The following is a 57671-nucleotide window of genomic DNA, read 5'->3' on the forward strand; positions in this document are numbered from 1 at the left end:
CCGACGAAGCTGTGCTCGATGGCGGCGCTGGGGTAGAGGATGGCGGTGAAGAGGCCGTCCTGGCTGAGCTTGGCTCCGATCTGCGAGAGGTCGGGGCCGAAGTCGATGTACTGGCCTTTGACGCGGTGGCAGGCGATGCATCCTGCCTGCATGAACATCTGCGGGCCTTTGGCGGCATCGCCTTTGAGCTTCACAAGTTCGGGAAGCTTGGGGAAGTTGTCGAGGCCCTGGGCGGCGGGGAGGGGGAGTTCTTTGGCGGCCTGATCGCGCACGCTGGCATCGGTGCTGCGGCTGAGGGCGAGGGAGGACTGGTCTTTGAATTCGGCGGGGAGTTTGCCTTCGCTCTGCCAGCGAAGGATGTTGCGGCCGCCTTCGCCGCTGAGGGCGAGGGCGTCGATGATGGTGTGGCGGACGTCTGCGTGTTTCTCGGACCAGAAGGCTTGATTGAGCACGGCGACTGAGGCGCGATCGCTCACGCGGCCGAGCGATGCTATGAGGGCTTTGGCGGAGGGGGCGTCGGCGTCTTTGAGGAAACGCAGGGCGCCATCGCGATTGGCGGCGATGAGGCGTGCGGCGTTGACGGACTCAGGTGCGTTGGGATTGGCGACGATGTAGTCGAGGAGTTCTTTTTCGAAGCCGGTGAGGTTGAGGCGTTCGACGAGGGCGATGAATTCCGGTTTGCCGATGACGGGCTTGAGGAGGGAGTCGAGGCGCGTCTTGGCCTCGGGATTGGAGGCAATGGTGTTGCGGTCGAGGAGCGCGGTGGAGGCGAGGGCCATTTCGGGGTCGGCTTTGAGGAAGATGTTCAAAGCGGCGGCGGAGACTTCCTTGGGGTATTTGTAGGAGAGGAGCTGGAGGGCGCGGAGGAGCTTTAGTGACTCTGCCATCGCAATTCCGGTCACGGGAACTTGAGCTTTCACGTCATCTCCAATGGGAGATGTGAAAACCGATTCGAGGAATCTGCGCCAGTCTGGGGGAGGGGCTTTTTGCCAAGGGGCGTTGTCGAGTTTGCTCCTGCTGAGACCGTCTATCCAGCGCTCTTGGATAAACAAATCTTGTCCGATACCGATAGCTTCAACAGCCCATCGGTCATTACGATCGACACCGCCATTTCCATCGACACCAGAATACAGATCCCCCCAACAAAAGCACGCCAAACGCGAATCATCGAATCGAAGAGCAATGGCCGCATCGCGCCGCACAGCGGGCGATTTATCAAAGAGTACCTTTTTGATGACTTCACGTTCCAGTCTTTCCGGCTGCTTCTGCTGCCAGAGCTGACGGGCGGCGCGGATGGCGGTAATGCGGAGGTTGGGATCGGTGTCGGTGAGGGCGGATTGAAGGTAGGCTGGAATGGCGAATTTGAGGTCGCTGGGAGATTCGGCTGCGGCCTCGGTTTCGGAAAACCGAGCTACAGCCCAGAGGGCGCGTGCGCGGTGCTGTGGTTCTGCTTTGGTGTCGGCCAGAAGTTTGTTGAGTGCGGGGATGGCTTTGGTGTCGAATTTTTTGAGTGCCTGCCATGCCAGATACCGTGCTTCTTCATTCGGCGACTTCAACGCAGCCACGGCTCCTTCGACGTTGTCCATTTTGAAACTTGGAGTCTGATACTTCTCCGCCGCCTTTGTTGTCACGCGGAACAAACGGCCGCGGGTGGTGTCGCCCATGCCGTGGCCGCCGACGCCGGGGTCGTACCAGTCGGCGACGATGAGGGAGCCGTCGGGGGCGACGGCGACGTCGCTGGGGCGGAACCATTTGTCTTTGGTGCCTTCGAGGATGTTGGTGATTTCGGCTTTGTAGCCTGCGCCATCGGGCTGGGTGATGTAGGCGCGGACGACGTTAGGGCCGGCATCGCAATGAATGGGCTGGCCGTGGAAGATGCTGGGGAGGAGATCGCCTTCATAGACTTGCATGCCGGTGGGGCTGCCGGCACCGGTTTGCAGGAGGTTGGGGATGACGCCGGGGTCGTTGAGGTGCCAGTGGCGCTGGGGGATTTCGCTCTCCCAGCCGATGCGCGGGGTCTGCCAGCCTGCGCCGGTCATTTCGTCGGAGTAGCCGTAGTTACCGAACTCCATGACGTAGTTGATGCGCACGCCTTTGTTGCCGTCGTCGTCGTTGTCGGACTGCCACAGGGTGCCGAAGCTATCGACGGCGACTTCCCAGTTGTTGCGGAAGTTCCAGGCGAGGACTTCGACGTTGCTGCCGTCGAGTTCGCAGCGGAAGACCATGCCCTGCTGGTAGGGGCGGTTGTTTTGGTTGGTGCATTTGACGCCGTGGATGTCGGTGATGAGATTGCCGTCCTTGTCGCAGAGCTGTTTGCCGGCGTTGCCGAAGTTGAAGTAGAGGCGGCCATCGGGGCCAAAGTGGAAGGCGTGGATGCCGTGGTCATGCTGCGCGCCGCCGATCTTGGTGAACATGAGTTCTTTGCGGTCGGCCTTGTCGTCGCCGTTGTCGTCGATGAGCCAGAAGACGTCGTCGCCGCAGGAGATGAGGGCCTTGTTGCCGAGAACGCAGATGCCGTGCGCGCTGTCCACATCGTGGCCCTGATGGAAGACGGTGGATTTGTCCGCCTTGGCATCGCTGTCGGTGTCTTCGAGAATGAGGATGCGGTCGCCTTCGGCGCGTTCGCCGAGATGCTTGCGGTAGTTCACCACTTCGCAGACCCAGACGCGGCCGCGTGCGTCGATGTCGATGCTGGAGGGACTCTCCATCATGGGCTCGCTGGCGAAAAGCTGCACCTGCAGTTCGGGATGCACGGTGAGGGAAGTGACGGCATCGGCGGGATCGTGAGTGGCGGAGTCGCTGGCGGTGATGGGGCCCGGGTTTTCGGTGTAAACGCGGAACTCGACGCTGGCGTTGAGCTGCCGGGTGCCGCCCTCGTCCAGGGCACCACGGGCTTTGAAGCGCTTGGTGCCTGCGGGGAGGTTGTAGGCGATGATGCTGTTGGCGTGTGTGCCGATGCCGTACTCGATGGCTTTGCCGGCGCTGCGCAGCTCAGTGCCAATGGCGTTGGCGTTCACACTCACATTGCCCCAGCCGCTTTGCGCGGATTTCCATTCGATCTCGGTCAGTTTTTTCTCGCTGCCGTCAGCGAGGATGAGGCGTGGCTCGGCCCAGTCTGCCCAGTCAGCAGTGAAGCCATTGCCGCCGTCGGAGACGACGAGGTAGAGTTCTTTCGCGCCTTCGAGGGACACATCGATGTCCACGCTGTGGTTGGGCGCGGCGTTGGTGATGAGCTTGGAGCTGAAGAGGGGCTTGGGGGCTGCGAGGAGAAGCGTCGGGCAGAGAAGGGCGAGCAGGAAGCGTTTCATGCGGTGGGACGGAGAGTACGCCGGAGGCAGCTGGGAACTTCAAGCATCAAATCGAATGAGCCGGGGCCGGTGGAGAAGACGGCGACTGCATCTGGAAGCCCTTTTGCCTGCGTGAGCGTCGATCGACAGACAGGAGTGTCTGTCGTACTTCCTATTCCACGTCTTCTCCCAAGTGCGCGGCCAGATGCTTTCTCAGCTCGGTGCGGGCGCGGAAGAGGAGGCTTTTTACGGCAGGGAGGGACATCTTCAGGACGGCGCAGATGTCTTCGTATGGCAGGTCCTGGTGGCGGCGCATGACGACGGCGATGCGCTGCTTCTCCGGCAGCGCGGCAATGGCTTTGTCGAGGGCCTGCTCAAGCTCGGTCTGCTGGGTGATGTGGTCGGCGCCGGGGATGCTGTGGTCGGCGAAGTACTTGGGGGGATCGTCTTCGTTTTCCTGCTCAATGCTGACCTCCTTGCGGCGGGAGCGGCGGCGGGTTTCGTTGAAGACCAGATTGCGCGTGATGGTGAAAAGCCAGGTGGTGAACTTGGCGGTGACCTCGTAACGCGGGGCGCTGCGCCAGACCCGGATGAAAACCTGCTGGGCGATGTCGTGGGCATCGTCGATGTTGTTGAGCATGCGGGCGCAGGTGCCGATGACGGCATTTTGATGCAGCTCCACCAGGCGCTCGAAGGCCTGCACATCCCCCTCCTTCACGCGGAGCATCAGGCGCACGCTCTCCTGGTCGGATGACTCCTCCGCACCGTCGGCGGCTGCCTGCGGTGGCGGTAGGGGAGCATTCCGGTCCGGTTCGGGCATGAGGTAGGCTGGCAGTGTGGCTGCCATGCTAGCGAAGGTCATGCGCAATGTAAACCACGGGTGGGGCGGATTGGTTGCGCGAATATTTGACGGTCAAAACAACTTCGTTATGCGTAGGATACAATTATGAACGATCTTACATGGGACACGACTTTCTGTGAACTCTTCGAGCGCTGCGCCAAACTGCACCGTGGAGGCGACACCCGTGCGGTGAACTGGTACACGGAGGCGGACCAGACCTTTCTGGACGGCATCGGCTACACGGCACAGGAGTTTTTTGACTTTGTGGATGATCACTGCCGCTATGGCTCCGAGGGGCCGACGCTGGCGACGAGCCTGCTGGTGGCTGCTGTGAGGAGGGATTTCTTCCGGGTGGTGCAGAACAGTCAGCGTAGTGAAAAGACGGTGCCGCCGGGTGAACTGCCGCCGAAAACGGCCGCGGTGGAGGGCATGCCGTGGCTGCCGCGCCTGATCGTGAAGGCTCGCGCCAAGCTGAAGGGCGAGATGGACCCGGACACGATGTACGGCTGCGGCGGAGACCGTGCGTTCTTTGAGCAGCACAAGCTGCACCCGGCGGATTTTCTGCGTGTGACGTGGGCGGCCGGAGACGATGACCAGAAGATCATCGACTATGTGAAGACAGGGAAGATGTGATGTGAGTCCTGCTCCGCCTGGAGGCCGCGAGATGGAAGAACTGAATCCTTACGCGGCCCCGCAGTCCGAGGCCTATTACGACAACACGAACGCGTCACACGTGCGGCAGGCATTTCTGCGCACCGAGAGTCATCTGAAGGCTTTGGGCCTGCTGGTGATGGTGAGGAGCCTGACCAGTCTCGTGATCAATCTGGTGATGATGAGGATGCTCCTGCAGGAATATGGGATGGTGGTCCTTCCATGGCCGTTCATCGTTCTCGGAAGCCTGCTCTGCGTGGCGGGTGCGGGGCTGTATTTTCTCAGGCGTTGGGCAGGCTTGCTGACGAACGTGCTGGCGTTTCTGGTGATCGTGATCGCCTTCAACCAGCTGCCTGCGGGTTGGATCGCGATCGTCTTTCAGGCCTGTGTGCTGGCATTTCTGCGCAGTGCGCGGGCAAGGGTCGTGCTCTCTCACGAGTATCAGGCGGCGATCCTGCGAACGCCGATGATCAGGAGCAGGCCTGCGGCATGGCTTGTGCCAGCCGTCGTGGTGGTGGTGCTGGTGAACGTGGTGCTTGCGATGCGCTGAGAGACGGGGAGGAATGACGCCACACCTGCACCCCAGAGCGCGCGGCCGGTTCTTCGGAGGCGATGGGGGCTGGTGGAGCGCTGATCGACAGACAGGTGCGTCTGTCGTGCTTTACTTCTTTGCTTCCACACCGCCTTCTTTGGCGACTTCGCCTTTCTTTTCCTGCACGGCGGCGGAGTTCACTTCGAGAAGCTTGGGGGCTTCGCCGCCTTTGGGGACGAATTTCAAGGCGACGCCGTTGATGCAGAAGCGGCGGTCGGTGGGGGTCTTGAAGCCTTCGCCTTCAAAGACGTGGCCGAGGTGGGCATCGCAGCGTTTGCACACGGTTTCCACGCGGTGCATGCCGTGGCTGTTGTCCACTTTTTCGAGCACGCCCTTGGCTTTGGAGCTGTCGTAGAAGGAAGGCCAGCCGCAGCCGGAGTGGAATTTTTCTTTGGAGGTGAAGAGCTCCGCGCCGCAGCAGACGCAGTAGTAGGTGCCCTCTCCCTGAGCTTCGAACTCGTGATAGGCCGCGCCGTTGGCGCGCTCGGTGCCGCGCATGCGGGTCACGGCAAACTGCTCGGGGGTGAGCATTTTCTCCCATTCACTGGTGGTTCTGACAACTTCGGGCTTCATGTTTTTGGAATCGGTTTTGGGTTTGTCCTCAGCCTGCACGATGCAGAGGGCGATGGCGAAGGTGGCAAGAAGGGTGAGGTGGAGTTTCATGGCGTTGATGTGCTGATACGTGGGAGAAGCAGGCAAGATTGCTTATTCCGACAAAAGAAACGGCTTCAGTCCTCGTCCTCGCGCGCCATCTGGCCGATGTTCCAGAGCAGCAGGCGGAAGCCCGCGTCGGGATGGCGATCCGCAGCGGTGGCATGCCTGCGGAAGGAGGCGAGCAGTTCCTGGCGCTCTGCGGTGGTGTAGGCACCGCCGCGCAGCACACCCTGGTCAGGCATGTCGCCCCATGAGTCGGAGACCCATTCCCAGAGGTTTCCGGACAGATCGAACAACCCGCGGCCGTCTGCACGGAAGGAGCCGACGGGGGAGACATCGGCAAAGCCGTCGTCGTATTGCGGGATGGCTTTTTTCCCGGTCTTGTCAGCGGATTTGTCGAGGAAGTTGCCGGATTTGGCCGGAGGCGGCCAGATGAAGCCCCAGGGGTAGATGCCTTCGATGCGCATGCTGCGCTCGGACGGAGTGGCGCCGACTTCGCGGGAAAGATAGGCGGCCATGCTCCATTCGTCGTCGGTGGGCAGGCGGTATTCCTGATCCGGCTCCAGCAACCCCTGGGCGCGCTCGCGGTCTGTCAGCCAGCGGCAGAAAAACTCCGCCTCGGAGCGGTTGACCATACTGACGGGGAGATCGGGGCCGGCTTCAAGTTCGCGGCCTGTTACGGGCGGCTGATTGGTGGCCTTGGCAAACTCGGCGAAATCCTTGCGGCGTGTCTCGATGCTGGCCATCATGGCCTTGCCGAGGGAGACAAACTTTATGCCGAGGCTGTTCTGCCAGGGCTTGCCAAAGACGACGGAGCCGGTGGCCTTGAGACGGAGATTGAAGCTGATGCTCTGCCCTTCCTTGAGCTTGCCGCTGACGACTTCCGGCTTGTAGCCGGGAAGGATGATCTCGTAGTGGAAGGTGTCCGCGCGCACCTTGGACAGTGCGATGGGAGTGCGGCCGACGATGCGTTCGCCTTCGTGGATTTCGGCCCCTGGCGGTGTGCTGGCGATGTTGAGGCTGCCAAACTTCACGCTGACGATTTCACAGCGGATCATGTTGTGACCGGGCTTGGGCTTGGCGGAGCCGGGGGGCTGCGGCACGCTCATGGCGCGCCAGGCGTACTCGTGGGCTGCATCCAGGCGGCCGGTCCTGCGGTCGCTGGCGGTCATCCACGCGCAGTAGGAGTCGGCCTCGTCCTTGGGAATGACCGCCGCCCAGAGGGTGGATTTGTCCGGCTGCGCGAGAGGGGTCACTTCGTACTCGGCGGCGGATGTGGTGTCTTCGAGGAAATTGCGGAAATCCACGATGTTCAGCGGGAGATCGGCGACGTGGCGGTCCTGTTTCCAGGAGAACCATTGCTTGAGGCGGTTCTGCCACTCCTTGTTGGGGGTGGGAGTCTCCGGGCGCGCGGGTGCCACCGGCGGGGGCTTCACGGGCACGGGAATCTCGTAGCTCCATTCGCGCTGGTGTTTGGCCATGACGAGACCGCCTGCCACCACAAAAGAGGCGACCGTGGTGATGACTGCGGCACGGGAGAAGCGGCGGATGAAGCTCTCCCGCTTGATGGAGCCGACGTGCTGCAGGGCCTCGGCAAAGTCTGAAGCATTGGCAAAGCGGCGGTCCAGATCGGCTTCACAGGCGTTGCAGATGACACGATTGAGATCGATCCAGAACGGCCACTCCTCATCCGAGAGGTTGTCAGGCACCTCGGGGAATTCCATGCGGTCTTTGCCGCTGCTCATTTCGTAGAGCACCTTGCCCAGGCTGTAGATGTCCGCCTGCGGAGTGCCCGGGCCTTCAGGTGGCACGAAGCCTTCCGTGCCGACAAAGGTGCGCTCTCCGAATGCGGCGACGAGGCCGATGTCCGCCAGCTTGCACACGCCGCCCACGAAGATGATGTTGGAGGGCTTGATGTCGCGGTGGGTGAGACCGTGATTGTGCATGTAGTGCAGCGCATCGGCCAGGTACACGCCCGCATCCCGGCAGAAGAAGGGGTCCAGCCTGCCGTGGCGCTTCATGTCCGTGGTGAGCGTGCGCGGCACGTAGGTCTTGACGTCTTTGATGTGCGCGCCGTCCTCGGCATCGTCCGCCAGCTCCATCACGCAGTAGTAGAAGCCGCGGTTCTCATTCCAGCCGACATGGAGAATATGCACGAGGCAGGGGTGGCCGCGCGAGATGGGCTCGAACTGCTGGATGCCCTGGAACTCGCGGTGGAAGGTGCGGGTAAGCTCAAAGTCCTCGCGCCAGACGATCTTCACGGCACGGAGCGCACCGGTGACGCTCTGCGCCAGCCAGACTTCACCGTAGGCGCCGGAGCCGATGCGCTTGAGCAGCGTGTAGTCCGGAATGACGATGTCATCGCGATGGGAGGGCGGGCCGTTTTTGTCGCGGGCGCGAACCTTCTCATGGATTGTGGGCGCTGCGATGGGAGGCGCAGGCAGGTCGACTTCAAAAGAGTCGCCATCGAGCAGGGCGGCATCGCGCGCGGCAGCTGCAGCTTCCTCCGCGGACATGCCGCCTGCGTCATCCGCGCTTTCGGGCGAAGGCGGAAGATCGGCGTGCGGGGCTGCTGAATCGCTCATGAAGCTGTCGTGGGAGGAAGGTAGCGGCAGGTGCGGGCGGGATCAAGCCGGCGCAGGCGCGCGGAACTCTCCCACTAAAGCATCGTATTCTCAAGCCCCTGCACTTCTTTCTTCACCAGAGCACCGACGCGGTGCTTGGCCAGATAGACCTGGGCGGCATTGATTCCGAGGGCCTCGGAGGTTTTCTTCACGCCCCAGCCTTTCATGACGTAGCAGTCGAAAATCTGAAACTGGCGGGGGGAAACCTTGGCTTTGACACGCTCCAAGGCGGCGGCGGTGATGTTGTCCCGCCACTCGCGGTCCCAGATGTTTTCCAGCAGGTTGTCCTTGTCCTGGGAGAGGCGGTCAATGACCTGGCCGCTGGTGTCTTCGGTGTCGGCATTGCCCTGGTCTGCCAGGGAAGGCTGGCGCTTGCGGGCGCGGAAGACGTCCAGGATGCGCCAGCGGGTCATCTGGAGGAGCCAGGCCTTGAAGGAGCCTGCGCGGGGATCGTACTGACCTTTCTGGACCTGACGGGCGATGGCGATGATGGTTTCCTGAACCACATCAAAGGCTTCCTCACGGGTGAGACCGGCCTTGGTGCCGACGCTGAAGATGAGACGCCAGTAGGTCTGGTAGAACTCGTTCCAGGTCTTCTGGTCTTCCCAATTGTTCAAACGCTCGATCAGGCTCTTGCGGGTTTTCTCCCACAAGCCTTTGTCTTTTTTTACGTCTTCCGGAATCGGAATGTCTGACTCAGGTGCCGGTTTGCTCATTGGCTGGCGACTGTCAACGGATGAGCCGTGCTGTCAAACCTTTGAAACCCAGCAGATGGAGAGAAAAAAGGCGAAAGAGACGCTTATTGAACGGCGGGGTGGGGCGGAATGAGGCCGCAGGCGGATTCATGACATTCATGAAGTCATTTCATCCATCCGGAGGCGGCGGGGAAGCATCGCAGGTTGCCATCGGTGGGGGGCGGGTTAGTCTGGCAGTCCAGCGCCCAGTTTGTGGCGTAGTCCTTGCTTATAACCATGCCCGAATTGGAAAATCCCTTTCAAGAGACACTGCTCTCCCGCCACCGTGCGGAACCCTGCTCCGTGGTCATTTTTGGTGCCACCGGAGACCTGACGCACCGCAAGCTGATCCCGGCGATTTATAACATCGCCGCCGCGGGAGACCTGCCACCGCAGTTCAAGGTGGTGGGGTTTGCCCGGCGTGAAAAGACGGACGAAGTCTTTCGTGGTGAGCTGGAGGAGGGCAACCGCAAGAACAGCCGCCAGGGGCACAATGACGAACTGTGGAAAAGCTTCTCGCAGTGCATCCACTATCACCGCAGCGAATTTGAAGATCTGGAAGGTTACAAGTCCCTGGCCAGGCTGCTGAACCAGTTTGATGAAGAGCGCGGCATGCCCGCGAACCGGCTCTTTTATCTGGCGTCAGCGCCCGAGGCATTCAAGCCGATCCTGGAGATGCTGAAAAAAGCCGGTCTGAACGAAGGCGTGGGTGGAAAGTGGGCGCGCGTGGTGTGCGAAAAGCCGTTTGGCAAGGATCTGGCCAGTGCGAAGGCTTTGAACCATGTGGTGGCCGAGACCTTTGAGGAAAAGGACACTTACCGCATCGACCACTATCTGGGCAAGGAAACGGCGCAGAACATCATGGTCCTGCGCTTTGCGAACTCGATTTTCGAACCGAACTGGAACAGCCGCTACATCGACCACGTGCAGATCACCTGTGCCGAGAACCTGGGCATGGAAGGCGGGCGTGGCGGATATTATGACACTGCGGGTGCGCTGCGTGACATGGTGCAGAACCATCTGCTGCAGCTGGTGTCCCTGGTGGCCATGGAGCCTCCGACCGACCTTAGTGCGGACAGTGTGCGTGATGAAAAAGTGAAGGTGATCCGCGCGCTGCGCCCGCTGGTGGGAGCCGAGGAGGTGGGCAAGCATGTGGTGCGCGCCCAATACACCGCCGGCAGCGTGGACGGCGTCTCGCGCGTGGGCTACCGGCAGGAGGACCGCGTGAATCCGGAATCCCAGACGGAGCCGTATGTGGCGCTGCGTTTGATGATCGACACCTGGCGCTGGCAGGGAGTGCCCTTCTATATTCGCGTGGGCAAGCAGCTGCCGAAGAAGGCCACGGAGATCAGCGTGCATTTCAAGAAGCCGCCGCAGGTGCCGTTTGCGACCTCCGCCATGCTGAAGCACAGCGAGAACACGCTCGTCATCCGCATTCAGCCGGACGAGGGCATCGCGTTGCGCATCCTGTGCAAGCAGCCCGGGCAGGCGATGAGCATGCAGCAGGTGAAGATGGACTTCCGCTATTCATCGAGCTTTGGGAAAGCCAGCCCTGAGGCCTACGAGCGCCTGCTGCTGGATGCGATGGCCGGAGATGCGACGCTGTTTGCCCGCCGTGACGAGGTGGAAAACGCGTGGAGATTCATCGATGAAATCGAGAACGCCTGGCACAAGTCCGAGGCTCCACCACCCATGCATGAATACCCGGCGGGAAGCTGGGGGCCGAAGGAAGCGGACGATCTGCTGCGCGCGGACGGGCGTGAGTGGCGGCTGCTGTAGGCGCTGGCCTTGGACGTTGGACGGTCGTGGCGTAAGCCCGCCCGTCCATCAGCGCTCCGCAAACACCTTGGCGTGCGAACGTCCCCGCCGTACCGTAGGACGGGTGTGGCGAAAGCCCGCCCGTCTGCGAGCGTGCTGCACACACTCGAGCGTACGAACTTCCTCGAAGTCGGGCGGTTTGGCGTGGCAGCGATGGAGCATGGAATAGGTTCGATGCCCAGGACGCTGGCGCGTGATGCGTCAGCGCGGCCTGTCGCCTGCTAATTCGTCGTCACGGTGAGGCGGACGAATTTGCTGGGGTTGGAGGGGCTCATGGCGGGGGTGACGCGGATGGTGACGTTTTCGGTGACGCCATCGCCCGTGGGGGTGGAGCTCATGACCTGGACGCTGGCTCCGGTGTTGTCCCAGGTGGCGAGGTTGCTGCTGGTTTCCACGGTGTAGGAAAGGCCGGTGCGCTGGATGCGGCGGCGGAACTGCATGGTGAGGTATTTGTCTCCTGTGGTTCCGTCCGTCTGCAGTGTGGCCGCGGGCAGCATGCTGCGTGGGTTGGCGGTGCCGGCCGGAATGCCCAGGGCGTGCTCCATGAGGTTGCTGACGCCGTTGTTGTTGGAGTCCTGAGTCGGGCTGGTGATCTGGTAAACGGTGGTGGTGATGGTGGAGGTGTTGGCCGGGGTGACACTGTCCGTGGCGGTGATGGTCACGGTGTTGGCGCCTTCCTGCAGGCCGGAGAGCGCTGCGGCCCAGGCGGAGTAGGAATTGGAGGTGGTGGCCGGGGTGCCATTCACGGTCACGCTGGAGACGCCGCTTGCGGGATCAAAGGCTGTACCACGCAGAGTGCCCGTGGTGCCGCTGACGGTGGTGACGAGCGCAGTCACATCAGGCGGGCTGGCATCCTGGACAGAACTGACCGTGTTGGACCACACGCTGGGAACCGTCTGGCCGGGAGCGACGGTGTAGTCCACGCTCCAGTCATTGAGCTGAGGAGTGACAGTGCTGTCCGAAGTGGAAAGGCTGGCGCGCAGCCTGATGGCGGAGGCGGCGGCCACGGCGGGCAGGGTGTTGAGATCGGTGCCGGAGGCGACGGAAGAGGCCAGCACGTTGTTGCTGGCGTCGAGCACGCTGACGGAGAGGGAGGCGCCGGAAGGTACGGTGGCACCGTAGTTCAGGCGGCCCCACTGCTGGCGCACGGAGGGCGAGATGGTGCCGGAGGTGATGGTGCTCGTATTGAAGCTGTAAGTGGGCGACTCGCGGGTGATGGTGATGCTGTCAAACAGCGTGGCGCTGCTGCCATTGAAGGTTTTCAGACCGGCTCGGCCGGACGTGTAACGGCTGTCATAAGCCACCAGGCTGGCGGAGCCGCCATTCACGATGGGGGTTTCGATCACATTGCCGCCGCTGACGCTGACCTTCCAGGCATTGAGGATCAGCCGCGGCCCGCTGGCGCTGAGGGTGAGGCGGATGATGTCGGAAGTGGAGACGGTCACGGCGGGGAAAGTGGCGAAAGTGCCGCTGCCGACATAGCCGAGGGAAATGGTGGCGGAGGTGGCTGAAGTATAGCTGACCTGCGCCTGATAACCCACCGGCACTCCATTCACAACACTGCCGCGCAGGATGAGCGCCGAAGACATGAGAGAGGCGGGTGTCTCAGCGCAGAGGTAGGCGTCGATGGAGCCATCGCTGAAGTTGTTGGCAGCGGTGTCCGCAGCCAGGCACCAGGCATAGCTGCCTGTGATGCGGCCTTCCATGTCTCCGCCCTGATTGACCGGCAGCTCCGGCGAAGTATTGGGACCAGCGGAGAGGGGACCGCGGCCAAAGGCGTAGCCGGGGTTTCCGCCCTGGACGGTGAAGAGATTGCTCCAGGACACGCCGCTGGCATTGAAGTCCTCCACCACGATGGTGGGGGAGCTGGCGGTGGCCGCCAAGATCACGCTGCCGGCAGCCTTGTCTGCAGTGACGCCTGAAAGCGCGTCCGATGAAAAATCTCCCCAGCGGGTCTGCGACCAGGTGGAGTCTCCAAAGGCGGGCGCACGCAGGTAGCGCAGGCGGTACCAGTACTGCACATTGTTGCCGAGGGAGGTGGCCGTGGCGCTGAGGCTGGTGGTGGACTGGTTCAGGGCAAAGGTGGTGAACACAGGGTTGTTCGTGCCCTGGATGTCATAACTGACGGCGCCGCTGACAGAGGGCCAGGAGACGGTGTTGGACGTGCCGCCGCTGAAGAAGGGCTCGGAATTGATGGTGGGAGCAGCGGGCGCAAGGGTGAGGGCCTCCACGGTGCCGGTGCGGCCGTAGTTGTCGCTGACGGTGAGAGTCAGATCTTTGGCCGCGCCTGTCAGAGTGACATTGCCACCCCAGATGCCGCCGCCGAAGGCTCCTGTCTGGGCGGGCGTGACCGTGACGCCGCCATTGACCATCAGGCGGAGCTGAGGCTGCAAATAACTGCCGGACACGGTGGGAGTGGAGCCGCCATCCCAGGATACCGGCGTGCCGTTGGTGCTGTTGGCGCCGCCGGAGGTCATCATCACCGCATCGGCGAACGAATGACGCACGCTGGCGCTGGTGACGGTGGCGCTGTTGTCGAAGCTGAAGTCCACCATCAGGTTGTCCGTGCCGTTGTAGTCAAAAGGCGCGCTGAAACTGTAGCTGCTCCAGCCCGCAACGGGTGTGACGGAGCCTTGGAAGACGGTCACCCAGCCGCCGGCGTCCCAGGCGAGGCTGCCGGCGAAGCTGGTCTTGGTGGTGTGCTTGAGCCGGATGGTGAAATTGCTGAAGGTTCCGCCTGCGGTGACGATGTTGAGGCCAAGACCAGACAGGCTCATGGCGCGGCCGCCGAGCTGCGCGGCGGTGTAAATCACCTGGGTGCGTGTGTCATGGTTGCCGCCGTTGAAAGGATAAACAGAGGTGATCGCGCCGTCTCCCACCATCACCTGGCCCATGCCCGGGGCGTTCACACTGATGTCGATCGGGTTGTTGTAGTTGATGTCCGTGGTGCCGGAGGCGTTCACCGCACGCACAGTGATGGCCTGGGCGGCTCCGGAAGTGATCTGGCTGCCGCTGGTCAGGCCGGTGATGATGAACCGTGAGGCGGTGCCAGCGCCGGAGTTATACTGGGGGAAGGCGCCCGAGGTGCCGGTGACGGCGCCACTGGTGGCGGTGACGGTGGCGATGCCTGCGCCGCCGAGGGTGACATTGCCACTCCACTGTCCACCGGAGAATCCGCCGGTGGTGGTTCCCGGGGTGACGGTATTGGCGACGCCGCTGATCGTGCAGGACAGCGTGGCGGAGGTGCCGTCCACCGCAGTGGCAGGGTAGCCATCGATGGTGCGTGCGACGACAGTCAGCGGGAAGGAGGCGCCGGCAACGCCGCTGCCGGAGAGTGTGGTGACGCTGAGGTACTTCACATCATCATCGACCACACTGATCGCGGCGGCGCCGTTGCCAAAACCGCCGGCGGTGGCCGTGAGGGTGGCGGTCTGGATGCCGTCCGTGAGGCTGTCGTTGACGATGTTGAGCGTGAAGGTGGCGGAGATGGATCCCGCCGGGATGGTCACAGTGGCCAGGGCTGGCTGGGCCTCGGTGGTATCATTGGAGGAGAGGCTGACAAGGGTATCGGTGGCCTGTGTGGACGGGAGGGAAACAGTGCCCGTCACGCCGCCTGCGGATTCGGCGGCAGATGCGGGAATGGAGAGGGTGAGGGGCGCAGCGGACAGCGGGTTAAAGATGTTGCTCAAACCCAGCGTGGTACCCGACTGCGCCTTCAGAAGAACGCTCGAGGTGTAGGGAACTGTGAGTGAACCGGTCCACACTCCAGCAACGAAAGCCCCTGTGATAGACGGGCTGGGGGTGAAGCCCGGATCAGAACCCAGAATGAAATCCGGACGGAGGTTGGTGGTGGTGCCTGCCGTGGACCATTGCAGCGGATCGCCGGAAAGCGCATTGGCGTAAATGGAACGCAGGGCGCCCGCATCGGTGGCGCTCGACGAGGCGGTGGCGGGGATGATGCCCGTCGTGAGGGACATGTCCACCAGCACGTTCTGCGCGCCATCGTAGCTGAAAGGAGTGGTGAAGGTGAAGGTGTTCATTCCGGCAAACGCCGCTGTCGATCCCTGGTAGCAGGTGGTCCAGCCGGTGTTCTCAAACAATGCGGACGCCGTGTAATCGGACTTCGAGGTGTGCTTCATCCGAATGGTCAAGACTCCCACGTCTGCGGAAGAACCGAAGGAGACCACGTTGAGAGACAGGGACTGGAAAACTTTGGCCGCTCCGAGCTCAGCGGCGGTGCAGATGGTCTGCGCCCGGTTGGAGAATCCGGTGTGGCTGAGAGGGTAGGACCAGCTGGTAGCTCCGGTGCCGGTCTTGGTGGCCTTCATGGCGGTGAGGCCTGCATTGCCGGTAAAGTTGCCCACGGTGTTGCCATAGGCGTCCAGGGCGGAGACGGTGGTGGAGAAGGGCACTCCCGCCGTGGGCTGGGTGATGGTGCTCCAGCCAAACTGGACGGCGGTGCCATAGGTGACGGCGAAGCTGCTGCTGCTACCTTTTCCTCCGGTGACGGGATCCGTGAGGGTGAGGACGGCGTTGGTGGCAAAGCTGGAGACCGTGACACTCGGGGATCTTGTGCCGCCACTGAAGGAGCTGACCGTCGTCGGCGAGACAGTCAAAGAAGTGGCGCCATCAACCGCGGTGAGGACCGGGGACCCCGAGTAATTGGTGATGACGACATTGTTCACGTCGCGCGCGGTGAAGGTGACACCGAAGGGCGCATTGCGCACCTGGGGGCCCACGGCGGAAACGAGGAAGTTGTCCACGTCATCGTCAGTGACGCTGATGGTGGCGCTGCCGCTGGTGGTGTTGGTGGCGCTGGCGGTGATGGAGGCGCTTTGCGTGCCGTCACGCAGGGTGTCATTGACGATGTTGAGCGTGAATGACGCGGAGGTGGATCCGGCCGGGATCGTGACGGTGGAGGTGGCGGGCTGGGCTTCCGTGGTGTCGTTGGAGGCAAGATTGACCGTGAGCGCCGACGGCAGTGCAAAGGAGAGGGTGACGGTGCCGGAAACGCTGACCCCATTTTCGGAAACGGAAGCGGGCAGAGTCACACCCAGGGCAGGGGTGCTGACCGTGAAGTTGCCCGTGGCGCCCGAGGCAACGCCGCTGCTGGCACGCAACCTGACACTGGAGGCCGTCGTGCCACCAGGAGTGAAGCTTCCACTCCACACGCCGCTGGTAAAACTGCCGGTGACCGTCGGGGTCACAGGAAGGGTGAAGCTGGAGGAGCCGAAGCGTGCATTGGGCACCACGACATTGCTGACGGGGGTTGGGTTGGTCGTGCCGGTCCAGGTCAGCGGGCTGGCGTAGTCCGTGTCGGTTTGAAGCAGCACGGTGCGGGTCGCGGAGGCGGTGGTGTATTGCACGTAGCCCTGGACGGTGCCGGTGGCGGAATTGTAGTAGCTGTAGTCCACCATGAGCGAACTGGTGCCGTTGTAGGCAAAGGGCGTGGTGAAGTCGAACTGCTTCCACCCGGAGGAACTGATGGCCGGATTGCCCTGATAGACGGTCGTCCAGCCGCTGCTGTCCCAGGAGGCCGTGCTGTAGCTGGTCAGCGCGCTGTGCTTCATGCGGATGGTGAAGTTGCTGAGCGTGCTGCCGGGCACGGTGCTGACGTATAGAGCCAGGTTGTTGAGGTTGCGGGCCGAGGGGCCCACCTCGCTGGGCAGGTAGATCACCTGCATGCGCTGCGTGCGGCTTTGCGAGCCGAGGGGGATGGACCAGACCGTGGTGCTTGTGCCGGAGGTGTTGAACGTCGGATCACTGGACAGGGAGAGATTGGCCGTCTGATTGAAGGAGCTGATGGTGTTGTTGGAAGCATCCTGCGCGGTGATGGTGACCGGCTGTGCGAATCCATTGGCAAGGACCGAGGAAACCGCACTGATGCTGAAGTGATCCAAGGGGCCGGAGGACACCGCAAACAGATTGCTGCTGCCTTTGCCTCCGGTGGTCGGGTCCGTGGCGGTGATCACGGCATTGGTGGCGAAGCTGGAGATGATGATGCTCTGAGTCTTCGTGCCACTGGAAAAGCCTGACATCGAGGTGGGCGAAATGGTGAGCGGAGTGACACCATCGAGAGCCGTGAGGGTGGGCGTGCCGGAGTAGGTGGGAATGGTGACGTTGTTCACGTCACGGGCGGTGAAGGTCACCGAGAATGCGGCCGTGCGCACCTGGGAGGAAACGGCGGAGACGAGGAAGTTGTCCACGTCATCGTCAGTGACGCTGATGGTGGCGGTGCCGTTGGTAAAGCCGCTGGCGCTGGCGGTGATGGTGGCGTTCTGGGTGCCGTCTCGAAGGGTGTCGTTGACGATGTTGAGCGTGAAGCCCACGGAGGTCGATCCGGCGGGTATCGTCACGGTGGAGGTGGCTGGCTGGGCTTCGGTGGTGTCATTGGAAGCGAGAGTGACGGTGGTGGCGGAGGCCTGGGGAATATTGAGGGACACCGTGCCGCTCACCGTGCCTGCGGACTCGAGAGCCGAGGCTGGCAGGGTGACGGACAGAATCGGCGGGCTGGTGCTGAAGATGTTGGAAACGGAGGCGATGGACCCGGTGGTGGCCTGCAGCCGCATGCTGGCCACGCTGGTGGGGACGGTCACATTGCCGGTCCAGACGCCTGAAACGAAAGAGCCGGTGGTGCCGGGAGTGACAGCGAGGTTGGCACCGTACTGGAACCGGACGTTGGGCAGTGACGAGGTAACGTTGTTGCCCACATTGGTCCAGTTGTAAGGATCTCCATAGCCCCAGCTGGAGAGAGCGCCGGCGTAGAGGTGCCGCGAAGTCGAAGCGGTGGTGACCTGGCAGGTGCCGGCGGAGGCGTAGGTGGCGTTGTCGAAGACGATGTCCACCAGCAGATTCTGCGTGCCATCATAATTGAACGGCGTGGGGAACGTGAACGTCTTCAGGCCGGTGGAGGTAATGGTTTCGGAGGGGTTCGAATACACGGTGACGAGGCCGGTGTTGTCAAAGCTGACGCTGCCTGAGTAGGAGGCGGTGGAGGTCTGCTTCAGGCGAATGGCGAAGCGGGACATGGGCAGGCCGGGGAGGCTGGTGACATTGAGCGTCATGCCGGTCAGCAGCCGCGCACCGCCGATTTCAGAGGGGAGGAAGATCATCTGCGAACGGCTGTCGTCGTAACTGGTGTCGAACGGTTTGATGAAGGTTGAGGTCCCGGTGCCAATGACGGATTCCCCCCAGGTGATGATGCCCCCAAGACTGGCGGTGCCGGTGAAACTCGGGACGGTGTTTCCCTGAGCATCCTGGGCGGTGAGGGTGGTGCTGAAGGGCACTCCGGGAGCCTGCTGGGCGCCGATGGCGCTCCAGCCAAACTGGCTCATGGTGCCATAGCTGACGGCAAAGGCATTGCTGGAACTGGTGGTGCCCGCGGCAGAATCCGTGGCGGTGATGATGGCATTGGTGGCATAGCTGCCGATGGAAACAGCCTGGGTTTTGATGCCGCTGGAGAAGCCGGTGAGCGTGGCAGGCGTGATGGCCAGGGCAGTCCCCCCATCCGCCGCAGTGAGGGCGGGTGTGCCTGCATAGGTTGTGATGGTCACGTTGTTCACGTCCTGGGCGGTGAAGGTGACATTGAAAGCGCCGTTGCGAACCTGCGGGCTGGGCACCGTGGTCATGGCAAAATGGTGCACGTCATCGTCCAGCACGGTGATGTTATAGCTGGAGGAAGTGAAGCCGGAAGCCGAGGCGGTGACAGTGACCGTCTGCGAGCCGTCCTTGAGGTTGTCATTGACCGGCGTGAGGGTGAAGTAGTTGCTGGAGGAACTGCCGGCGGGAATGGTGATGGTGGCGGGAACGGTGAGTTCGGTGGTGTCGTTGGACGCCAGATTGATGGTCAGCGGGCTGGTGACGCTGCCGGAGAGATAGACATAACCGGCGGAGGCCTGAGGTGCGGCACCTTCGCTCACGCTGCTGTAGAAAAGATAGAGCGTGAGATTGGTGCTCTCATTGTCGATCACCTGCATGGTCGAGGTTCCGGGAGTGGAGCCGGCCAGGGTGGCGGTGATGGAGGCTGTCTGCGTGCCATCGATGATGGAGTTGTCCGGCGCGGTGATGGTGAAGGTGGCGCTGGTCTGACCGGAGGGAATGACCACGGATGCCGGAACGGTGGCACGTGAGATGAGAGAGGAGGCCAGCGTCAGGGTGAGATCGGCCGCGGCGGTGGCGCCAAGCTGCACGGTGCCCTGGGCGGTCAGTCCTTCGGTCACGTTGGAGGGCAGAGTTACGGTGACCGTGGTGCTGTCATTGTCGGTCACGGTGCTGGTGCTGGTGGCGGTGGGGTAGCCCACGGCAAGGGCGCGGCATTGGACGGTTTGCGGCCCATCCAGCACCGCATCATCCACCACAGTCACATCGAAGGTGACGCTGTTCTGCCCGGCAGGGAGGATCACCGAGGCCGGGAGGGTGATCTCCGAGGTGTTCAGGCTTTCAAGCGAGATCGTGAGCGGCGAGCCCGGAGGGGTGGAGATGCTGACCATGCCTGCGCTGGGCAGGGTGCCCTGACCTTCGGTCATACTGGCCGGAAGCGTGAGCGTGAGCGTCGGGCCTGTGGCGGTGGTGGTGACGGAGTTGCTGGTTCCGGAAACGCTGCCTGAGGTGGCGGTGACGGCTATCGTGCCTGCCGCTCCCAGTCGAATGTCCCCGGTCCAAACGCCGTTGACGAAGGCGCCGGTGGCCAATGGAGAGACTGCGGCGGGGGCACCGGATCTGACCAGCCGGATGTTGGGCTGGGAGGTGCTGGTGTACCCATAGGTGCCCGTGCCGTTCCAGGTCAGCGGATCGCCTGAATACGCTCCGTTGTAAATGGTGCGCGAGGTGGCGGACGCGGTGTAGCGGCAGTAGGAAGCGCTGCCGTAGGAGCTGCTGGAGAAGCTGATGTCCACCATCAGATTGCTGGAGCCATCGTAGTCGAAGGGAGTGGTGAAAGTGAAGTAGTTCAGACCTGTCGCCAGGGTCTTGCTGCCGGTGTAAACGACGGTCCAGCCGCTGCCCTCCCAGGAGGTGTCCGTGGTGTAGTTCACACGGCTGGTGTGCTTGAGGCGGACGGTGAAAGTACTGGTGGTGGGGGAGCCGAGGGACGCCACGTCCAAAGCGAGACCTGAGAGCCTGCCCGCGGTGCCTGCCTCCGCCGGCGTGTAGATGGACTGGGTGCGGTGAACCTGGTAGCTGGTGTCCAGAATGTAATAAGTGGTGCCGGTGCCCGTGCCGACGGTGGTCTCGCCGGTGACGGCCGTGTTCAAGGCGGTCAGAGCCGCCGTCCCCACAAAGTCCGTGACGGGATTGTTGGAGGAGTCTTTGGCGCGGATGGTGGCGGTGATCGGTGCATTGACCGGCTGGGATGCAGGGAGGGTGTCCCAGTCAAAGTGGTGCAGGCCCGGTGTGACCGTCATGGTGGCGGAGACGGTCTGCTGCGGCTGCAGGCCGTCGTTGCTGGTGATCTGCAGGCCGCCCTGATAAACACCCGGCGACATGCCTGCGGCATTGAAGGTCACCTGCACCGGTGCGCTGCCACCGGGGGCGATGGTGCCGCTGGCGGGCGTGGCAGAAAGCCAGTTGGCCACCTCGGCGATGTCGAGGAATTTGGTGAAGATGGCCGTGGTCTGCGCATCATTGATGTAGCCGCCGCTCTGCCCGGCGTAGAGCAGGTAATAGACCCGCGTCACTCCAGTGAGACCCGTGACGGTGTGCTGGTCGTCATTGGTGTCCGTGGCATAGGAGTGCGCCACGCTGCCATTGTCCGCGACGATGACGAGATGGTTGACCGAAGGGTCGCCGGCGTTGTACACGCGCTTCACAAAGCCCTTGTAGCTGACTCCGCCGCGCGTCGCCGTCAGCACGGAACCATCCGAAGAGCCACTCCCGTCCGCGCCCAAGTTGCCGGTGATGCCGAAGCTGGAGATACCGGCGACATCTGCCGCGAAGACAAACAGCCCGGGCTGCTTGCGCGTGAAATACCTGCCGCCTGTGCCGAGGCTTGAGGCCGGAGCAGCGACCACGTTGTCGGAGTAGGAGATGTTGGTGCCGAGATTGGTGCTGAGGTAGTTTCCGCCATCGTACATGTCGTTGCCACCATCCGAGATGTAGTTGCCGGTGATGCCTTCGCTGAAATCATAACGGTTTGGGATCAGCGCGGTGATCTCGGCATAGCGTGCGTTGATCTGCGCCAGGCAGTCGTCCAAATTTCTGCCGAAGCCCAGAGACGCAACCGCACCGGCCTCGGCAGCGCGGGGCTGGGACCAGGAGGTGGGAGGGCGCGCATCAGCTTCATCTTTGGAAAGTGGTGTCGCAAGGCCGGTGAATTCAAGTCCTGGAGCCGCGCTTACCACGTAGGTCTGGCTCAGGCTCCACGTCAGCGGAGACACTCCGGTGTTGGACAAAGTGAGCGTGCGTGTCTTGGAGGTATTTTGCGCGGTGCTGAGCGCAAAGCTGGCCGGGCTGGCCAACAGGCGGGGGCCCGCTGCGACATCGAAGGCATTGGACAGCGTTGTGGCTGTGGGCGAGGCCACGGAGAGCTTGACGTTGGTTCCCGGCCCCATCACGCGCACGTTTCCAGTCCACACGCCGTTGTTGAAAGGACTCAGCACGCCGGGCTGGACATTGATGGCTCCGGAATCTCCCGCGGCGGTCAGAAGCACCGGCCCGCCGACATTGCCGATGATGGTCACATCATTGACGTCCTTTGCGGTGGCGGTGAAGGCAAAGGCGATGCCTTCCTTCTGCGGGCTGGCTATGGTGGAGAGTGCGAAGTGGTGCACGTCATCGTCCAGCACGTCGACGTTCACACTACTGCCGGTGAAGGTGGACGCGCTGGCGGTGAGCGTGACGCTCTGCGTGCCATCTAGCAGCGTGTCGTCCACCGGATCCAGATTGAAAGCGGCCGAGGAGGAGCCTGCCGGAATGGTGACCGAGAGGGTTGGCAGGGCAGTGGTGTCGCTGGACGTCAGAGTGACGACGAGGTCCTCCGCTGTCTGACCCGAGAGAGAAATCGTGGGAGTGGTGAGCGTGGCTGCGCCTTCGCTGATGCTCGCGGGCACGCCATTGATGGTGAGAGTGCGCGCCTCATTGTCCGTGATGGTGAGCGACTTGGTGCCACTGCCCCAGCCTGCCACACTGGCGGTGAGCACGGCTGTCTGCGGCCCGTCCAGCACGGTGTCGTCTACCACCGTGAGACTGAAGGGGACGGAGGTGGCGCCAGCAGGAAGAGTGACGCTGGCAGGCACGATGGCCTCGGTGGTGTCGCTGGAGGCAAGCTGCACGATGACGTCGTTCGTGGGTGCAGCACTGGAGGAGATGGTGCCGGAGACGATCCCCGCGTCTTCGGCAAAGGTGTCTGAGGAAAAGTTGATCGTCAGCACGGCGCCCTCGTCATCGGCCACGATCAAGCCGACGCTGGCCGCCAGATAACCCGCGCCCACGGCGCCGATCTGCGTGGTCTGCGGACCATCGAGAACGGCGTCATTGATGATATTGAGCGTGAAGGGAACGCTGGTGCTGCCGGCGGGAATGGTGACGGTGGGGGCGGCCGGCACTGCGGCGCTGGTGACACTGGAACTGAGCGCCACCACCAGATCCGCAGCGGGAGCCGAGGAGATCGTGACCGTGCCGGAGAGCGTGCCGGCATTTTCGCTGACCTGAGATGCGAGAGTGATCCCGAGCGAGCCAAGGGACTGCACATCGAAAACATTGCTGACGCCGGTGTGGTTCGCGCCATCTCTGGCGGTGATGGCCATTCCCACGGCTGGCTGCTGCACGGAAACATTGCCCGACCAGACACCGGAAGTGAAGGAGCCCGTCGTGCCAGGGCTGATGGCAATCGGAGTGCCGACGGAATAACTCAAATCGACGAACCAGCGATAAGTACTGTCGACCACGGTGGGAAAGGCGTCGCCTACGATGTAATATCCCGTTCCAATGGTGCCGTCCTGAAAGGTGGGTGACATGTCCGTGCGGGCATAGTACGGCGCGCCAGCAGTGAAACAGGAGATGCGATAAGTAACGCCAGCCTGAAGAATCAGGGGGCTGCCCAGGGGAGTTTCAGTCCACGTTCCATTGGGCCCGGTCACGGCAGCGCTCACGAGCAGCGCGCCGGCATCCGTCCAGATGGAAACTTTGGAACCCGAGTAGCTGCGGACCGCGTTTACGGTGATGTCCCGCGATGGAGTGAATGCGTAGCCCAGAGTGAAGGCGCCATTGTTGTAGGTGAAGCTGTAGTCGGGGCTGTTGAGCAGCGTGCCTCTGGTGCCCGTGCCGCCAATGCCGCCGGAAAGTGAGACGGTGCCCTCATAGTTTGTCATCGTCGCACCGGAGGCGTCCTTTGCTGAAACCGTCACGGGGAAGGGGGCGTTCACCATCTGCGGTGAGGCAACGGCGTCCCATGAGAAACTGGACACAGCAGGCGTCACATTCAGAGTCACGGGCACCGGCACGGACGGATTTGTGTAGTCGTTGGAGGTGATGTCGAGCTGCGCTGTGGCGGTGCCTTCCGCAAGAGATGCGGCATTGAAAGTGACGGCCACGGTGGCGGACTGCCCTTCCTCCACACTGCCGCTGGCAGGCGTGCACGTCAGCCACGTTTTCGATCCGGCCGCGTTCCATGTCATCGTGCCCAGGCCGTTGTTGGAGAGGGTCAGCGTGCGCGTTTTGGTGGACTGCCGCGGGATGTCCAGCGTGAAGGAGGCGGGAGCCACGGCAATGTGCGGGCCCGGGAGCACATTGAAGGCATTGCTCTGCGCGGTGGCCTGCGGTCCGGTGACGGTGATGGCCACATTCATGGCCGGAACCGTCACGCTCACATTCTGCTGCCAGACTCCGTTCACAAAATTCGCCGCCGGGTAGTTGTAGCTGACGGGGCCTGAGCTGTTCGCCGCTGTCTGCGTCACAGGTCCGGCCACGGCGGGCAGTGTGAGGCCGTTGATGTCCTGCGCGGTGATGGTGAACTGGAAGGGCGCAGCTTCCCGCTGCGGACTGGCGACAGTGCTGAGCGCGAAGCTGGCCGCGTCATTGTCACGCACGGCGATGGCACCTGTCACCGCCGGATTTCCGAGCGCAGAGGCGCTGATGGTCACGTTTTGTGTGCCATCGAGATCCGTGTCGTCCACAATGCCGGCGAGCACGGCGGCGCTGTTTTGCCCGGCAGGAATGGTGATGGAGACAGGCAGGGTGAGTTCGGAGGTGTCGCTGGAGGCCAGCGTGACGGTCACGGCGTTCACGGCGACGCCGCCGAGCGTCACGGTGCCCACCTGGGCGCTGGCGCCTGCGCTCTCATTCGTCTCCGTGTTCAAGGTCAGGGAGATCGCGGGCACTTCGTCATCAAACACCGTCACGCTGGCGCTGCCCGGCGTCCAGTTCTGCACACTGGCGCTGATGATCGCGCTGCGGCTGCCATTGAGCAGGTTGTCGTTTGGCAGGCCGATGGAGAAGAGGGCGCTCGTCTGGCCGGCGGGGATCGTGATGCTTGCGGGAATCTGGACCGAGGCATTGTCTGAGGCGAGAGCCACGGACACATCCGTGGCCACGGGCGTGCTGACGGCGATGGAGCCCTGCAGCGGCGAACTGCCTTCGATGCCGCTGGCCGGGGCGGTCACCGTGAGGGCGGCTGTTTCATTGTCATTCACCAGGATGACCTTGGAAGCCGGGACGAAGGTCAAGGCGGTGGCGGTGATGGTGACCGGCTGCGTGCCATCGAGCAGGGCGTCGTCATTGATGGTGACGGGGAAGGTCACGGAGGTGGCACCTGCGGGCACCAGCACCGAGGCGGGCACGCTGGCATCCGCATCACTTGCACTCAGAGACACGGTGACACTGGCTCCGGGCGCCGGCGTGACGGACAGCGTGGCGGTGACGGGCGCGTCTCCCTCCGTGGCTGCCGCCGGCAGGGACAGCGCCAGGGTGTTGTTCACGGTCTCGGCCACCAGGATGTCGTCGATGGCGATGCCGTCGGTATCGATGCCGAAGTTGTCGTACTGATTGAAGCGGATTTTGAAATTCGCGCCGTAGGTCAGTCCGTGGGCGGCCATGGCGGCATCGAGGTCCACGACGTATTTGGTGTAGGTGTCGGTGAGCGAGCGCAGGCCTTGCACTTCATACCAGTTGCTGCCACCATCGGCGCTGATGGCCACGCCATCGAAATCGTGCCCCGTGCCAGGGAAGGGGGAAGGGGGCGGGCCGTCGCCTTCATCGTTGTAGGATCGGGCCCAGAAGCTCAGCTGCACCTGGTGGCGGCCGGTCATGTCGAGCGTGAGCGTGGCTTCGTTGCGCGAGTAGCTGCCGTCCACGCTGGAGTCCATGGTCAGGTGGTAGGTGCCGGCGTGCGGGAAGTTCGCGTTGGTGACCTGCGTGCGGTAGGAGTTGGTGCCGGTGACGGTCCAGCTGGAGCCAAGCGACGGGGTGGCGAACGGCTCGCTGAAGACGGTGATGGTGAAGGGATCCACCGTCAGGTTCACACTGCGCGTGAGCACGGCCCCGCTGGTGACGTTGGTAAAGCTTGCATTGTCCGTGTAGGAGCCCGGGGACAGGTTGTTGGCGGCGGCATTGAAGGACACCACCACCGTGGTGCTGGCACCGGCTGCCAGAGTGCCGGACGTGGCGGAAAGGGTGAGCCATGGCTGAGTTTTGGCAGCGGTCCAGTTCAGCGGAGCCGCGCCGGTGTTTGAAAGGGTGAAGGTCTGGGAGGCGGGGGTGAAGGGGCCGCCGATCATGCCCGAAGCCGTGACGCCCGCGATGGGCGTCACGCTCAAATCATCCGGAAAGTCGAAGGCCTCCACCAGGCCCGCCGTGGTGCTGCTGGAGGGAGAGGAGGCGCTGGCGCCCATGCCGCGCTTGGCAAAGGCGGACCAGATTTCGCTGCGGTTGGCGCCGGCGTTGCCCACGAGGTCGGCCTGCAGGATGGCATCGCGGGACTGCAGCATGTTCGGGTTCACCGGGCAGAGCTTCATGGCGTCCGTCGTGAGCTGCAGCGCCAGCTGGTTGCCCGTGGCCCAGCCGTATCTGGTGACGAGGTTGGCGCGCATTTCCCACAGCGTGACGCACCACACTTCGCCTTCATTGTGCACTTCATCCGCCGTGCTGCCGATGATGCTGCTGCGGGGAATGCCGGCATGCACGCTGGCCTGGGCGGGATCGATGTCCTTGAAGGTCAGCGGATTTTTTGTGAGGTTCGTCGAGTACGGATAGCGGCGGATGCCATAGTAGTAGTTCTCCGCCAGGCCGCCGAGATTCTTCGTCGCATAGCCGCCGGCGGCGTAGTTGCCATTGGGGTCGTCCGAGGCCTCGCTGAGCAGGCAGAGGGCGTAGAAGTCAGACCAGCCTTCGCCCATGCCCTCGGTCTGGTTTTGGTAGATGCCCACGCCGCCGCCCACGAGGCGGTTGCTGAGGCCGTGGGTGTATTCGTGAATCACCACCTCGTGGTCCAGGTCGCCATCGCGCTGGGGGGTGGGGTCGGAGAAAACATACATCTGCATGCGGCCCGGGGAGCCGTCCGAAGGGGTGGAGAAGTTGGCGTTGTTGGTGCCGCTGCCGTCCTGCGCGTCTGCCTGCACGGCATCATTTCCCAGGCCGCCACGTGCGAAGTTGTTCGTCTGGAAATTGCCCGCGCTTTCGGTGAAACCCAGGGAGTAATACCGGTCGTGGATGTAGTTGCAGAGGTAGAAAAGATTGGTCACCGCCGCGTCCCGGTAGGTGGACGGGGCCTGGGTGAGGTCCATGGTGAAGTCAAAGTTCCGCGTGGCGGAAGTGGGGCGGGGGAGGTCGGCCACGTTGTCGGCATTGGTGTCCGTGTGCGCATCCACGTTGTTGCCCAAGGTCTGCGTGCCGCCGTCATCGATCCAGCCATTCGGAGAGGCGGTGGTGTTCAGGGCATCCAGCGTGACCAGATTGCGGCTGACTTCAGCGGGCTGCGTCGCCGTGGGGACGTTGTACCCCGGGGAAAAAGGAGTCGGGCTGTCATAGGGCTGGAAGCCCGGCTTGGCATAGACGCGGTAGCTCGCGTTGCTGATGTCATTGGTGATGCTCTGGCGCACCAGCACGGTGCCTTTTTCCGCATCCACCAGCACGCGGAACATTTCGTTCTGCTGCAGGCTGAACGTCTCCACCTGCCAGGCCAGGCGCAGCGTGGTTTCATTCATGGGCACCCAGCTCAGGTGCGCCGTGGTGTCTGAATAGCCGGGGGCGGTCAGCTTCTGCGCCTTCTCGGCGCCCTGCGTGGGACTGGCGGTGGCGACGACAGCGGACTTTTGCAGTTCGCCGCCGAGATTGCCGGCCACGGTGGCCAGGGCGTCTCCCGCATCCAGCGGCGGCTTTGCCACCAGGGCTGCCTGATCTCCGGCTGCCTTCACGGGGTCCGTCAGGAAATGACTGCCGAGCGTCACCAGATCGCCATTCTTGGTCAGGTTTGCCTTCAGGATCGTCTGGAAGACCGGCACCCCGGCCACTTCCTGCTGCCACACGACGGTGCGCATGCCATTGTGCGCCGTAACGTCTTCACGCGTGACCCGTGATTTGCCGGGCTCCAGCGCCGCGGTGCCATGACCAAACAGCGCCTCGTGCTTGGAAACAAAGTCCCGCACCGCCGCATAGGGGTCCTGCGGAGTCACTTTCCCATTCGTCAGAAACCGGCCCGTGGCCATGATGCTGCTGGGCGCTCCGGTGATGGCGTCAAAGTCCACCTGCACGCCGGGGATTTCCTGGCGCAGAGCCGTGAGGGCCTGCAGCCGCGTGGGGCGCGGCGCGGCGGCGCTGGCCTCCCGGTGGTCGATCTCTTCCACGCGCTTTTTCGCACGGTCCAGAATGAAGCTGTTTTTCGCGAGGGGCGCAGCGGGCGTTTTTGCTGGCGTATTCTTAGAATTTTGTCGCGGCAAGCCGTCCTTGCGGAGGGGGGCGAGAAAGATTCCTATGGCTGCAAGAGTCAGCAGCAGGCCGAGAACAAGGCCCGATCTTTTAAGAAAAATGAATTTCACAGCGGGATGATTCTCCGAGTCCTCGTGTCATGGCAAGAAGGATTTCGCAAATATTCCGGCCTGCAGCGGGTAGTCTTGCGGCAGAGAAACGACGCTCAAACCTTTCCTTGTGAAGCGGCGCGCCTGCGGCACTTTTTGTCTGCATGCCTGCCGTATCCAGCTTTGACTCCGACCTCGACCGTTTGGGACTCGAAACCCCCATCTCCGGCATCGACCGCGCCCTGAAAAAGCTGTGGGAGAGCGACGAGGCGAAAACCCGCGCCTCGCTGATCAATCTGGCGATCTACACGGAGGACTGCAGCGTGCTGAGCGAAGACAACGAGCTGCTGGACAATGTGGCCGCGCAGAATGCCTGCCGCGCGCTGCTCATCCTGGCACTGCCGGAGTCCCAGCCGCCGCGTGCACGGGCCTGGATCCAGGCGCGCTGCCGTCCCTACCAGGGCAAGCAGGTGGTGTGCAGCGAGCAGATCAGCTTTGTGCTCGAAGGCGGAGACGCCACGCAGGTGCAGAACATCGTGTTTGCCCACCTGGACTCCGACCTGCCGCTGGTGGTGTGGTGGCAGGCGGACCTTTCCAAGAACTTCGAAGAGCGGCTCTACAGCCGCATCGACACCCTGGTGATCGACAGCTCGCGCTGGGAAGATCCCGGCCGGCAGTTTGATGTGCTGCTGGCGGCGATGAAGGCGGGGGAGGAGGAGTTCAACGTGCGCGATCTGGCGTGGACGCGCTCCCATTTCATGCGCACGGCACTGGCCACCTGCTTTCAGGACGCCACGGCCTGCCGGAATTTTTCCAAGCTCACGACGATCCGGATCACCCATCTCAATGGGCAGCGCACCACGGCGCTGCTGCTGGCCGCATGGATCAACCAGCGGCTGAAGGCCAGCCTGGAAGTCGAACTGATCGAAAAGGACAGCGGGCCTGCGCTGCAGGGGCTGGTGCTGGAAGGGGAGGGCATCCGCGGCGAGGTGCACCGGGACTGCGACTCCTGCTTTGTGCGCGTGAACTCCACCTGCGGAGACCACAAGCACGAGGAACTGCTGCCCGCGGATGTGGACAGCGACGCGGAGCTGGTGAGCGAGCTGCTCTCCCGCTTTCATGGCAGCACGCTGTACTCCTCCATGCTGCCCTTTGTGCGCAGCATGCTGAAATAACCGTTCGACATTTGTCCCCGGGGATTTCAAGACTGTGGGCATGCGCCCCTGGCTCGAACTCTCCCGTATTTCCAATCTGCCCACTGTCTGGACCAACGTCGCCGCTGCGTGGCTGCTGGCCGGTGGCGCGGCCGCCGATCCGCGCTTTGCCTGGCTCCTGCTCGCGGGCTCGCTGATGTACACCGGCGGCATGATCTTGAATGACGCGGCGGATGTGAAGTTTGACACCGAGCACCGCAGGGAGCGCCCCATACCCAGCGGGAAGGTCAGCGCACGCGCCGCGTGGATCGTGAGCATCGCGCTGCTGGCAGGCGGAGCCACGCTGGCGGCGTGGCATGGCGCGCACCCGCGCGTGACGGCGCTGCTGGTGGCGGCGATCGTGTTTTACGATCTCTTCCACAAGAAATGGGCGGGCTCCGTGGTCATCATGGGATCGTGCCGGCTGCTTCTGTACCTGATGGCCGCCAGCGCTGTGACACCGGAAGCCTGGCTCCAGCCGGCAGCGCCCGAGACGGCGACCGCTTCTGCGCCTGGCGGAGCGGCGGCAGTCTCCGCAGCGCTGCCAGCCGGGTTCATCGCCACGCTGCCGGCGGCCTTTGCGCTCGGCTGCTATGTGGTGGGCATCACCCTCGCAGCGCGGTCGGAGCACAAAAGGGAAGGCATGGCGCCCGCGGCCTCCATGCTGCTGGCCCTGGCGCTGCTGTACACACCGGCGCTGGTGTTTGTGGCGCGCTTTGCCTCTTCGGGCGGGTATCCCATGCAGATCCTCATTCTGGCGGCCTTTGCCATCCTGATCTCCTACGCCACCCAAAGGCTGCGCAAAGGCGGCGCCGGCACCGGCGAAGCGGTGGGCCTCCTGCTGGCAGGCATCGTGATCGTGGATGCGCTGGCGGTGTCCAGTGCATCGGTCACGGTTGCGCTGGGCTTCGTTGCGCTGGCACCCGTGCTGAGGTTCTGGCAGCGCTGGGTGGCCGCGACGTGAGGAGGGAGTGCTAAGCCCCTCAGTTCTGGCTATCAGCGCGCGGCAGGCACCACGGCACCCGAACGTCCTCAGCGCGGCTTGAGGGGAAAGTACGACAGACACTCCTGTCTGTCGGTCAGCGTGTGGCAAGCACCGATGAGCACACGCCATACCCAAATCATGCGCTTGGCGTTGCGTGAGATCATTCGAAGGCGAATGACCCTGCGTGGGCGTTGATCGACAGACAGGAGTGTCTGTCGTACTGCCGGCAAAGCTCACGCCATTCCCATCCACCCGCTCACTCTCCGAGCTTCTTCCGCACCTTGTCGAGCTGCTGCTTGGTTTCCGCATCATCCGGTGCGATTTTCAGCGCTTCTTCAAACGCGTGTCTGGCCTCCGCATACTTGCCGAGTTCCACATACAGCAGGCCGAGATTGTAGTGGGCATTCAGGCTCTTCGGGTCCAGCTCCAAAGCTTTGAGGTAGGATTTCAGCGCGTCGTCTTTCTTTCCCATCTGGTCCTGCAGATTGCCGAGATTGAGATGGAGCATGGAGCTGGCGGGCTCGAGGAGGAGGGCCTGGCGGAGAGCGGCTTCGGCTTCCTTGAGCTTCTTGGAGCCTGCGAGGTAGGAGGCGTAGCTGTTCAGCGTGAAGGCGCGCTCCTTGTCATTCTCATGGCCTTTCTGCATGTGCAGCAGGAGCTGGAAGTCCACCTCCTCAAGATCATCTGGGGGCGCTGCGCCCCACTCGACGAGCATGCTCATGCGATGCACGCGGGCTTTGAGGCGTTTCATCTCGATCTCAAGGCGCGTCTGCTGGGAGAGCTCGAAGGCTTTCTGGTAGGCGGTCTCGGCCATGTCGTAGCGCTCCTCCTCCATGAATTCATCGCCCAGGGAAACATACTGGCCGATGATCTGGCGCGAGTGGTAGCGGTCCCACTGGTCCTGGATGGAGGGAATGAAAAAGGCCAGCAGCATGACGAGGGCACTGCTGATGGTGGCGAGGTAGGGCCAGATTTTATGGGGGTGTTTGTCCGGGCTTTCAGGCATGGGGGCCTCCTTCAGGCTGCGGCTTCGGTTTCTTCCTCTTCGTCTTCTCCTTCTTCAGACGCGTCTTCAGCATCCTCTTCTTCAATTTCTTCTTCGCCTTCTTCTGATTCTTCCTCGTCGTCCTCCTCCACGGCGTGGGCAAAGGCGGCGAACCATCCTCCGGCGTTGATCAGGGTTTCAGGCGTGCCCTGCTCCAAAATGCCGCCGCCGCCGAGGACGTACACATGGTCCGCCTCCCGCACCATGCTGAAACGATGGGCGATGATGATGATGGTGCAGCTGCCGCGAAGCTGGTGGATGGCATGCCGCACTTCCGCCTCGGTGTTGTAGTCGAGATTGGCCGTGGCTTCATCCAGCACGAGGATCCTGGGCTGGCTCAGCAGCACGCGGGCGATCTGCACGCGCTGGCGCTCTCCCACGCTGAGGCCCATGCCGTTCTGGCCGATCTGCGTCTGCAATCCTTTGGGCAGGCGGTCGAGGAGGTTTTTCAGGCCCGCCTGCTCCACCACCTTCATGACTTCGGCATCCGTGGCGGAGGGCCTCTTGTAGCGCAGGTTGTAGGCGAGCGTGCCGCGAAAAATGGCGCCGTCCGCCGCCACCATGCCGATGGCGCCGCGTACGCTGGAAGGGTCCAGCTTGCCGAGCTCCTGGGCATCGATGAAAATCTCTCCCTGCTGCGGCTCATACAGCTTCATCAGCAGATCCACCGCCGTGGTTTTGCCCGCGCCGCTGCCTCCCACGATGGCGGTGATCTTTCCCGGCTCGAAGGTCATGGAGATGGACTTCAGCACCTGATGGTCCGGCACATACGCAAAGGTGACATCGCGGAACTCCACGCGGCCGCTCTCCAGCTGCAGGGGCTTTCCGGTCTTCTCTCCGGTGTTGTTTTCCAGCAGGCGGAAGGCGCGGGAGATGGAGGCGACGTGCTGCTGCGTGTTCACCCACAGGCTGCACAATTCATCGATGGGGGAGTACAAGCGGTCCAGATAGGCGACGAACATGACCACGTCTCCAGGCGTGAGCTTGTGAATGAGCGCGAGGTAGCCGCCGCAGCCCAGCACCATGGCCGTGGCCAGATGGCTGAGCACGCCCTCCCAGAAGGCGAACTTGTTGGAGAGCTTGCTGCGCTCCACGTAGTTGCTGTACGCGGAGCTGGAGATGCGACGGTACTCCTGCACCTCCCGCCCCTCGGCACCGCTGAGCTTCACGGTCTTGATGCCCTCCAGCGCGGTGGAGATGCGGGCGCTCACGTCCTCCCAGCGCTCGTAGTAGGTGTTGAGCCCGGTCTCCAGCTTCTGCGAGGAGCGCCAGGCGATGAAGAGATACACGGGGATCAATGAGATGGCGATCAACGCCAGTGTCATGTTCTGGTAGAACATGATGGCCATGATGCCCACGAGGCTGATGATCTCCGGCAGGATCTGCTGGGAGAAGGCGCCGACGATGGCGCTGACCTCCTCGCTTTGATCGATCTGCTTGGCGATGGCCGCCGGGGCGCGCTTGCCGAAAAAACCCAGCGGCAGGCGCAGCACATGCGCAAAGGCCCCCTGGATGAACTCCTGCTCGATGTCGCAGTCCAGCTGCGCCTTTTTGTTCTCCGCGTAGAGCCAGAGGATGTAGCTGGCCACATTCACGCCGAGCATGAGCAGCACCGCGTAGAGCAGAGTGTCCACGGCCTCTCCCGGGGTGCGCTCCGCCACATGCGCGGTGGTGTGCGGCTTCTTCTCGTGCGTCTTCAGCGCCGGAGGCTGCGGCGGGGCAGGGGTGGCGGGCGCGGCGGTGCGTGCCGCCTGGATTTTTTCATGCAGGTAGTCCTCCAGCGGGCTGTCCCCCGTCTCGATGGCCTCGCCTGCCTCCACCTTGGCCTTGTCATGCGCGCGTTTGACGAAGAGTCCGGCAATGTCGTTGATGGCCTCGCGATAGATGAGCGGCTCCACCAGGCCCGCGCCGGTGCTCAGCAGGGTGATAAACACCACCAGCAAAAAGCGGCGGCGATGCGGCGCGACCAGCTTCCAAAGGTGGTTCAGGACTTCCTTCTTCATGCGTCCGCTCAATAAAACGGACCGTCCGCTGCGTCTGCAACACCTTTATGTGCGCATTCGCTGGGCATGCTGCCTATCAATACGCCGCCGCGGCGAGGGGAAAGGCCGGCACGTCCCAGCTGCCGGCGGTCTGTGGCAGGGCGAAGATGTGCTCTCCCGCCAGCACCTTCCGCACGGCGCTGAGCTTCGCGGCGGTGCTGCAGCTGGCCGGCACGCAGCCGTGCGCCCCGGAGCGCATGACGTGCCCTGCCTCCAGCTGCTGCTGCGGCCCCGCGACGATGAGCAGCTTTAAGTCAGGATAAAGAACCGTGAGATCTCTGACCAGCTCCAAAACGCGATGCTCCCGCATGCTAAGGCTGAGAACGAGGAGCTCGGGTTTGTACCGGGACACGGCAGTGAACAGGCCCGAAGCGGAGGTCACCGCAGCCGCGAGCACGAGATCTGCCTGGGCTTCCAGTGCCTCACGAAAATCCGCAAGACTGGCAGGCTGATTGTCGGCAATGACGATGTGACGGGGACTGTTCATGGCGAAATGACCGGGGGTTGGGGGTTGCTCTCATTCTCATGATTTCGGCAGGCGCCAGCCATCAAAGAATTGGATCAAAACTTTCGCTTTTGCGGGCTTGTGCGGACTTGCTGTTTTTGGAGAAAAATCGCGAACCTGGGAACATGACGCGGGTGACGTGGTGGTCACGCTTTCATGGCTCCGCAGCATAACGTTGGGTGCATGCGCTACCATTCGTGCAATTGCAGCCGAGGCATCAGCATGTGCGCCGTTTGGTGTTAGGTGCCGGGCCTACCTGCTTTTGATTTCTGCGTGTGGAGTGTTTTGAGCAGAAAGGTCGGCACGACATGGAACGTGAGCGCACGCACCACGCATGCCCGCGGAAAAGTACGACAGACACTCCTGTCTGCCGATCGACGTGTGGCAGACACACGGAGCTCACGCCACATCCTCAGCAGCCTGCTTGGCGAAAGCCCGAGAACATTCGAAAGCCAGCATAGCCTGCGAGAGCGCTGACCGACAGACAAGAGTGTCTGTCGTACTTCATGCAAAGCGCGCGCCGCGCCCTGCCGAGCCACTGCGTCACTTCAGCACGTCCCGCTGGGTCTCCACCCAGCGCACCGCCTGGCGGATCATCTCGGCGCTGGTCACGAAGTCCATCTTCTCCTTGATGTGATCCCGATGCACCGAGACGGTCTTGGGGCTCAGGTTCAGCTGCGCGGCGATCTCCTTGGCGGTCTTGCCACGGCCAAACAGCTCAAAGATTTGAAACTCGCGGTCGCTGAGTTTTTTCAGCGGAGACTCGCTGGACCCGCGCGGCCTCGGCGTGGCGAAGGATGCTGCCAGGTGGGCGGCCAGCCGGGAGCTCACGTACACGCCGCCCTCCAGCACCTTGTGAATGGCGTCCAGCAGCGCATTGCCGGGGCTGTCCTTGCTGACGTAGCCGCTGGCGCCGGCGCGCAGCGCGCGGGAGGCGCAGAGCATTTCATCGTGCATGGAGCTGACGATGATCTTGAGCCCGGGGTGCAGCGCGCAGAGGTCTTTGATCAGCTCCAGGCCGCCGCGCCCCGGCATGTTCAGGTCGGTGATCAGCAGGTCCGGCTTCTCCTGGTTCACCAGCGTGATGGCGTCCGCCTCATTGGTGGCCATGCCGCAGATCTCAAAGCGCGGGTCTGACTGCAGGATGAAGCGGTAGCCGTTGATCACGGCCGGGTGGTCATCCACAAATGCGATGCGGCAGGTCTTGGTGCTTTCAGAGTCGGTTTTCATGGGGAATTGGGGATGTAAACGGCGATGCGCGTGCCACCGGCGGGCGGAGCACCGTGCTCCATCCGGCCACCCATCACTTCAGTGCGGTGCTGCATGATGCGGAAGCCGATGCCGCCGCCGTCCAAAGGCGCCTCCGGCAGCCCGCAGCCATCGTCATCTATCTCGAGCACGAGGAAGTTTTTCCGCCGTTCCAGCCCGATGCGGATCTCTGCGGAGTCCGCGTGCTTCAGGGCATTGTTCACCGCCTCCTGGGCGATGCGGTAGAGATTGCACGCCGTGGCCTCGCTGATCTCATTGACGGGGTCCGGGCACTCAAACACGCAGCGCACGCCGGAGCTGCGCGTGGTGGCGTCTGCCAGCGCCTGCAGCGCATGCTCCAGCCCCTGCTCCCACAGCGGCACGGGGGCCAGCCCGTGGGAAAGCGCGCGCACCTCCGCCAGCGTCTCGCTCAGGCTCTGGCTGGCATGCTGCGCGTGCTCCGCATGGGCCGGCGCATGCGCCTGCAGCTCGGCATGCAGCCCATTCATGGCCATGAGCACGGCGGTGAGCTGCTGGCCGATGCCGTCATGAAGCTCGTGGCCGATGCGGCGGCGCTCGTTCTCCGCGGAGTCGATCACCGCGCGCTCCAGCTCATTGCGCTCGCGCTCACGGTCCGCCAGGCTCTGCGTCATCTTGCGGAAGGCCTGGGAAAGCTCATGCACCTCGTCCCCGCCGTGCACGGGCTCGATGCTGGGGACGCGGCCTTCGCCAAACTCACGCACAGACCTCGCGAGCCGCTCCAGCCGCCTGGCCACGCCGAAATGCAGCGTGGCCCACAGGCACAGGCACATGAGGGCGATCACCGCCGCAGACCACGCGATGCGCTGGCGTGCGTCCTGGTGCGCATGCGCCACCGCATTGGCGCGGTCATACACCAGCAGCAGCTTCTCCCGGCCCTGCGGAGAGACTTCCACGGGAAAGACGGCCAGCACGATCACGTCTCCGCCGTCCAGCGTGGGAGCCTCCATGATCTTGCCGGAGCTCTCCTTGGCCCGCTTCCACGCCGTGGCCGCAGGCGTGTCCTCCGCGGACCTGCCCTCCCACTGGGCGGAGGAGCAGGCCATCACCCGGCCGTTTGCATCCACCACGGCGGCGATGCTCAGCCAAGGCACATGCTGCCAGTCGGAAAGGCTCTCGCTCAGGGCCTTGATCTCCCCCAGCGCCAGGTGCTGCCGCGCCAGCGCCGCGAGCCGCACGCCCGTGGCCTCCGCCTGGATGGACACATCATTGAAATCGCGCTCCAGATCGTTCGCCAGATCCAGTTCATAATCCAGCCACGTCGAAACGATGCCGAGCAGCAGCAGCAGCGCTGGAATGAGGAATCGAAGCGGAGGTGGGAAATTCACTGCGAGGGGTTGGAAGGCAGGGCGCTCGTGGGCACGCTCATGTTGAATCTCGAGGGTGGCCTTCTCAATCACCCCAGCAGGCTATTTCCCTGGGGTGCTGGACAGGAGGGGCATTTAGCGCCCCGCCAACCCAGAAAGGCCGGGCAAAAAGCCGCCGCCGGGGCGAAATGCAGCCTCAAAGGCTAGAACGGGCATTCCGCCGCCGTATGCCCTTTCCCTTTGACCTTGAAGTGGGTCCGAGCGACAGAATCGACCCCCCGTTAATGATCGAGAAAAAAATCAGGCTTGAGCACACCCATCGCATCTTGTTTACGCGAGAAGCCTTTGCGCCCAGAAACAACACCATCCGCGATCTGCTCCGCCTGGAGCAGCCGCACAAGCTGCCACGCGTGCTCGTTTTCGTGGATGAAGCCGTGGCCACCGCCAACCGCGACCTGATCGACGACATCATGGCCTACGGCCAGGCGCATGCGGACACCTTCACCATGGTGGACGATCCCATCGTCATCCCCGCCGGCGAGCCCTGCAAAAACGACTTCCGCCTGGTGGAGTGCTGCTGGGACGCCATCAATGAAGCCGCGCTGGACCGCCACAGCTACGTCTTCGTCATCGGCGGCGGCGCCGCGCTGGATCTCGTCTGCTTTGCCGCCAGCACCGCGCACCGCGGCATCCGCCACGTGCGCTTTCCCACCACCACGCTCAGCCAGGGAGACGGCGGCGTGGGCGTGAAGAACGGCGTGAACTACTTTGGCAAAAAGAACTGGGTGGGCAGTTTCTCCGTGCCCTTTGCCGTGGTGAATGACTTCCTCTTCCTGGAGTCCCTGCCCAAGCGCGAGCGCCGCAACGGCATCATCGAGGCCATCAAAGTCTCCCTCATCCGTGACCGCGCCTTCTTTGAGCAGATCGAAGCCATGGCCGACGACCTCGCCGCGCTCAAACAGGAAGCGCTGGAGCAGGTGGTGCAGCGCAGCGCCGAGCTGCACGTGGAGCACATCGCCACCGGCGGCGATCCCTTTGAGCTCGGCTCCGCACGCCCGCTGGACTTCGGCCACTGGGCCGCGCACAAGCTCGAGCAGATCTCCAAATTCTCCGTCTCCCACGGCGAGGCCGTCGCCATCGGCATGGCCGTGGATCTCGTCTATTCCCGCATGCAGGGCATCCTGGACGCCGACACGTGCGAGCGCGTGCTGAAGCTCATCGAGCGCATCGGCTTCGCCACCAGCTCCCCGCATCTCATGAACACCGGCCGCTCTGGCGAGCCCGCCATCCTCGAAGGCCTCGAAGAATTCCGCGAACACCTCGGCGGCGAACTCACCGTGACCCTCGTCCCCGAAATCGGCACCAAGCTCGAAGTGCACGAGATGAACCGCGTGAAGATTCTCAATGCCGTGGTGGAGCTGCAGAAGCGGGCTGCTGCATAAAAGTACGACAGACATTGCCTCACTTCGTTCGCCCTTCGGGCAGCCTGCGGCTGGCTGCCTACGCTGCGCTTCGTTTCTTGTCTGTCGATCAGCGCTCACGCGGGCTCTCTTGTGATCGAATGATTCAAGACAGCGCCAAGCATGCCGCTGAAGGTGTGGCGCATGCTCAGTGTGTTTGCCGAGCGCTGATCGACAGACAGCAACCGTGTCAGTTGGCAGGGTTGGAAGTTAGGATCGGCGATCAAACGGTTGAGCACGCAAAGCATTTTGCGCATGACCGCGGTGATGGCGACCTTGAAGGGTTTGCCACGTTTGAGCAGGCCTTGGTCAAAGGTGTTGAGAATGGGATTGATGCTCACGCTGCGCACTACGGCCATGTAGAGCACTCCGCGCACCTTTTTGCGCCCGCCCTGGATGTAGCGCTGGCCACGCATGAGGCCGCTATCGTAGGGTGTGGGGCGATGCCTGCGAGGGAGGCGTTGTCGAGGCTGCCGAGTTCGGGCAGTTCGGCGAGGCCCTTCATCTGCTGGAGGCGCCGGGCCGTCTTGTATGTTGTTTTCAGGTTCCCGCATTGAGCTGCATTGCATAAGATGCGGGGCCGATTTTCGGCACCTGGGGGCGGCCGCCCCCAGGTGCCGGGCAGCACAATGACCGCCAGCGTCTTTGCACCGCCTCACGGCGAGTCCGAACTCCAGCTTGGTCTTGTGCTGCCTCATCGGTTTGAGATCGAACAGTTGCCTGAACCCGTCTCCCTGCCTCACGACATGGCACGGTGTTCGAATAACAAGGCTGATCCACCCCAATACCAACTCCACCCCCATCCTCCACCATGTCCCCTGACATTGTCCACCTCGGCGTTGATGTCTCCAAAGACTCCCTCGACGTCCACTTTCTCACCGAGTCCTTCTCGGTGGCCAACACCGCCGCCGGTATCCGCCAGCTGCTCAAACGCATTGCCAAAAATCCATCTGCAGCCAAGGTCCATGTTATCTGCGAGGCCACCGGCGGCTACGAGCGCCTCCTGGCTGATGCCATGCACCGCGCCAAGGTGACCCTCAGCGTGGTCAACCCGCGTCTGGTGCGCGACTTTGCCCGCGCCAAAAACCGCCTGGCCAAGACTGACCGCATTGACTCTGCCATGCTCGCCCAATATGGCGCTGTGATGCGCCCGCAGCCGACTGCTCAGCCTGATGCCGCCACCCAGCGTCTGGCGCTTCTGGTCGCACAGCGTGACAGCCTGGTTGAGGAGCGGGCGCGCCACAAGACACGCCTTTTGCAAACCACCGAGCGCTGCCTGCAGGCCGTGGCGCGCCGTGTCATCACCTGCCTGAGTTCTGAGATCGACAAGATCGAGCAGCTCATGCGCAAAACCGCCGCCGCCAGCGCCGCCCTGACAGAGAAGTCCGCACGACTCGACAAAGTGGTGGGCGTCGGCTGGCGCAGCGCCCTGAGTCTGTGTGCGCAGATGCCGGAGCTTGGCAGCCTCAACCGGGCCCAGGCCGCAGCGCTCGCAGGGCTGGCTCCTTTCAATCGTGACAGCGGCCGCTGGCGCGGCCAGCGCCATATCAGCGGAGGTCGCGCCCCGGCGCGTCGCACGCTTTACCTCGCATGCCTCTCAGCAGTGCGCAAAAATACTCTTCTCAAAGCCTTTTACCAGCGGCTGCGCGCTGCTGGCAAGCCCGGCAAAGTCGCGCTGGCGGCCTGCTCCCGAAAGCTTGTGGTGCTGCTGAACAGCTCCATTAAAAACCCAAAAATGAGCCTTGCTTAAAACACAGCTGCTGGAGTGACTGTCGTACTTCCTGACAGCGGGCGCGCTTTTTACAGCCGCGGCTTCTCGGGCTTGATCGTGGCCTCGGCGGAGCGGACGCCTTTGACCTGCGTTTTGCGTTTGTAGATTTTATCGGAGCTGCAGGCGTAGAGTTCGTCGAAGTTGGCGCCGCCAAAGACGACGTTGGCGAGCCACTTGCGCTGCGGTTTGGCGATGATGCCGTTGACGCGCCCGGCCTGGTCGCAGAACTGGATGCCGGCGTGGGTGGCGACGTAGAGTCGGCCCTTCGTGTCGAGGGTCATGCCATCGGCGCCGCTTTCCATCACGCCGTCGGAGATGCGGAGGTGGTGGTAGGGCTGCTTGGCGGAGAGGGTGCCGTCGGCTTCAATGTGGTAGCTCCAGATGAACTGGCCGCGCATGTCGGCGACGAGGAGGAGGCTTTGATCGGGTGTGAGGCGGATGCCATTGGGGAAGGCGAGGCCGGTTTTGTCATTGGTATCAACCACGCTTTTTTCGCCATTGGGTTTGATGAGCCAGATTTGTTTGTGGGGCGGGTCGGTGACGTAGAGATTGCCGTTGAGGCCGATGCAGAGGTCGTTGGAGTCGATGCCTTCTGCGATGACGGTCATCTTGCCGGCTTCATCGTAGGAGACGATCTGCTTCTTGCCGCTGGCGCAGGCGAAGAGGCGGCCATCGGGGCCAAACATGAGGCCGTTGGCCTTGCCGGTGTTTTCAGCGAAGACGCTCACCTTGCCATCGAGGCCGATCTTGTGGATGCGGCTGTTCGGGATGTCGGTGAAGAAGACTTCGCCTTTCGCATTCGCGGCGGGGCCTTCGGTGAAGCCGTAGCCCTCGCCAACGAGCTGCCATTCACTACCAGAACCTAGCACTTCCATGACCGGGGCACGGGAGCCGGTGCCTTTGGTCACGGGCTTGGGCCAGTCTTTCCAGAGCCAGCGCATGGCATCGGGGAAAATGGCGGTGGCGTGCTTGCCATTGTGGCCGCCCTCGCCCCAGATGTGGTTCACTTCATAGCCTGCGAACTCAAAGGCGGAGAGCATTTCCTGATTGGCGAGGAACCAGTTTCCGCCGGTGCCGTTGGCATCGTTGCTGCCGTCTTGCAAAAACACGCGCAGGGCCTTCGGTTCGGCTTTGCGAATCATCACGGGATAGTCATTGCCGCCGCGCTGGTCGACGTAGGTGCCGATGCTGCTGAACACGCGGCTGAAGGCCTCGGGCCGCTCCCAAGCGGCGGTGAAGGCGGCGATGGCTCCGCTGCTGCTGCCGCCGATGCTGCGGTCATTCCCCTCATGCGAGAGGCGGATGGCGCGGCCATCTGGCAGCGTGATCTTTTCCACGGCGGGCAGGAGTTCCTCAAGGATGAAGCGTGCGTAGTTCTCGCCCAGGCCGTCGTATTCCACGCTGCGGTTGAAACGGTCGAGCTGTGTGGCGGGATCGGCCGCAGGCACGCGGCCGTGCATGACGAAAACGCCGATGATCACGGGAATCTCCTTTTTGGCGATGAGATTGTCAAAGACGACCGGCGCGAGGTTTTGGATGCCGTCCTGGTTCACATGCACGCAGGCAGGCTTGTTGGGAGAGTATTGCTTCGGCACGTAGACCCAGTAGTCGCGCACGGTGCCGGGGAAGATCTTGCTGTTCTTGAATTCGAATTTCAGCACGTCTCCCTTCGGCACACCATCCTGCGGCTTGGAGTCGGGGCCGGGCTGGTAGTCGTCTGCGGCGTGGGTGAAAACGGACAGCAGGGAAAATGCGAGGGCGAGGAGGCGGGTTGGGCGCATGGCGTGGAGTGTGAAGTGTGTCTGGAGACATGCCACTGCGAAGTTGAAGGGACATTCGTCTTTGCCGCAGAGGAGCAGAGAGGCAGAGAAAGCAGTGAATGGATTCAGTCTCTGCCACCGCTTCACCTTTGCCTCTCGGCGGCAAAACGTACGTCCCCGTGCCTTCTAAAACGGAAAGAGCAGATTCGCGGTGATTCGTGCGCATTCGCGTTGGAGATTGGCGAAGTTGTCGCATGATGCGGGGTGGATTCTGCCATGCCCCTCTTTGACCAACTCATCCTCCATCTTGACGCACCACCGCATGACGGCCCTTGGAACATGGCGGCGGATCAGGCGTGGCTGGAGTTGAGCGAGGTGCCGGTGCTGAGGGTGTACCGGTGGACAGAGCCGACGGCGACGATTGGGTATGCGCAGAATTTGGCGAAGCTGGCGGGGACGCTGCCGCAGTGGCCGATTGTGCGGCGCTGGACGGGCGGGGGCGTGGTGCTGCATGATGCGGACTACACGTACTCGGTCATCGTGCCCGCGGTGCATCCGTGGTCGCAGACGAATCCGCTGGACAGTTACAGGCTGGTGCATGAGTCGCTGGCGCGGGCGCTGGATGACGGCAGCCGGCTTGCGGGGCCGGAGGATTTGATCGAGAACCCGTTCTGCTTTGTGGCTCCAGCGATGCACGATGTGGTGCGCGGCCAGGTGAAAGTGGCCGGGGCAGGGCAGCGGCGGGGCAAGCTGGGCCTGCTGCATCAGGGCAGCGTGCAGCAGGTGACGCTGGCGGAGGAGTTCTGGCCGCGCTGGGCGGCGCAACTGGCCACCAATGTGCGGGTGACGCAGGAGATGACTGCGACGATGATTGAGCGTGCGAATGAACTGACCGAGAAGCGTTACAGCCTGGCTTCGTGGCTGAATGAGCGGGAGGATGCGCTGTGAATGCGAGGACGCTGGTGTTTGTGTATGGGACGCTAAAGCGCGGCGGTGATAATCATCATTGGATATCGCAGCAGCAGTTCGTAAGCGAGGCGCGCACGGCGCCGGCGTATCGGATGTATGATCTCGGTGGGTATCCGGGCATGGTGCGCGCGGATGAGGGAGGGCTTTCGATCCAGGGAGAGGTGTGGAGCGTGGATGAGGCCGGACTAATCAATCTGGATGTGCTGGAGGATACCGAAGGCGGCGAGTACGAGCGCGTGCCGCTGCCGCTCGAGGGCGAGTGGGCGGAGCAGACGGTGGAGGGGTATGTGTATTTGCGGAGTGTTGAGGGGAGACGTGAGGTTGGGGTGAGGTGGTGATTTTGCAGCAGGTCGGTCGGGTGTGTTTGGCGTCGAGGGTGTTTGATTGTCCACCGCGTTCTCCGCCAAACGGCCCGACTTCGAGGGGGGGGGCGTAAGTTTGAGTGTTTGCGATGCGCTCGCAGACGGGCGGGCTGTCGCCACCGCCGTCTTACGTCCAGGCAGCTCGCGTGTGCGAGGCGTAGCCGAAGTGGAAGTACGACGGGCACTCTTGCCTGTCGATCAGCGCTCACGCAGGGTGTCTCGTTGGCGAATGATGTGCCACAGCCGCCAGGTCAGAGGTTGAGGGAAGGGCGTGGGTTCAGTGTGGTTGCCATACGCTGATCGACAGACAGGAGTGTCTGTCGCACCTCAGATCAACCCGCCCCAAAAAACCCGCCGAGCTTGCGGATGCGGGTGGGGTGGCGGAGTTTTCTCAGCGCTTTGGCTTCGATCTGCCGGATGCGTTCGCGGGTCACCTGGAACTGCTTGCCGACTTCTTCCAGCGTGCGGCCGGCGCCGTCGCCGAGGCCGAAGCGTTGTTCGAGGACTTCGCGTTCGCGGGGGTTCAGGGTGTCGAGCACGTCGCGGAGCTTGTCGCGCAGCAGGTGCATGGCGGTGAGCTCCATGGGGTTGCTCGCTTCCTTGTCCTCGATGAAGTCGCCGAATTCGGTGTCGCCTTCGCTTTCACCGACTTTTGCCTGCATGGAGACGGGCTGCTGGGACAGGCGCAGCACGGCGTTCACACGCTCGACGGGGAGGTGGATTTCCTCGGAGATTTCCTCCGGGGTGGGATCGCGACCCAGCTCCTGCAGCAGCTGCTTGTGCACGCGCATGAGCTTGTTGATCGTTTCGATCATGTGCACCGGGATGCGGATGGTGCGAGCCTGATCGGCGATGCTGCGGGTGATGGCCTGGCGGATCCACCAGGTGGCGTAGGTGCTGAACTTGTAGCCGCGCTGGTACTCAAATTTTTCCACCGCACGCATGAGGCCCATGTTGCCTTCCTGGATGAGGTCGAGGAAGGAGAGGCCGCGGTTGGTGTACTTCTTGGCGATGGAAATGACGAGGCGCAGGTTGGCCTCGATCATCTCGGTCTTGGCGCGGGTGGAGCCGGCGACGTGCTTGAGCGTGTCGGTGATGAGGGTGCGGTAGTCCGCGGCCGTCATCCAGCACTCCTGCTCAAAGGCGCTGATGGCTTCCTTGGCGGCATCGCTGCGCGGGTGGTCCCTGAGATTGCGCTCCAGATTGCCGAGGTCCGCGAGGCGCTGCTGGAGCAGGGTCACGAAGTCTTCGGTGATCTTGGATTTGAAATAGAACTTTTCGCAGGTGCGGAAGAAGACGGCGCGCAGTGTTTCAAATTCCTCCTGCGCGGAGGCTTTCTTGCGCGGGCCGGCATTGATGAGGGCGCTGAAGGCCTTGCTGGTTTTTTCATGCGTCTCGCGCGCCTGGTCGAGCAGGGGCTTGAGGCGTTTGAAATAAGCATCGCGTTCATCCGCCTTGCGATCGCTCACGAGGCGGTCAAAGCGTTCCACGCCGTTGCACAGCGCTTCGGCAAACTGCAGGTAGGCCTGGCCGATGAAGCCGATGGTGTGCAGGCACTGGCGCATGCTGAGGTCCGCCTTCTCAATGCGCTTCGAGATGTGGATCTCCTGCTCGCGGGTGAGCAGGGGCACCTGCCCCATCTGGCGGAGGTACATGCGCACCGGATCGTCAAAGACATCCAGCTTGGCGGCGGCGTCGCGCTCTGCGGCGATGCGCTCACGCGCGGCGGATTTCGAAGCGATGCCATCCACGTCGTCGCTGATCTTGATCTCCATCGCACGCAGGCGTGTGATGAGGGCGTCCATCAGATCGGGCGTCACGAAGCCTGCGGGCAGCGCTTCATTGATGTCGTCCCAGGTCAGATGATCGTGCTCGCGCGCGGTGCGGATGAGGTCGCGCAGCCGTGCCTGGACGTCGGGAGAATGGATGTCGTCGTGCGTGGTGTTGGCAAACTGGGAGATGCCGCCGGCGAAACCGTTTTTCGGCGGACGGCCGCGACGGCGCTTGAGGGGCTGGCCATCGGGACCGACTTGTGAGACGGGCTGGTCTTTGGGCGGATGAATGCGGGGCCTGCCGCGGCCACGTTTCTGCGCAGCAGAGGCGGCGTCTTCAGCAGGCACGGCTTCGCCTGCCTTTTTGGCGGCGACGCTGGAGTGGGATCCGTTGATTTGTTTTTTGGAGACGGCCATACAAGCCTCAGTTGGAGTCCGGGAACTGCCTCGGTCTTGGGGGGTGAAACTATTCGGGGGTCGGCTTGGTACGGTCAAGGCATTCTTTGCGCAAGGCGTTGAGTTCCACGAGCTTCATCTGGATGCTGGCGGTTTCATCTTCCCGCAGGCCGGGCTGGCGGAGTTTTGACTGCAGGCTCTGGATGAGATTCTGCAGGCGTGCCACCTCCAGGGTGTAGAGGGCCAGCTGCGCATCTTTAGGGCCGCCGGGCGGTCGCGGGCTGGCCTGGAGCTGGGCGAAGGCGGCCTCCTGCGGGCGGTCGAGCCCGGCCATGAAGGCCAGCTGGGAGCTTTCATCCAGCGGATCATGGCGGCTGTGCACCAGCAGGGCGAGCAGGTCGGTGCCGGGCACTTCACGCAGCAGGTCCTCCAGTTCGGCCTCGCGCAGCCAGTACATCACCTCGGCGTCGTTCAGCGCCATCTGGCAGAGGTGCAGGGCGGTCTTGTGCTGGGAGGAGAGCAGCTTCTTCGCTTCGTCGGCCACATTGACGGCGGGCTTCTGCGGGTCCTTGCCGTTTTTGCTTTCCCGGGCGGCGCGCTCCACCATGGCGGAAAGCTGCGCCTCGGAGATCTCCAGGAGTTTGGCCACTTTGTTGACGGCGGTGATGCGCTGCGCCACGCCGCTGAAGATGCTGATGGCCGCGGCCACCTGCTCGGCCATGCGCACGCGCTCCACCATGCTGTCAGATTTGGCGCTGGCACGCAGGCGGCGGATCTGGTACTCCAGGAAGTCGGTGGCATTTCCCAGCACGTTCTGCAGTGCTTCGTTGCCCTGCTTGCGCAGCAGCGAGTCGGGGTCCTCGCCCTGCGGAAGGGAGGCCACCTTGACCGTGAGGCCGATGGGGGAGAGAATCTTGAAGGCCTTTTCAGCGGCCCCGTAGCCCGCATTGTCCGAGTCGTAGCAGAGCGTGACTTCATTGCACACGCGCTTGAGCAGCTTGGCGTGCAGCTCGGTGAAGGCGGTGCCCTGGCCGGCCACCACGTTTTTGAACCCGGCCTCGTAGATCATGATCATGTCGATCTGACCTTCGCAGACGATGGCCTCGCCTGCCTTGGAGATGGCGGTGCGGCTGCGGTCAAATCCGAAGAGCACCTTGCTCTTGCTGAAGAGCGGGGTCTCCGGCGAGTTGACGTACTTTCCCGTGTTTTCCTTCGGCGCAATGAGGCGGCCGCTGAAGGCGATCACGTCTCCGTGTTCATTGCGGATGGGAAACATGAGGCGGTCGCGGAAGTGCGGGTAGGCCCCGCGGCGGCCGGAGTCTTCCGCGCTTTGCTTGTAGAGGCCTGCTTCAATCAAAACGCTTTCGGGGATTCTGGCCTTGGCGGCCCACTCTCGGTAAAAGGCGCTGATGCCCGGCGCATATCCCATCTGCCAGTTTTTCGCCACGGCGGAGGTGATGCCGCGGGACTTCAGATAGGCGCGCGCGGGTGCGGCGATCTGGTGCTTCATCAGCAGCTGGTGGTACCATTCGGCGATCTCCCGGTGGGCGCGCAGCAGCAGGCTGCGGTGCTTGGCCTCCGCCTCGGCATTGGCGTCCCACACTTCCTCCTCGATGCGGATGCCGGCGGCGTCTGCCAGGCGCTTGACGGCTTCCACAAAGGAGAGGCCGTCATGCTCCATGACGAACCGGATGGCGGTGCCGCCCGCGCCGCAGCCAAAGCAGTGGTAGGTGTTGCGCGAGGGGCTGACGTTGAAGGAGGGGCTCTTCTCGTTGTGAAAAGGGCACAGACCCACGAAGTTGGTCCCTGCTTTTTTCAGCTTCACGGAACGGCCCACCAGCGCCACGATGTCCGTGGCGGCGATCACCTGCTGGATGGTTTCTTCCGGGATGCGCGACATGTCAGATAAGGTGAAAATGTGGAGCGCAGAAGCGGGTGCAACCGGGATGCTGCAGGCGACGATGAAATGTGCGGGGCAGGCGCTGGCGGATGCCGCCTCCGAAAGCAGATGGCGACAGGTCGCTGCAGGCCTCGGAAACTTGTTGTGCCCCCTCACCCGTCCTCTCGCAGAAGACCACCCAGAGCTATCTGCTTATGGGCTGGTAGAGGGGGTTCGCGCTAAAACGCGTTGAAACTCTACTGATTGTTGAAGCGCCAGGCAGGCGCCCAGCTCACGCGGTCTTCTGCCCTTCAGCCCAGCGAATGGCAAAGTAGGCCAGCTCTCCGGTTTCGCTCATGCCGAGCTTGGTGCGGATGTTCATCTTGTGCACGTCCACGGTCTTGCTGCTGATGTGGAGCGCCTCGGCGATCTGGCCGGTGGTTTTGCCCTGGCCGATGAGGACGAAGACTTCAAATTCACGATCGCTGAGATCCGCGATGGAGTCCTTGGCTTCAGCGGTGTTGCCGGAGGAGAAGGCGCGCAGGATTTCCTCGGACATCTCTTTGCTGACTGCGATGCCGCCTGCGGCCACGCGGTGCAGGGCCTCCTCAAAGTCCTTCTGCGGGGCGCTCTTCATGAGGTAGCCGCGCGCGCCGGCCTTCAGGGCACGCTGCGCGTAGAGCTTTTCATCATGCATGGAGATGGCCACCATGGGCAGCTTCGGGCGCAGCAGGCGCAGGTCTTTGATCAGCTCGAGCCCGGAACGGTCCGGCAAGGAGATGTCCACCACCAGCACGTCCGGGGTGTCCGCCTCCACTTTGCGCAGGGCGTCGGCGGCGTCCACGGCCATCCAGGCGAAGTCAAGATTGTCGGTGGTCTCGATGAGGAGGCGCCAGCCCTCCCGCATCATGGTGTGGTCATCCACGATGGCGATTCGAATGGCGGCGGGGGGGGAGGAGGCTTTCATTGGCACGGGGGCGGTGCGCAGGCTGGCAAGATTTGGGGACTGTTTGACAATTTGCGCACAATGGCAATGGAGAATAATCCTTATGAAAGGGGAAGGGCGCACTCTTCCCCTAGAGGGGTGGAGAGCGTGTTCAGGGTTTGTTTGAAGGAATCCGCACAATGGCAACCGAGAAATCCCGCGCACCACGCTCCACGGTCCGCTCCAGCGTGGCGGAGAGGGCGCGCAGCCGCTGGCCCATGAGGTGAAGTCCCATGCCCTGGCTGCTCGTCTCCTCCGGGGTGGAGAAAGGAGCGCCGTCATGGATCACGCTCAGCACGACCTGATCTCCCTCCATGCGCAGAGTGATGGTGAGGATGTCTGGCTTGGAGTGCTTGCAGGCATTGATGACCAGTTCCTGCGCGATGCGGAAGAGCAGCTCCTGCCCGCTGTTGGTGAGGTGGGCGCTGATGTCCGCATAGTCCAGCGAGCAGCGGACTTTGTACGACTGCTCGGCGAAGCGGCGCACGTTTTCCAGCCCGTCCTTCAGCCCCTGGCCTTCGATGCCCACGGGGGAAAGACCCCAGGCCATGCCGCGGGCGATCACCGTGGACTCCGCCAGCTCCGCCGCGACCTGTTCGGCGAGGCTGTTGATCCTGCTGTCTCCTGCCGGCAGCATGCCGAGCATCACCTCGGCCTTCATTTTGGTGGCGGAGATGCGCTGGCAGAGGTCATCGTGCAGATCTCTGCCGATTTTCCGGCGCTCCTGCTCGGCGGCGTCCAGCACCATGTTTTCAGCCTCGCGGAGATTGTCCAGAGCGCGGGCAAATTCGCGTGAAATGAGGGAAAGTTCATCGTTCCCGGGCAGCACCCGCGGAGGGCCTTCGCCGGAGGAGCTGGAGCGCAGGATCTGCACCACGCGGTGCACCCGGAGTATGACCAGCTCGTGCAGCACAAACCACAGCAGCAGGCATGAGGCCAGCAGCACGGCGGTCTGCCGCAGGGACTCGATCCACGCGTCCTCCCGCACCTCCTCCAGCGCCAGGGTGGTGTCATAGCGGATCAGCACCGCCGCACGGCTGGTGGCTTCATAGGTTTCAAAGAAGGGGACGAAGACGAGGAGCTTCTTTTTCTTTGCGTCCCACTCGACCGCGGGCTCCATGGTGGCGAGCACCCCTGCATGCCTGCGCCATTCCTCCGCCAGCGGAGTCTGCAGGACGTCCATGTGAAACCACTGCATGTGGGTGGCGCAGTTGACGATGCCCTCCTTGTTGCAGACGAGGCCCAGGTCCACGTCCGGAGACAGGGAGACGTAGGCCATCTCCAGCTCCGCGGCGCGCTCCTGCTGCCGGCGGGAAAGGTGCTGCAGCAGGCCGGCCAGGCGGCTGCCGGTGTCCATGGCCTCCTGGCTCATGCGGTCGATGTGGCGGTCCTTCAGCCAGCGCTGGTTGCGCCAGTTGTTGAAGAGAATGATCACCAGGCCAAACAACCACACGCTGACGGTGATGCGGCTCTGGATGGAGCGAAACCAGTTCAACGGAAGGCCTCCTCGCTGAGGCTGGGGTTGATCCAGTCACTGTCCGACCGGAAGCTGGTGATGATGCCGTTACGGATCATCTGCTCGCCCACCTGGGAGGCCATCTGCGGCAGCTTTTTGAGCAGCTCCAAGTTTTCCGCCTGGCTGAGTGGGCGCAGGTGGCGCAGGCAGGCAGCCAGCTCCTCGGTGTTCATCTTTTCACGGCGCAGGGCGCCATCCATGCCCGGGAAGGGTTTTCCCGCCCAGAACTTTTCAGCCATGTCCGCCTGAACCCGGAGCAGGGAGACCAGTTCCTCCCGGGAGGCGGTGCAGGAGCGCTCCGAGGCCACGATCAGGTGCAGGATGGGGACCTTGAGCTGGGTGGAGTCATACACGCTGCGCAGGCTGCTGGTGTGGGAGAGTTTTTCCAGCCACGGCTCGGTGGCCACGACGGCATCCACCAGATCTGACTGGACGGCGGCCTCCATTTCCGACTGAAACATGGGAACGGCCTCGATGTCCTTCAGGGACAGCCCGGCGCTTTCCAGCGCATTGATCAGAAGATAAATGCCGGCGCTGCGCTCCACGCCGACGCGCTTGCCCTTCAGATCCTCCAGCCGCGCGATGCCGGGCCGCACGAGGACGGCGTCTGCGCCGGCGGACTGGCTGAGCACCGTGAGCACCTTCAGCTTCTGCCCGGCATCCTGCATGCGCATGATGCTTTCCAGGGAGACCACGGCCACATCCGCCGCGCCGCTGCCGAATGCGCGCACCACGGCGGAGGCCCAGGGGATTTCGATGACCTGAAAGTGGTCTTCCGGGAGCAGCCGCATGTCGCTGGCCAGCAGCACAGGTTCGGCGGCGGGCCACACGCCCGGCACCACGCGCAGCCGCTGCCTTTTGGCCTTGAATGGCAGAAACGCGGCGGCCAGCAGCAGCGCCGAGCCGAGTGGCGGCAGAATGCGCTGCAGCATGGCCTTCGGGGAATTCATTTCGCTAACATGGATGAGGCTGGCGTGGGCTGTCCACTTCTGGTTGCGCCGGACGGGCGTCTTTGTGATTTCTTTTCTCGCCACGGAGAGCGCAGCCGATTATAAGCTAATGCTTTATGGCTCCTGTTCATCCCACCTTTTCCCGCCGTCGTTTCCTGACCACCAGCGCCGCAGCCCTGGGGTTTCCCACCATCATTCCAGCCACGGCCTTGGGAAAAGGGGGACGCCCCGCGCCTTCAGAGCGCATCACCGTCGGAGCCATCGGCTGGGGCACCATCGCCACGGACTGGACGCCGACTTTCCTTAACAACGACAAGTGCCAGGTGGTCGCCGTGGCCGACCCGATGAAGGAATACGGCCACTATGGCTACGATGGCAAGAAGACCGGCGGTCGTGAAGCAGGGAAGAAGACCATCGACGCGCACTACTCCCAGTCTGCCAACAAGCCGGTGAAAGCCTGCGCCGCCTATGCGGACTTCCGCGAGATGATGGAAAAGGAAGACCTGGACGCCGTGCAGATCTCCACACCGGACCACTGGCACGCCTACATGGCCATCTACGCCGCACGCAAAGGGAAGCACATCTACGGGCAGAAGCCGCTCGCGCTCAACATCGCCGAAGGCCGCCGCATGAGCGATGAAGTGGCCAAGGCCGGCGTGACCTGGCAGACCGGCAGCCAGCAGCGCAGCGACCAGTACTTCCGCATGGCTTGCGAGATGACTCAAAATGGGCGCATTGGCAAACTCAAGCGCGTGCGCGTGGGCCTGCCCGGCGGCCATAGCAACTGGAACGGCATGGCAGACCAGATCAATCCCGCACCGCTGCCGCCCGACTTTGACTATGAGATGTGGCTCGGCCCGGCGGAGCACATCGACTACCGCCCGGCACTTCTGCCGCTGAACTGGCGGCACAATTTCAACTTCTCCGGCGGCATGATCACCGACTTCGGCGCGCACCACATCGACATCGCGCAGTGGGGCATGGGCACGCAGATGACCGGCCCCGTGGAGCTGCGGAACGTCAGCGGCACCATGGACTCCAAGGCGCTGTACAACACCGCCACCGAGTTCTCCTTTGAATGCGTGTATGAAAACGGCGTGGTCATGCACGTGGCCAGCCCGACGCACAAGCTCATGCCCGAAGTGGAGGCCGCGCTGGCCACCCCGGATGACAAGAAGCCCAAGAAGCCCTTCGATCATGTGGGCGTGCTGTTTGAAGGAGAGGGCGGCAAGTGGATCTACGTGAACCGCGGCAAGATCACCGCCAGCAGCCCGGACATCCTGCGTGAAAAGACACGGCCGGATGAAATCCACCTCTATGAAAGCAAGGAGCACACGGACAACTTCCTCTCCTGCATCTACGACGGCAAGCCCACGGCCACCCCCATCGAGGTCTCGCACCGCAGCATCAGCATCGCGCATCTGGCCAATGTGGCGCTGCGCAGCGGCAGCACGGGTCTGAAGTGGGATCCGAAGACGGAAACCATCGCCGACAATGCCGCTGCATCGAAGCTGCTCTCCAAGGAATGGCGCAAGCCGTGGACGCTGTGATCTCCGCACTCCCTCGCACCCTGTTTCCTTTTTTCACCGCCGCATGCCAAATCAAATCCTGTCCTTGAAATGGTGCAGTGCCATCGTGGCCTTGGGCCTGGCTGCGGCAGTGGAAGGACGGGCGCAGGACACGATCCAGATCGGACCGCTGAAACCTTTGCAGACCCTGCCCTCGCTGGGGCCTGCCATTCCACCCACCTCCGTGCTTCCAAAATCGGGCCTGCCAGGCGGGCTCGTTCCGCCTGCCGGACAGCCCCCCGCAGCCGCTGCGTCCCCGCAGCTGCCCGGCGCGGCTCCGTCTGCGGGCATGGTCCCGCCACCCACCATCACCTCGGGCTCCACGCTGACCCCGGGCGCCACTTTGGGCGCGGGCGGCACGCTCACAACGCCACCGACTTTGACACCGGGAGCGGCCCTGACACCGCCAGTGAATTTGACTCCGGGATCCACTGTGATGCCGGGCTCTGCTGCACTCCCAGGCTCGGCGCTGACGCCGCCACCGACTTTGACACCGGGATCCACCTTGGCGCCCGCATCACCGCTGACGCCGGCCTCGGTTCCGACACCTCCGCCCGCCACCAGTGCTTCCGCTCCTGCTGCTCCGCCGCCGCTGCCCACGAGTTCCTCGGTGGTTATCACCGGCCCCATTGCGCAGACCTATCTCTACATTGAGCCCTACCAAACACGCTTTGAAGCGCTCTTTGACGCCGCCTCGGTGCTCGCATGGCTGAGTCCGGATGTGCCGCTGCCGGAATCCCTCACCCCCGAGCAGCAGAAACAGATCTCCGAAAAAGTCGCGGCCCAGGCAGGAGACTGGTGCTCGCTGAGCACGGGAGACCAGGCGCTGGCCGTGCCCCAACCGCTGGTGACGGTGATCAAAGGGCTGCCCGGAAACACGCTGCCCATGAAGGAGGGAGAAACCCTGGCGCTGAACCAGGCGCTGGTGGGCCTGATGTGGGAGTTTGCCACGCCGCCCGGGCCGGATGAACTGAACGTCACGTGGAAAGGCTGGTTCAAGGGCATTTCCAAGCTGCCGGTGCGCGTCTTCTTTGGTCCCCAGACTGAGACAGGAGAAATCCATGCCGCCATCAAAAACTACCGCTGGCGCAATCTGGGGCGCATGACACGGCCCGCGCCGCTGGTAGCGGTGCCGCAGATCACACGGCCTGCCCCCGTGCGCGTGCCCATGGGGGGCATCGTCTGGGTGCTGGGCGGCCTCGTGTTTTACATCTACCTGAAGATCAAAGACCACAAGCTGCCCGGCGGGAGCCTGCCATACTTCGCCGTGTGGCTGCTGGGCGGAGTGCTCATGAGCCAGCTGCTCATCGTGCCCTACCATCCCAAATCCGCCACTCCCACTGTCACACAGGTGGCGGAGGCCCAGCAGATCGTCTCCCCGCTGCTGCGCAATGTGTACCGCGCCTTCGATCATCATGTGGAGTCAGACGTGTACGATGTGCTGGCCCGCAGCGTGGACGGGGAGCTGCTGCGGAAGCTTTACCTTGAGACCATCCAGGCTCTCACGCTGGATGGCCGCGAAGGCACGCGGGTGACCATCGCGGAATTTGCCGTCACGGTGGACAAGGTGGAGAAAAATCCCCAGGGCCCCGGCTTTGTGGCGGACTGCAACTGGAATGCCCGCGGCATCGTCGGCCACTGGGGGCACAGCCATCCGCGCGTGAACATCTACAATGCACGGGTGACCATCACCCCGGTGAAAGACGAATGGAAGCTCACCGGCCTGGAAGTGCAGGAAGTGCGGCGCCTGTAAACCGCACAAATCTCACCCCCACCCCGCACGCAGCGAGCTGCCCCGACGCCGCAAGGCCATGGCGACAGCCCGCCCGTCTTCGAGCGCATCGCATACACCACGGCGTTCGAATGCCCTCGAAGTCGGGCGGTTTGGAGGTGCGACAGGCACTCTTGTATACCCAGCTGCTGCAGCTGACCTGTTCGCAGCTCATTGCCCAGGCCGAAACCCTGATCAAAGCTTGAGCAAGCAGATCGTAGAACTTCATCAAAAAGGTGCTGGACCATGAACACGCACGACAGAAGCCCCGGCGCCTCCAGCAGATGAAGGGCATCGCCGAGGTGGCCGAACTCGGCAGCCTCGACAACACACGCATCGCCTCCCTCGCAGGCCTCGCCTCACACCCCTATGATAGCGGCCCCATGCGTGGCCAGCGCCACATCCAGGGCGGGCGCAAAAAGGTGCGCCGAGCGCTCTACATGGCCGTAGTGCGCAGCGTGAGCATCAATCCCATTCTCAGCACCTTTGACCGAGGCCTGCTCAAACGTGGCAAACCCTCTTCCAACCTGCCAACTGACACGGTTGCTGTCTGTCGGTCAGCGCTCACGCTGGATGATTCGTCATCGAATGATCAAGACCGCGCCGTGCTGGCCGCTGTGGGTATGGCGTGTGCGCAGCGTGTTGGCCACACGCTGAACCCACGCCCTTCCCTCAGCGTCTGGCTTGGCGGCTGTGGCAGATCATTCGCTAACGAGACACCCTGCGTGAGCGCTGATCGACAGGCAAGAGTGCCTGTCGTACTTGGGCCGCGCCGGGTGTGGACAAGTCTGTCCGGACTCTGGCAGAAAACGGCCGCTCCTCTCTGTTTTACCGACTTGCGAACAAAACGCAGACCACAACGATCGCCAGCAGCAGCGCCAGGAGGATCCAGGCTGAGGCGGGCGTCTTGAGCTTCACGTGGGGTGTCAGGGCCACGATGCGGCGGTAGTCGTCTGTCATCACCCGCTTTCCTTGTTTGCCCAGCAGCTTGATCAGCACAGAAATGCTGATCAATGTGCCGATGGGAAAGGCGATGAGGCCGCAGGCGCTCACCAGCACGGCAGGAATCCGCGCCCAGCTCCGCAGGCTGCGCATGCCATAACCCACCACTCCCAGCACCAGGCCGATGCTGAGGAACAGCATCCCCTCAGGCAGCTGGTGCATGAGGCCTCTCTGCAAAATCATCCAGGCGAAATACAGCAGCACAGCCGCAGGCAGCATGATGAGCGCACCCACCGACTGGATCGTGCTCTCGGTGTTGATGTGCTCGGCGCGCAGCGTTTCCTCTTCGCTCTTGGCCGGATTGAGCAGAGTCTGGGACTGCGGCGCGGCGTAGGGATTGAATTCCATGAGTACCGGTCTCACTCCGCGCACGGGCTGTCAATTAGGCGCAGTCATTTGGAGATAAGCAGCGTCTTAGTCGCGTATGAGTCGCATGACGTCGCGTTTTCTCCTCCTGCTCCTGGCCGTACCAGCCTTCTCCGCCGATCTTCCGCCGGACAAGGGCAGCACCATTCCCGAAAGCGGCAAACGCCCCGTCGTCGTCACCGGGAAATCTACCCTCGCTCTGCCGAAGCACGATCTGCCGGAGGGCTACACGCTCGAAGTGGCCGCCGCTTCGCCGCTGGTCACGCACCCCATCATGGGCTGCCTCGATGACAAAGGCCGCCTCTTCGTGGGCGATGCCGTGGGCGTGAACTGGAACAAGGCGCAACTGGAAGCCAATCCGCCCAACCGCGTCCTTCTGCTGGAAGACACGGACAAGGACGGCTGCTACGACAAGAGCACTGTCTTTGCCGACAAGATGACCTTTCCGCAGGGCGCATGCTGGTTGAATGGCAGCCTCTACGTCGGCTCGCCACCCGGCATCTGGAAACTCACGGACACGGACAATGATGGTGTGGCCGATCAACGCGAGATGATCGTAGGCGGCTTTGAGTACACCGGCAATGCTGCTGATGTGCACGGTCCCTTCCTGCATCCCAATGGCCGCCTCTACTGGTGCCACGGCCGCAAGGGCCACAAGGTCACGCAGAAGGACGGCACGCCCGTGGATGAATCGCTCGCCTGCGGCATCTGGAGCTGCAAGCCGGATGGCAGCGACGTGGCCTGGCATTCCCTCGGCTGCGGTGACAATCCCGTGGAAGTCGATTTCACCCGCGATGGCGACATCATCGGCGTGCAGAACTTGTACTACACCCAGCCACGCGGAGACACCATCGTGCACTGGCTTTACGGCGGCGTGTATGAGCGCGGCGACCAGCTCAAGGCCATCGCGCATCTGCCGCGCACGCTGGAAGTCATGCCGGTGATGTACAACTTCGGCCACGTGGCCGTCAGCGGCTCCTGCTTCTGGAAAAACTGGCCGTCCGCAAACGCGGGCGCTCAGCAGTTCCTGGTGACGCATTTCAACACCCAGCGCCTCGTGCGCATGGAGCTGACCCCCAGCGGCAGCACCTACAAGGCGGTGGAAAATGAATTCCTCAAACTGCACAATCCCGACATTCACCTCACCGATGTGATGGAAGACCCGCGCGACGGCTCCCTCCTCCTCCTCGACACCGGCGGCTGGTTCCGCATCGGGTGTCCTTCGAGTTTGATGGCGAAGTCAGATCTCCTTGGAGCGGTGTATCGGATCAAGCCGAAGGCTCCCGCGAAACCTCTCCAAATGGCTCAAGCCGCAGCCAGTGCGCCCAGCCTGGATGCAAGTGATCCGCTGGTGCAGCTTCGTGCCTGTCAGGCGATTGCCGAGGCTCAGCATGCGGACGAGCCCACCAGCAGGAAGCTGAACCGCATGCTGGCAGATCCGCTGGATGCCTCCCTCGAGCACGCCGTCATCACGGCGATCGCACGTGTGAACCGTCCGCGGGCCGAGCGATGGTTCACGGATAACGTCATGACGTATGATGCCATGCGGCGAAACGCTGCTGACAAGGAAAAGAAGGCGCGTCTGATCCAGATGTTTGGAGACGGCAGCAAACCTGTTTTCCTCGCGCGCGTGCTGCGCATCGGCCAGATGCTCGGACTTCAGAACGACATGTTTAAGAGCATCTTCAAGGCGGCCTTTTCCAGCCGGCATGCCGTGCAGGTGGACGCGGCTTTTTTTGTGGTGGAGCAGAATCCGCAGATGCGTCAGATCGCCTGCGAGCAGCTGGCCGAAGACTGGAAGCAACACCTCGCCAAGTACAAGGCCGTTCCTTCCTCGGCGCCTGGCCTGGGAGATGCCCTTCTGGCCGCACTTCCAAAAGAAACGGAGCAGCTTCTGGCGAAGACCCGCAGACTGGCATCACCCGCGCTGGGAGATGCGTCTGCCCAGGATCTGGTGACCATGCTTCTGGCGGAGAAAGGGGCGGATTTCCGTGCGACCGCCCTCTCCATCCTGGCCACTCAAACCAGCGGCATCAGCAACGAGGCCTGGTTTCCTGCTCTCGACCGCATCCTCGCCGAGTCTCCCACGCCGCTCGTTTTCGATGCCATCAAGAAGCTCAAGTCCCCGCACTTCGACGCCGCGCTTCAGGCCATCGCCAATGACACCAAGCGCCCGCTGGCCCTTCGCCTCAAGGCGCTGGACGCTGCGAAGTCCGTGAAGCTCACCGGCGAAACCTTCACCATGGTGAAAGGCGTGCTCGCCGATGCGGCCTCCTCCTCCGCCGCGAAGATTCAGGCGGCGGGCATGATCGCCAGTGCACCGCTGCAGAAGCCGCAGTTGCTGGAACTTGCGCCCTTGTTTGCCACGCTGGGGCCGGTGGAGCTGAAAGCGCTGCTGGGCGTCGTGCGCAAATCGAAGGACCTGGAAGTGGGGCGTGCGCTGGCCGCAGAGATGGCCAAAAACCCCGTCATCGCCAGCCAGCAGGAAAGCGTGTACCGCACCGCTTTCAGCGACCTGCCGCCGGAGATTTTTGAAACGGTCATCCTGCCTGCTTACAATGCGGCCGTGGCCGCATCCGAAGCGAAGAAACGGCAGCTTGGGCCGCTGGCGGACAAGGTCGTTGCCAGTGGCAATG

The 57671-nt window shown here is 63.0% G+C and carries 32 protein-coding genes (1 of these 32 running past the window's edge); 13 read left to right on the forward strand and 19 right to left on the reverse strand.

Going from position 1 to position 57671, the window contains the following annotated elements; translation table 11 throughout:
- Together ACILSO_RS30250 and ACILSO_RS30255 are read right to left on the reverse strand one after the other, a co-directional pair.
- On the reverse strand, positions 1 to 3308 hold a 3308-nt coding region (locus tag ACILSO_RS30250; protein ID WP_395741233.1), incomplete at its 3' end, for a PVC-type heme-binding CxxCH protein.
- Between the two features lie 151 nt (positions 3309 to 3459).
- On the reverse strand, positions 3460 to 4134 hold the full coding sequence (locus ACILSO_RS30255) for an RNA polymerase sigma factor (protein ID WP_395741234.1): 675 nt from the start codon (positions 4132 to 4134) through the stop codon (positions 3460 to 3462).
- Between the two features lie 99 nt (positions 4135 to 4233).
- On the opposite strand from ACILSO_RS30255, the gene ACILSO_RS30260 reads away from it, so the two are divergent.
- Both ACILSO_RS30260 and ACILSO_RS30265 read left to right on the forward strand, forming a co-directional pair.
- Positions 4234 to 4761 (forward strand): DUF5069 domain-containing protein, encoded by a 528-nt coding sequence (locus ACILSO_RS30260; protein WP_395741235.1) that lies wholly within the window; start codon positions 4234 to 4236, stop codon positions 4759 to 4761.
- Between the two features lie 31 nt (positions 4762 to 4792).
- The gene (locus tag ACILSO_RS30265) at positions 4793 to 5329 is read left to right on the forward strand and encodes a hypothetical protein (RefSeq protein ID WP_395741236.1); all 537 of its coding nucleotides are present in this window, start codon (positions 4793 to 4795) and stop codon (positions 5327 to 5329) included.
- 111 nt (positions 5330 to 5440) lie between these two features.
- Here the strand turns inward: ACILSO_RS30265 and msrB are convergent, their stop codons facing one another.
- From msrB to ACILSO_RS30280, 3 genes are all read right to left on the reverse strand, one after another.
- Positions 5441 to 6034, reverse strand: coding sequence for a peptide-methionine (R)-S-oxide reductase MsrB (gene msrB, locus ACILSO_RS30270; protein ID WP_395741237.1), 594 nt, complete (start codon positions 6032 to 6034; stop codon positions 5441 to 5443).
- Positions 6035 to 6099: 65 nt separating this feature from the next.
- Positions 6100 to 8610, reverse strand: a complete 2511-nt coding sequence (locus tag ACILSO_RS30275) for a protein kinase domain-containing protein (protein WP_395741238.1) — start codon at positions 8608 to 8610, stop codon at positions 6100 to 6102.
- 74 nt (positions 8611 to 8684) lie between these two features.
- A complete protein-coding gene (locus ACILSO_RS30280) occupies positions 8685 to 9365 on the reverse strand; it encodes an RNA polymerase sigma factor (RefSeq protein ID WP_395741239.1) in 681 nt (226 codons plus the stop codon).
- A 255-nt stretch (positions 9366 to 9620) separates the two neighbouring features.
- Between ACILSO_RS30280 and zwf the strand changes: the two genes are divergently transcribed.
- A complete protein-coding gene (gene zwf / locus ACILSO_RS30285; RefSeq protein WP_395741240.1) occupies positions 9621 to 11162 on the forward strand; it encodes a glucose-6-phosphate dehydrogenase in 1542 nt (513 codons plus the stop codon).
- A gap of 260 nt (positions 11163 to 11422) precedes the next feature.
- Here the strand turns inward: zwf and ACILSO_RS30290 are convergent, their stop codons facing one another.
- On the reverse strand, positions 11423 to 27973 hold the full coding sequence (locus tag ACILSO_RS30290; protein ID WP_395741241.1) for a M36 family metallopeptidase: 16551 nt from the start codon (positions 27971 to 27973) through the stop codon (positions 11423 to 11425).
- Positions 27974 to 28308: 335 nt separating this feature from the next.
- On the opposite strand from ACILSO_RS30290, the gene ACILSO_RS30295 reads away from it, so the two are divergent.
- Positions 28309 to 29319 (forward strand): glucose-6-phosphate dehydrogenase assembly protein OpcA, encoded by a 1011-nt coding sequence (locus ACILSO_RS30295; protein ID WP_395741242.1) that lies wholly within the window; start codon positions 28309 to 28311, stop codon positions 29317 to 29319.
- Positions 29320 to 29359: 40 nt separating this feature from the next.
- On the forward strand, positions 29360 to 30301 hold the full coding sequence (locus tag ACILSO_RS30300; RefSeq protein WP_395741243.1) for a UbiA family prenyltransferase: 942 nt from the start codon (positions 29360 to 29362) through the stop codon (positions 30299 to 30301).
- Positions 30302 to 30578: 277 nt separating this feature from the next.
- On the opposite strand, the gene ACILSO_RS30305 is transcribed toward ACILSO_RS30300, so the two are convergent.
- The 5 genes from ACILSO_RS30305 to ACILSO_RS30325 all read right to left on the reverse strand — a co-directional run bounded on the left by ACILSO_RS30305 (position 30579) and on the right by ACILSO_RS30325 (position 36529).
- Complete coding sequence (locus ACILSO_RS30305) at positions 30579 to 31328, reverse strand: tetratricopeptide repeat protein (protein WP_395741244.1); 750 nt, start codon at positions 31326 to 31328, stop codon at positions 30579 to 30581.
- 11 nt (positions 31329 to 31339) lie between these two features.
- Complete coding sequence (locus tag ACILSO_RS30310) at positions 31340 to 33370, reverse strand: ABC transporter ATP-binding protein (protein ID WP_395741245.1); 2031 nt, start codon at positions 33368 to 33370, stop codon at positions 31340 to 31342.
- A 76-nt stretch (positions 33371 to 33446) separates the two neighbouring features.
- Positions 33447 to 33896 carry a hypothetical protein gene (locus ACILSO_RS30315; protein WP_395741246.1) on the reverse strand — a complete coding sequence of 150 codons (450 nt, stop codon included), beginning with the start codon at positions 33894 to 33896 and terminating at the stop codon, positions 33447 to 33449.
- A 561-nt stretch (positions 33897 to 34457) separates the two neighbouring features.
- Entirely contained in the window at positions 34458 to 35144 is a 687-nt protein-coding gene (locus tag ACILSO_RS30320) for a response regulator (RefSeq protein ID WP_395741247.1), read from the reverse strand.
- Positions 35141 to 36529, reverse strand: coding sequence for an ATP-binding protein (locus tag ACILSO_RS30325; RefSeq protein ID WP_395741248.1), 1389 nt, complete (start codon positions 36527 to 36529; stop codon positions 35141 to 35143). The genes ACILSO_RS30320 and ACILSO_RS30325 overlap by 4 nt, the downstream gene beginning before the upstream one ends.
- Before the next feature lie 263 nt (positions 36530 to 36792).
- On the opposite strand from ACILSO_RS30325, the gene ACILSO_RS30330 reads away from it, so the two are divergent.
- On the forward strand, positions 36793 to 37950 hold the full coding sequence (locus tag ACILSO_RS30330) for a 3-dehydroquinate synthase (RefSeq protein WP_395741249.1): 1158 nt from the start codon (positions 36793 to 36795) through the stop codon (positions 37948 to 37950).
- A gap of 95 nt (positions 37951 to 38045) precedes the next feature.
- On the opposite strand, the gene ACILSO_RS30335 is transcribed toward ACILSO_RS30330, so the two are convergent.
- A complete protein-coding gene (locus ACILSO_RS30335; protein ID WP_395741250.1) occupies positions 38046 to 38384 on the reverse strand; it encodes a hypothetical protein in 339 nt (112 codons plus the stop codon).
- Between the two features lie 395 nt (positions 38385 to 38779).
- Between ACILSO_RS30335 and ACILSO_RS30340 the strand changes: the two genes are divergently transcribed.
- Positions 38780 to 39718 (forward strand): IS110 family transposase, encoded by a 939-nt coding sequence (locus ACILSO_RS30340; protein ID WP_395741251.1) that lies wholly within the window; start codon positions 38780 to 38782, stop codon positions 39716 to 39718.
- A 50-nt stretch (positions 39719 to 39768) separates the two neighbouring features.
- On the opposite strand, the gene ACILSO_RS30345 is transcribed toward ACILSO_RS30340, so the two are convergent.
- A complete protein-coding gene (locus ACILSO_RS30345) occupies positions 39769 to 41520 on the reverse strand; it encodes an SMP-30/gluconolactonase/LRE family protein (RefSeq protein WP_395741252.1) in 1752 nt (583 codons plus the stop codon).
- A gap of 255 nt (positions 41521 to 41775) precedes the next feature.
- Between ACILSO_RS30345 and ACILSO_RS30350 the strand changes: the two genes are divergently transcribed.
- Together ACILSO_RS30350 and ACILSO_RS30355 are read left to right on the forward strand one after the other, a co-directional pair.
- Positions 41776 to 42447, forward strand: a complete 672-nt coding sequence (locus ACILSO_RS30350) for a biotin/lipoate A/B protein ligase family protein (RefSeq protein WP_395741253.1) — start codon at positions 41776 to 41778, stop codon at positions 42445 to 42447.
- Positions 42444 to 42806, forward strand: coding sequence for a gamma-glutamylcyclotransferase (locus tag ACILSO_RS30355; protein ID WP_395741254.1), 363 nt, complete (start codon positions 42444 to 42446; stop codon positions 42804 to 42806). The genes ACILSO_RS30350 and ACILSO_RS30355 overlap by 4 nt, the downstream gene beginning before the upstream one ends.
- 356 nt (positions 42807 to 43162) lie before the next feature.
- Here ACILSO_RS30355 and rpoD read toward each other — a convergent pair whose 3' ends face one another.
- The 5 genes from rpoD to ACILSO_RS30380 form a co-directional block, all read right to left on the reverse strand.
- A complete protein-coding gene (gene rpoD / locus ACILSO_RS30360) occupies positions 43163 to 45019 on the reverse strand; it encodes an RNA polymerase sigma factor RpoD (protein ID WP_395741255.1) in 1857 nt (618 codons plus the stop codon).
- A gap of 49 nt (positions 45020 to 45068) precedes the next feature.
- On the reverse strand, positions 45069 to 46898 hold the full coding sequence (dnaG, locus tag ACILSO_RS30365) for a DNA primase (RefSeq protein WP_395741256.1): 1830 nt from the start codon (positions 46896 to 46898) through the stop codon (positions 45069 to 45071).
- A 271-nt stretch (positions 46899 to 47169) separates the two neighbouring features.
- On the reverse strand, positions 47170 to 47844 hold the full coding sequence (locus ACILSO_RS30370) for a response regulator (protein WP_395741257.1): 675 nt from the start codon (positions 47842 to 47844) through the stop codon (positions 47170 to 47172).
- Positions 47845 to 47974: 130 nt separating this feature from the next.
- Positions 47975 to 49357 (reverse strand): sensor histidine kinase, encoded by a 1383-nt coding sequence (locus ACILSO_RS30375; protein WP_395741258.1) that lies wholly within the window; start codon positions 49355 to 49357, stop codon positions 47975 to 47977.
- Entirely contained in the window at positions 49354 to 50328 is a 975-nt protein-coding gene (locus ACILSO_RS30380; protein ID WP_395741259.1) for an ABC transporter substrate-binding protein, read from the reverse strand. Before ACILSO_RS30380 ends, ACILSO_RS30375 begins: the two co-directional genes overlap by 4 nt.
- A 116-nt stretch (positions 50329 to 50444) precedes the next feature.
- Here ACILSO_RS30380 and ACILSO_RS30385 point away from each other — a divergent pair, with 116 nt between their 5' ends.
- The 3 genes from ACILSO_RS30385 (at position 50445) to ACILSO_RS30395 (ending at position 54578) form a co-directional block, all read left to right on the forward strand.
- The gene (locus ACILSO_RS30385) at positions 50445 to 51878 is read left to right on the forward strand and encodes a Gfo/Idh/MocA family protein (RefSeq protein ID WP_395741260.1); all 1434 of its coding nucleotides are present in this window, start codon (positions 50445 to 50447) and stop codon (positions 51876 to 51878) included.
- Between the two features lie 43 nt (positions 51879 to 51921).
- Complete coding sequence (locus tag ACILSO_RS30390; protein WP_395741261.1) at positions 51922 to 53649, forward strand: hypothetical protein; 1728 nt, start codon at positions 51922 to 51924, stop codon at positions 53647 to 53649.
- A gap of 302 nt (positions 53650 to 53951) precedes the next feature.
- Positions 53952 to 54578, forward strand: a complete 627-nt coding sequence (locus ACILSO_RS30395; protein ID WP_395741277.1) for a transposase — start codon at positions 53952 to 53954, stop codon at positions 54576 to 54578.
- Here the strand turns inward: ACILSO_RS30395 and ACILSO_RS30400 are convergent.
- Positions 54496 to 55017 (reverse strand): hypothetical protein, encoded by a 522-nt coding sequence (locus tag ACILSO_RS30400; RefSeq protein WP_395741262.1) that lies wholly within the window; start codon positions 55015 to 55017, stop codon positions 54496 to 54498. The genes ACILSO_RS30395 and ACILSO_RS30400 overlap by 83 nt on opposite strands.
- An 85-nt stretch (positions 55018 to 55102) precedes the next feature.
- Here ACILSO_RS30400 and ACILSO_RS30405 point away from each other — a divergent pair, with 85 nt between their 5' ends.
- On the forward strand, positions 55103 to 57671 hold the 5' portion of the coding sequence (locus tag ACILSO_RS30405) for a PVC-type heme-binding CxxCH protein (RefSeq protein ID WP_395741263.1). The gene runs 410 nt beyond the window's last position; only the first 2569 of its 2979 coding nucleotides appear in the window; the start codon lies at positions 55103 to 55105; its stop codon lies beyond the right edge, outside the window.

This window comes from Prosthecobacter sp., assembly GCF_044226605.1.
GTDB lineage: Bacteria > Verrucomicrobiota > Verrucomicrobiia > Verrucomicrobiales > Verrucomicrobiaceae > Prosthecobacter.

What these genes read in the sequence shown, in the direction of transcription:
- ACILSO_RS30255 (WP_395741234.1), bottom strand. Translation starts at nt 4,134, where the DNA reads ATGGCAGCCACACTGCCAGCCTACCTCATGCCCGAACCGGACCGGAAT.
- ACILSO_RS30260 (WP_395741235.1), top strand. Translation starts at nt 4,234, where the DNA reads ATGAACGATCTTACATGGGACACGACTTTCTGTGAACTCTTCGAGCGC.
- ACILSO_RS30265 (WP_395741236.1), top strand. Translation starts at nt 4,793, where the DNA reads ATGGAAGAACTGAATCCTTACGCGGCCCCGCAGTCCGAGGCCTATTAC.
- msrB (WP_395741237.1), bottom strand. Translation starts at nt 6,034, where the DNA reads ATGAAACTCCACCTCACCCTTCTTGCCACCTTCGCCATCGCCCTCTGC.
- ACILSO_RS30275 (WP_395741238.1), bottom strand. Translation starts at nt 8,610, where the DNA reads ATGAGCGATTCAGCAGCCCCGCACGCCGATCTTCCGCCTTCGCCCGAA.
- ACILSO_RS30280 (WP_395741239.1), bottom strand. Translation starts at nt 9,365, where the DNA reads ATGAGCAAACCGGCACCTGAGTCAGACATTCCGATTCCGGAAGACGTA.
- zwf (WP_395741240.1), top strand. Translation starts at nt 9,621, where the DNA reads ATGCCCGAATTGGAAAATCCCTTTCAAGAGACACTGCTCTCCCGCCAC.
- ACILSO_RS30295 (WP_395741242.1), top strand. Translation starts at nt 28,309, where the DNA reads ATGCCTGCCGTATCCAGCTTTGACTCCGACCTCGACCGTTTGGGACTC.
- ACILSO_RS30300 (WP_395741243.1), top strand. Translation starts at nt 29,360, where the DNA reads ATGCGCCCCTGGCTCGAACTCTCCCGTATTTCCAATCTGCCCACTGTC.
- ACILSO_RS30305 (WP_395741244.1), bottom strand. Translation starts at nt 31,328, where the DNA reads ATGCCTGAAAGCCCGGACAAACACCCCCATAAAATCTGGCCCTACCTC.
- ACILSO_RS30310 (WP_395741245.1), bottom strand. Translation starts at nt 33,370, where the DNA reads ATGAAGAAGGAAGTCCTGAACCACCTTTGGAAGCTGGTCGCGCCGCAT.
- ACILSO_RS30315 (WP_395741246.1), bottom strand. Translation starts at nt 33,896, where the DNA reads ATGAACAGTCCCCGTCACATCGTCATTGCCGACAATCAGCCTGCCAGT.
- ACILSO_RS30320 (WP_395741247.1), bottom strand. Translation starts at nt 35,144, where the DNA reads ATGAAAACCGACTCTGAAAGCACCAAGACCTGCCGCATCGCATTTGTG.
- ACILSO_RS30330 (WP_395741249.1), top strand. Translation starts at nt 36,793, where the DNA reads ATGATCGAGAAAAAAATCAGGCTTGAGCACACCCATCGCATCTTGTTT.
- ACILSO_RS30335 (WP_395741250.1), bottom strand. Translation starts at nt 38,384, where the DNA reads ATGCGTGGCCAGCGCTACATCCAGGGCGGGCGCAAAAAGGTGCGCGGA.
- ACILSO_RS30340 (WP_395741251.1), top strand. Translation starts at nt 38,780, where the DNA reads ATGTCCCCTGACATTGTCCACCTCGGCGTTGATGTCTCCAAAGACTCC.
- ACILSO_RS30345 (WP_395741252.1), bottom strand. Translation starts at nt 41,520, where the DNA reads ATGCGCCCAACCCGCCTCCTCGCCCTCGCATTTTCCCTGCTGTCCGTT.
- ACILSO_RS30350 (WP_395741253.1), top strand. Translation starts at nt 41,776, where the DNA reads ATGCCCCTCTTTGACCAACTCATCCTCCATCTTGACGCACCACCGCAT.
- rpoD (WP_395741255.1), bottom strand. Translation starts at nt 45,019, where the DNA reads ATGGCCGTCTCCAAAAAACAAATCAACGGATCCCACTCCAGCGTCGCC.
- dnaG (WP_395741256.1), bottom strand. Translation starts at nt 46,898, where the DNA reads ATGTCGCGCATCCCGGAAGAAACCATCCAGCAGGTGATCGCCGCCACG.
- ACILSO_RS30370 (WP_395741257.1), bottom strand. Translation starts at nt 47,844, where the DNA reads ATGAAAGCCTCCTCCCCCCCCGCCGCCATTCGAATCGCCATCGTGGAT.
- ACILSO_RS30380 (WP_395741259.1), bottom strand. Translation starts at nt 50,328, where the DNA reads ATGAATTCCCCGAAGGCCATGCTGCAGCGCATTCTGCCGCCACTCGGC.
- ACILSO_RS30385 (WP_395741260.1), top strand. Translation starts at nt 50,445, where the DNA reads ATGGCTCCTGTTCATCCCACCTTTTCCCGCCGTCGTTTCCTGACCACC.
- ACILSO_RS30390 (WP_395741261.1), top strand. Translation starts at nt 51,922, where the DNA reads ATGCCAAATCAAATCCTGTCCTTGAAATGGTGCAGTGCCATCGTGGCC.
- ACILSO_RS30395 (WP_395741277.1), top strand. Translation starts at nt 53,952, where the DNA reads ATGAAGGGCATCGCCGAGGTGGCCGAACTCGGCAGCCTCGACAACACA.
- ACILSO_RS30400 (WP_395741262.1), bottom strand. Translation starts at nt 55,017, where the DNA reads ATGGAATTCAATCCCTACGCCGCGCCGCAGTCCCAGACTCTGCTCAAT.